Source organism: Streptomyces sp. NPDC096323 (assembly GCF_040302845.1).
Taxonomy (GTDB): Bacteria; Actinomycetota; Actinomycetes; order Streptomycetales; family Streptomycetaceae; genus Streptomyces.
Genome location: NZ_JBEOSI010000006.1, coordinates 456,274 through 507,355 on the forward strand (window position 1 = coordinate 456,274; position 51,082 = coordinate 507,355).

Here is a 51,082-nt window from a genome sequence, read left to right on the forward strand (position 1 = left end):
AGGTCACGGCGACGTACCAGAGGGTGGCGACGAGCAGCAGCGGGATGACCTGGTAGGTGCGGTGGTAGACCAGCTGGACCGAGTACAGCAGGTCCTGTACGGCGATGATGCTGACGATCGAGGTGCCCTTGAGGGTGCCGATCAGCATGTTCCCGGCGGGCGGCACGATGGAGCGCATCGCCTGCGGCAGCACGATCCTGCGCAGCCGCCGCCACGGGCCGAGGCCGAGGGACTGGGCGGCCTCCAGCTGTCCGCGTTCCACGGAGAGGATGCCGCCGCGGACGACTTCCGCCGCGTACGCGGCCTCGTGGAGCGTCAGTCCGACGACGGCGACGGTGACGGGGCCGAGGAGGTTCACGGTCCGGACGCCGAGGATCTCCGGGTAGAGCGCGCCGATGTTGAACCAGAACAGCAACTGGACGAGGATCGGCGTGGACCGGAAGAGCCATACGTACCCCCAGCCGACGGCCTGGAGCACGCGGTTGGCGGAGAGTCTGAGGACCGCGAGCAGCGTCCCGAGCGCGAAGCCGAGCGCCATCACGAGGGCGGTGAGCCAGAGGGTGAGCCCGAGACCGCGCAGCACCGCCGTGGTCATGAAGTAGTCGCCGACGACGTCCCATTGGAAGGCGTCGTTGCGGATGACGGAGTTCAGCGCGAGTGCGAGCAGGACCAGTACGGCGACGGCGGCGGTCCACTGGCCGGTCCGGCGCGCCGGGACGATCCGCAACGGGCCGGATCCGTCGTCCTTGAGGGGTCCGGCCGGGAGGGCCGGCGGGAGGGTGTCTGTCTGTGCGGACATGCGAGGGCTCCGTGGATGCGGCGATCGAACACGGGGCGCGCCCTCGGCACGGAACACAACGGTGGAACACAACGGGACCGGGCCCCTCAGCCCGATCCACGCTCCGAGGTAAACGCTGTAGACGGCCGCTTGTCAACCATGTCCACACTGTGAGCCGTACGTCTCACGTCAGTTGACGGACCAACGGATGCCTGTTCCACTGGGGCCATGCATTCGCAGCAGTGGCTGGTCAAGCGCTCCCACATCGACTTCGGTCGCGTGTGGTCCTGTTCCTGTTGAGCCGACGCCCTGCTCCCTCCCGCGTTCCCGCTCGCGCCGTGACCGGCGTCTGAGCTCTTCTCCCTGCGTGCCCTCGCGTACACAACGCCGCACCACCTCCCCTCGCACCGTTCCTTCCGTCGCCTTCCGCCTTTCCTCCGCCCCGTCCGCGGGCCGTCCCGCGCTGCCGCGCGCCCGCCCCCGGCCGACGAATCTGGAGAACCCTCTCTCATGCCCCGTACCCGGCACACCGCTGCCTTCGCGCTGATCACCGCCGCCACGCTCATGCTCACCGCGTGCGGGTCCGGCGATCCGGAGACCGCCCCCGCGGGCGCGGCCGGTTCCGCCGCCAAGGGGGCGGTCCCCACCACTGACGTCGTGTCGGGAGTGAGGAAGGACGCCGCCGCCGCGGCCCTGCTGCCCGCCGGGGTCCGCTCCTCCGGCACGCTGAGCATCGCCTCCAGTGTCGGCTCCCCGCCCAGCGCCACCTATCTCGCGGACGGTACGACCCTGGCCGGCGCCGACATCGATTTCGGGGACGCCGTGGCCCGGGTCCTCGGGCTGAAGCCGAAGCGGGAGGTCGCCGCGTTCGAGGCGATCCTGCCCGCGCTCGGCAGCGGGAAGTACGAGGTGGGCACCGGCAACTTCGGTGTGACCGACGAACGCAGACGGACCATCGACTTCGTCACCTATCTCAACGACGGCCAGGGCTTCGCGGTCCGCGACGACAGCGAGCTGTCCGGGATCACCGACCTCACCCAGTTGTGCGGCCTGACCGTCGGCACCGCGGCGGGCACCACGTTCGAGGTGACGCTGGAGGAGAACCGGCACCGGTGCTCCGAGGCCGGCAAGAAGGCGTACGACGTGAAGACGTACGCCGACGCGTCGGCTGTCTGGTCCTCGCTCCAGCAGGGGCGTACGGACGTGGTGATGTCGACCATCAACGGTTTGAGGTACGCCGTGGGACAGCAGGAGGGCGTGCGCTTCCTCAACGAGTTCAAGCGTCTCGACGTCGGTTTCGCCTTCAAGAAGGGCACCCCGCTGGCGCCCGCCTTCCAGGCCGCCGTCAACCGCCTCAAGGCGGACGGCACCTACGGCCGGATCCTGAAGAAGTGGGGGATCTCCGCCTCGGCCGTCAAGACCTCGCAGATCTCACCGCCCGACATCAAGTGACGCGACATCAGCAACGCGGAACGTGACGTGACGTCAGCAGCTGCAGTCGCACCCGCAGCAGTCGCAGCCGTCACAGCAGTCCCCGCAGTTGCTGCAGCAGTCGCAGGCGTCGCAGCAGTCACCGCAGTCGCATTTGCTGCACAGCCCTTCGCGCCGCTGATGACTCCACGGGTCGTCAAAGGTGCCGCAGCACATCTGGCAGGTGCAGGCGAGACCCGCCCACACGAGGCAGCCCACGATGAGCCCCCGCCGGTCGCGAGGGGGCTCCGGCGGCGGACCGAACGGGCCGGAGGGGCCCGTGGGGGCGTACGGATTGCCCGGTGGCGGCCCGAACGACCCCGTCGGCCGCCCTCCTGACGGATGGTCGGCTTCCGTCAGGAGCCCGCCGCCCCGATGGGAACAGACGTCCGCGGCGAACGCCCGGTCCACCGATCGCCGCAGTTCGTGCGCCAGCAGCACATGGGCGAGCTTGTCGTCGGCGAATTCGGCGTCGCGCAGCGCCAGCCGTACGCCCCGCAACGCGTCGTCGCACAGCCGCCGGGCCTCGGCACGCGAGGTGCCCGTCGCCGTGAGCGGGTTCCAGGCACCCGACGCGGCGTCAGCTTCCTGGTCCTCCACGGCGTCCAGCAGATGCGCGAGCCGCCCGAAGAGCCGTCCGGCCTCCGCCAGCGGCGCGGCGTTCTGCGGCTTGCCCGCGAGCACGGCGGTGTGGGCGAAGGCCGCCGCGGTGGCGGTCTCGGTGGGCTCGGTGACCGTCAGCAGCGGGGTTCCGGGCCCGGCGAGCAGCTCGATGCCCGTCTGCCGGTCGACGGCGTCGACGAGCAGCGCCGTGTCGAAGCCGAGCTGTGCGCCGGTGCGCGCTCCGGCCCGGTCCCAGCCGGCGGCCACCCGGCGCGCGGCGGCGGCCACCGGGCGGCGCGCCAACAGGCCGTCCCGGTCGGCCACGTGGTCGCGCACCTTGGCGGAGGCCAGCACCAGCGAGACGGCGGCCGCGAGCCTGGCGCCCTCGCCGCGCGCGACCGGGGCGGTGCGCATGGCGCGCAGCGGGCAGGGACCCGCCGTGCGCCGCTGCCCGGGGGTGCGCTCGGCCTGAGCCTCCGTCAGGACCGAGACGATCAGACCGTCGTAGTTCGTGACGATCCGGGCGAACTGCCCGTGATCGGAGCGAAGTGCCAGACAGAGCCCGCAGAGATGGGCCATCCACTCGGCCTTGAGCCCCTCCGACAAGCGGTGGGTGCAGGGCCTGACGATTCCGAACACGGCTATCCCCCGGTAGTCGTTCAGCTGTGCGCGGCGCTCGGGCGCGTGCGCGACGTGCATCGTATCGAGTGACCCGTTCACCCGTACGTCCCCCATGTCACCCGTACGGACGGGCGGAGCATATTTTCTTATCTCCAGGGCCCTTATGCAGGAGGAACCTTGACGAATCGCCACATCTTCTGCACCAGTACCGTCACGAATGCCCTGCGCGCCGCCTATCCCCTTGGCGCACGATCCGCATCATGGACGACCATAGGGATACGAAAGAGATGCGGAACGCCAAGGAACCGCGGTGAGAGGAGGCGTCCATGGGATCGGTGCGCAAGGCGAGTGCCTGGCTGGGCCTCGTAGAGGACAACAACGAGCGGTACTACGACGACGACGAGTACGCCGAGGGTGCACGGACAGGGACCGGTGGCCAGGCCTGGGTGACCGATCCGCGGGTGCGGGTGGTCTCGGAGGCGGCCGAGGAGACGGGCCGCCGGATCGCCACGGTGACCCCGGACAGTTTCCGGGACGCCCGGAGCATCGGCGAGCTGTTCCGGGACGGCGTCCCGGTGATCATGAACCTCACGTCCATGGACTCCGCCGACGCCAAGCGCGTGGTGGACTTCGCCGCGGGACTGATCTTCGGACTGCGCGGGTCGATCGACCGCGTGGCCACCCGGGTCTTCCTGCTGACCCCCGCCGACACCCAGGTCGTCAACGGCGAAGCCGTCGGCCGGCCGGCCGACGGCTTCTTCAACCAGAGCTGAGCGGGGCGCTCACCGGATCGGTCCGGCCGCGCCCTCCGACTACCGGAACGCGTCCAGGCCGGTGAGCGCCTTGCCCAGCACCAGCTGGTGCATCTCCACGGTTCCTTCGTAGGTGAGCACCGACTCCAGATTCGTCGCGTGGCGCATCACCGGGTACTCCAGCGAGATCCCGTTGGCGCCGAGGATCGTGCGCGAGGTGCGGCAGATCTCGATGGCCTCCCGCACGTTGTTCAGCTTTCCGAAACTGACCTGCTCCGGGCGGAGCCTGCCCGCGTCCATCCGGCGGCCGAGGTGGTGGGCGAGCAGGATGCCCTTGTGCAGTTCGACGGCCATGTCGGCGAGCTTGGCCTGGGTGAGCTGGAAGCCGCCGATCGGCTTCCCGAACTGCTCACGTGTCCTCGCGTAGTCGACGGCCGCCTCGAAGCTGGACCGGGCGGCGCCCATGGCTCCCCAGACGATGCCGTAGCGGGCATGGCTGAGGCAGCTGAGCGGGCCGCGCAGTCCGGTGACGCCCGGCAGCACGGCGTCGGCCGGCAGCCGTACCTCGTCGAGGATCAGCTCGCTGGTGACCGAGGCGCGCAGGGACCACTTGTGCCTGATCTCCGGCGCGGAGAAGCCGGGGGCGTCGGTGGGCACCACGAATCCGCGGATGCCGTTGCCCGCGGCGCCGTCGTCGGTCTGCGCCCAGACCACGGCGACGCCGGCGACCGAGCCGTTGGTGATCCACATCTTGCGCCCGCTGAGGACCCAGTCCTCACCGTCCCGCTTGGCGTACGTCCGCATGCCGGCCGGGTCGGAGCCGTGGTCCGGTTCGGTGAGCCCGAAGCAGCCGATGATCTCGCCGGCCGCCATGCCGGGCAGCCACTGCCGCTTCTGCTCCTCGGACCCGAAGCGGTGGATCGCGTACATGGCGAGTGAGCCCTGTACGGAGACGAGCGAGCGGATCCCGGAGTCGGCGGCCTCCAGCTCCAGGCAGGCCAGTCCGTACTGGACCGCGGTGGCGCCCGCGCAGCCGTACCCCTGGAGGGACATGCCGAGGGCCCCGAGCGAACCGAGTTCGCGGGCCAGCTCGCGGATGCCGGGCAGTTCGCCGTTCTCGTACCACTCGGCGATGTGCGGCAGGACCCGGTCGGCGGCCCAGACCCGGACGGTGTCGCGGATCGCGAGATCCTCGGGGCCCAGGAGGTCGTCGATGCCGATCGGGTCGCGGGGGTCGAAGGGCGGGAGTTTCGCGGACGGAGCGGTGGACATGAGGGGGTGCCTCCGGCGGCTCGCACGGTACCGATGTCGATGGGACGCCGAAAACTAGCACTGTTAGTTACGGCGTTGTGCCGACGTTACGACTCAGTGTGCCGCGCGTCCAGAGCCCGTCGCCTCGGCGGGCGTGCGCCGCGCGGGCAGCCGGAGCAGCACCTCGGGCCGCTCCTGGGCCGGCAGCCCGAGGGCCCCCGGCGGGGCCTGTCCGGCATCCGGCGCCACTACGGCGTCGTCCGCCGGTGCGCGGGCTTCGCAGAGCGGCGGCGGGCACTCCATCACGCGGGGCAGCCTCAGCGCGGCGAGCGCCCCGAGCAGCAGCAGACCCGCGCTGACCAGCAGGGTGAGGTGCAGCCCTCCGACGAAGGCGTCCCGGGCGGTGGAGCGCAGTACGGCGCCGGCCGGACCGCCCAGCTGCGTGGCGACCTGGTAGGCCTCGCCGAGCGAGTGCCCGGCGGCGGCGCTCGCCGAGGCGGGCACCCCCTTGTCGGGGAGCCCGGCCAGACCGGGGGCGTACGCGGCGTTCATCACGCTGCCGAGCAGGGCGATGCCCATGCCGGCGCCCAGCTGGTAGGAGGTCTCCCCTATCGCGGCGGCCCCGCCGGCCCGGTCGGCCGGTGCCTCGCTGAGCATGGACTCGTACGCGCCGAAGAGCGTGGACTGCAGACCGAAGCCCAGCAGGACGAAGGACACGGTCAGCAGGCCGGGCCGGTCGTGCAGGCCCATCGCGGTGAGCATCAGCACCGCCGCAGCCGTCAGGACGAAGCCCCAGCCGACCATCCGGCGCGGGCCGACCCGGCGCAGGGTGTGCGAGCCGGTGGCCCCCGCGGCCATGGCGGCGAAGGTGAGCGGCAGCAGTCGCAGACCGGTCTCCAGCGGGCTGAGGCCGAGGACCAGCTGGAGGTACTGGACGGCGATCAGCTCGAGGCCGACCAGGGCCAGCATGGCGAGGACGATGCAGCCCACCGCGGTGGTGAAGGCGGGCCTGGCGAACATCCCCATGTCGATCAGCGGATGCGTCCGGCGCCTCTGCCGGCGGACGAACGCGACCAGCAGCGCCGCCCCGGCCAGCAGCGGCACGAGCGTGCCCGGGCCGAGCAGCCCCTCGCCGGTTCCCGCGCGCTTCACGCCGAGGACGACCCCGAGGACACCGGCGGCGGCCATCAGCGCACCGAACACGTCCCAGGGGCCGTCGTTGCTGCCGCGGGACTCCGGGAGCAGCAGCCGGCCGAGCGGCAGGATCAGCGCCATCAGCGGGACGTTGATCAGGAAGACCGAGCCCCACCAGAAGTGCTCGACGAGGAAGCCGCCGATGACGGGGCCGGTGGCGGCGCCGACGGCGGCGACGGCGGTCCACACGCCGATGGCCATGGCCCGCTCACGGCGGTCGGGAAAGACCTGCCGGAGGATCGACAGGGTCGCCGGCATGATCATCGCGCCGCCGACGCCGAGCAGGGCCCGTGCCGCTATGAGCACGCCCGCGCTGTCGGCCAGCGCGGCGACGGCCGAGGCGGCACCGAACAGCGCGTAGCCGAGCAGCAGTACGCGCCGGCGTCCCCCGCGGTCACCGAGCGTGCCGAAGAGGATCAGCAGGGACGCGCAGACCAGCGGATAGACATCCACGATCCACAGCAGCCCGACGGCGCTGGGCCGCAGGTCCTCGGTGACGGCCGGCACGGCGACATGCAGCACGGTGGCGTCGAGCGCCACCAGCAGCAGACTGAGGCAGAGGACGACCAGGACGACCCATCGATTGGCCCCGTCGGCGGCTTCGCGCAGACGGGTTCGGGCTGTGGTCGTCCCGGACATGCATCTACCTCCCAAAAGGTCCCTCGCGCTCGGCAGGCCCCCCGGGGATTCAGCGTCCGCTGTCCCTCCGGGCCCGGCATCGACGGGCGAGTGATGCGTCAGCGTACGCGAGTTCGGCAGGGCCACACGTGGCCCATCTCATACCGGCCGACGCCGTCGAGTGTGGCGTACGCCACTGCGTCCGCCCGACCCGGCCCCCTCCAGGACGCCGCCCGGACCTGCGGCAACCGGCCGTTCCGCCGCGCGGGCGGCGGACCCGGGAGGCGGCGGGCCCCCTCCGGGGCGCACCGCCCGAGGGCATTCAGTAACCGGACCGACACCGTCCGTTCCCGCCCCGCTGCCGCCCGGCGTGAATGCACTCCGCCCTGCCGCGCACCATTCCGGCATTATCCGAATGCGTTTACGGAAAGCGTGTCCGCTGAATGGAACGGAAGGAACCAGGGCTCCCTGAAACTCAGAAAATCGGCTCGGCTGAGACATAGTCCACATCACATCGTCATCACAAACCGGCCGGATCGTCCGAGTCACCCACTCACTCGCTGTAACGTCGATTGGGTGCGTACCGACATCTTCGCCCGGCTGGACCGGGAGCCGGAACCGCCGAAGATAGAGACACCGCGGATGAGCCGTCACCGCATCGCTCTCTTCGGCGGGACGTTGGCGTTCTATCTGGCCATCGTCATTGCCGTGCTCATGTCGTCCTGGCTGGTGGCCCTGGACTGGAAGGTCATGCTCTTCCGGCCGTACCAGCAGTGGCCCGGCATCCACGCCTTCCTCGACTACTACGTCGTCCTCGGCCAGCGCGGCCCGACAGCGGTCATGGTCGCCTGCTGGCTGGGCTGGCGCTCCTGGCGGCAGCACACCCTGCGGCCGCTGCTGACGCTGGGCGCCTCGCTCCTGCTGCTCAACGTGACGGTGGGCGCGGTCAAGATCGGCCTCGGCCGGCTCGGCCCGCACTACGCGACGCAGATCGGGTCGGCGGAGCTCTTCGCCGGCGGCGATATATTTCCCTCCGGTCACACCGCCAATGCCGTCGTGACCTGGGGAATCCTCGCCTATCTGGCCGCCACTCCGCGCGCCAGGCGCTATCTGTCGGCCATGTCCGCGATCGTCTCCCTCGGGGTCGGTCTGACGACGGTCTACCTCGGCACGCACTGGCTCAGCGACGTGGTCCTCGGCTGGGCCGCGGGGCTGCTGATCCTGCTGGGCCTGCCCTGGGCCGAGCCGATGATCACCCGGGCGGAGAACTGGATCTTCGCGGCCCGCGAGTGGCTGAGCGCGCGCGGCAGGACCGCGGCACCGCAGCCGGCGGTGGCAGGTGCCCCCCGCCCCGCGCCGGCCCGGATTACGGCCGCGGGGGACGCGGCACAGAGCCCGGCCGGCACCGGCGGACACCAGACGACGGCGATCACGGCCACCGGCAGCCGTCCCCGGGCGCACAGCGCACCGCCCCCGCACCCCGGGCACGCCGTGCGCTCCGAGCGGACCCCGGTCACCCCGGCCGGCAGCCGGCGGCCGCCGCACGCGGACCGCACACCCCGTGGCGGCGCGACCCCGGCCCGGCCGGTGGCCGGCGGGTGACACAGCACCGCCTACGCCTGCATGACGGAAGGCCCCGGCTTCGGCCGGGGCCTTCCGTCATGCGCGGGCAGAGCGCGGGCGGCAGGGACCTCAGCCTGTCCAGCAGCGCCGGACGACGCCTCCGTCGACCTCGAAGTTGATCCGCCCGCTCCGGAACTCCATGGTGATGACGGTGCCCGGCGGCAGGGCTCTGACGGTGTCCCAGCCGCGCTCCCGGGCTCGCCGTTCTGCGGTCTCGGCGGCAAGGCCGACGTAGGCGCCGGGGGTGTCGTCGGGCTGGGCGGGAGGAGTCGGTACGGGTGCCATGCCTCTCACCGTAGGCGGCTCCCGGCCCCCACGGAAGCCGGGGCGCCACCCGGTTGCCACGCATCCTCACGTACCTCACCGGTCACACTTGTGTCACAGGATCACTACACGTGTTCCCCGTGAAGTCATCCGTTCGGGCGCACGATTCATGACGAGACGCACAGTAATCGCACAGGCCGGAAAACCATCACCGAAGCCGGCCGGAATGGTCCGGAATGGGGGTGGAATAACCACCGCCCGGCGACCTCGATTTCCCTCCGGAATGCCCGCTCGTCAATGAACGCACCACCAGGAATTCACCCCTCCTTATCGCACCCTTATCCGGACGTGACGATATCCACACCATCCCACCACGTCCCCTCCAGGCCCCCTTCCGCCCGTATAGCGGACGCCAGTGTCATCCGCACGACGACAGCGGATGGCCGGGCAGGCACCCGTAGCCGCTATGCCGTCCGACTCGCCCGGGCTCGCTCCCACAGGCCCTTCCGGCACGGTCGGGCCTGCCCGGGGCGGGGCCGCTCGCATGCATGAGGCACCTTTCCGTATACCGGCATTTTTCCGGGCGCAACCGGACAGGCCGCACCGCACGGTCCGATTCGGTGCCGATTCGGTGCCCCTTCCCGCGTGACCCCGGCAGCCGCTCGTCCGTTGTCTTCTTCATGAGCCGGGAACCGCCCGGCGCACGTACCGAGTCCGAGGAGCCACCCGTGCCGCGCATGCTCGACGTCAGCGAGGACGTACGCGCCGAGATCGGCGACGCCGAAGCCGACCGGCTGCTCGTCGGCGACAACGCCCCCGGCAGTTACGACTGCACCTCCTGCCGCACCCCCGGCGACTCCGAGCAGGAACGCACCAGCACGGTGCTGTTCGTCGGGGAGGAGACCGCCGTCCTCGCCTTCGCCCACGCGACCTGCATCCCCTCGCAGGTGGTCCAGGTCGCCGAGGAGCAGCTGCAGGGAGCCGTACGCAGCATCACCGGCAGCGAGCAGGAGACCCCGGACCGGCTGACACCCGAGCAGGCGGTGCTCGGCATCACCAGCGGCCTCGTCCTGATCGACGACGAACTCCACCCCGCCCTGGTCGTCGAGCCGACCGGGGCGATCGCCCGCCCGGGCACCGACGGCAGCGGCGGCGACGAGTTCCTCCAGCTGCTGCTGGAGCAGGGTTTCAGCCCGGTGCACCGGATGGACCAGGTTCCCGAGGTGCTGCACGGCTGGTCGGTCCTGCTCGCCATGGGGCAGTTGCACGCGGTGCTCCAGCCGGGCACGGGCGGCGGGGCGCAGGTGGCCTGGTGGCAGGCGCACGCGCCCCTCCAGGTCACCGAGGGCTGGCGGACCGCGGCCAACAAGTCCCAGACCGTGCTCGTCTACGCCGCCCCCGCCGGTTCGATCGGCCAGCAGCCCCGTGAGGACCTGCTGCGCGACGCGCTGGAGAAGGCCGCGGCTGGCGGACTCCTGGTCGCCGCCGCGATGCCGCTGGCCGGGACCTGATCATGGCCGTGCACTCCTCGCACCCGCGGCGAACAGCGATTTCTCCCGCGCGCCCGCATCCGACGGACGGCGGGGTCGTTGGCACATACGTGCACTCATACGACCCCTCCCACCAGCGTCCGAGCCCGATCCCTGCCATGCGCCCCTCGCAGGACCCATCGGGCAGCCCGTCCCAGACCCCGATCTACGACGCGCTGTACTCCGAGTACCGCAGGTCGTTCAGGGCGCTGCCGGGTGATCGGAGCGGCGAGGAGCATCTGGGTCTGCAGGGCCTCGGTGCCGGGTTCTTCGGCTCCCGCGCCCCGCTGAGCGTCCACTCCGGGCACACCGGAGGGGCCGCCGCCGGCACCACCGCCGGCACCACCGCCGGCACGGGCGGGCACGGCAGCGGCTCGAGCAGCCACACCGGGAGTCTCGGCTCCTGGCAGCGGGTCGGACGGCACGCGGGCCGGGTCCAGCCCGCCGCACTCCCGCCGGGCTCCCGGGGAGCCTGACCGCACGACGGAGCCCCGGACCACTCGCTCGGTGAGTGGCCCGGGGCTCCGTCGTGTTCAGGGCCTTGCCGTCGTGCCAGGGGCTACTTGTTGCGGCCGCGCTTCTCGCGGACCCGCACCGAGATGTGGATCGGCGTGCCCTCGAAGCCGAACTCCTCACGCAGCCGGCGCTCGACGAACCGGCGGTAGCCGTGCTCCAGGAAGCCGGAGGCGAAGAGCACGAAGCGCGGCGGCTTGGTGCCCGCCTGGGTCCCGAAGAGGATGCGGGGCTGCTTGCCGCCCCGGATCGGGTGCGGGTGGGAGGCGACGATCTCGCCGAGGAACGCGTTCAGCCGGCCCGTCGGGACACGGGTCTCCCAGCCGTCCAGCGCCGTCTCGATCGCCGGGACCAGCTTCTCCATGTGGCGGCCGGTGAGGGCCGAGACATTGACCCGCGGGGCCCACGCGACCTGCGCGAGCTCCGTCTCGATCTCGCGCTCCAGGTAGTAGCGACGCTCCTCGTCGAGGGTGTCCCACTTGTTGAAGGCCACAACGATCGCCCGCCCGGCCTCGACGGCCATGGTGACGATGCGCTGGTCCTGGACGCTGATCGACTCGCTGGAGTCGATCAGGATCACGGCGACCTCGGCCTTCTCCACCGCGGCCGCGGTACGCAGCGAGGCGTAGTAGTCCGCGCCCTCCTGGAGGTGGACGCGGCGGCGGATGCCGGCCGTGTCGATGAACTTCCAGGTGATGCCACCGAGGGTGATCAGCTCGTCGACCGGGTCGCGGGTCGTGCCCGCCAGCTCGTTGACGACGACGCGGTCCTCGTTGGCCACCTTGTTCAGGAGCGAGGACTTGCCGACGTTCGGACGGCCGATCAGCGCGATGCGGCGCGGGCCCCCGACCGCCGTGCCGAACGACTGCGCCGGGGCCTCGGGGAGCGCCTCCAGCACGGCGTCCAGCATGTCGCCGGTACCGCGGCCGTGCAGCGAGGAGACCGGGTGCGGCTGGCCGAGGCCGAGCGACCAGAGCGCGGTGGCGTCCGCCTCGCCGCTCTGTCCGTCGACCTTGTTGGCGCAGAGCACGACCGGCTTGCCGGACCGGCGCAGCAGCTTGACGACGGCCTCGTCGGTGTCGGTCGCGCCGACGGTGGAGTCGACCACGAAGACGACCGCGTCGGCCATCTCGATCGCGTACTCCGCCTGGGCGGCGACGGAGGCGTCAAGACCGAGCACGTCCTGCTCCCAGCCGCCGGTGTCGACGACCTTGAAGCGGCGGCCCGCCCATTCGGCCTCGTAGCTGACGCGGTCACGGGTGACGCCGGGCTTGTCCTGGACCACGGCCTCACGGCGGCCGATGATCCGGTTCACCAGCGTCGACTTGCCGACGTTGGGCCGGCCGACGATGGCGAGAGCGGGCAGCGGGCCGTGACCGGCCTCACCGATCGCGCCCTCGACGTCTTCGGGGTCGAACCCCTCCTGCGCGGCGAGCTCCATGAACTCCGCGTACTCGGCATCGCCAAGCGCTCCGTGCTCGTGGTCCGAGCCGCCGGAGTGAATCTGGTCGTTCATGAAGTCCGTTCCTCTTTGCATCATCATCGATGGACCACGCAGCACGCGGGGTCCACTACTCACGTCTTACCCGGTGCGCCCGGTGAGGCGCCCGGCCTGCTCCAGGTGGCCGGTCAGCCGTCCCTGGATGCGCAGCGTCGCCTCGTCCAGCGCCTTGCGCGTCCGCCGCCCGCTGCCATCGCCCGCGTCGAACGCTTCGCCGAAGACGACATCGACACGGCTGCGCAACGGCGGCAGTGCTGATATCAACCGTCCGCGGCGCTCGGTGCTTCCCAGTACGGCCACGGGCACGATCGGTGCCCCGCTGCGTACGGCGAAATACGCGAGTCCGGCGCGCAGCGAGGCGAAGTCTCCTTCGCCCCTGGTGCCCTCGGGGAAGATCCCGAGCACTCCGCCGTCCTCCAGCACGCCGAGGGCGTGGGTGATGGCGGTGCGGTCGACGGTCGAACGGTCCACCTTCAGCTGACCGATTCCACGCAGGAAGGGGTCGAGGGGGCCGACGAACGCCTCTTTCTTGATCAGGAAGTGGACGGGCCGGGGCGCGGTGCCCATCAGCATCGGCCCGTCGACGTTGTGCGAGTGGTTCACCGCGAGTATGACGGGTCCGGAGGCGGGGACCCGCCAGGCGCCGAGTACGCGGGGCCTGAAGAGCCCGTACATCAGCCCGATCCCGATGCCGCGCCCGACCGCCGCTCCGCGCAGCGTGGGCGCGCCCGTGGCAGGGGTCACCTGGCGGCCTGCTTCTCCCCGACGAGGGTGACGACGCACTCGATGACCTGCTGGAGGGTCAGCTCGGTGGTGTCCACCTCGACCGCGTCGTCCGCCTTGGCGAGCGGCGAGGTCTTGCGGCCGGAGTCGGCGGCGTCCCGCTTGATCAGCGCCTCCTTGGTGGCGGCCAGGTCGGAGCCCTTGACCTCGCCGCTGCGGCGGGCCGCGCGGGCCTCGGGCGACGCGGTCAGGAAGATCTTGATGTCGGCGTCGGGCAGCACGGTGGTGCCGATGTCGCGGCCCTCGACCACGATGCCCTTCTCCGCTCCGGCCGCGATGGTGCGCTGCAGTTCGGTGATCCGCGTGCGCACCTCGGGGACGGCGCTGACGGCGCTGACCTTGGAGGTGACCTCCTGCGTACGGATCGGGCCGGAGGCGTCCTCACCGTCGACGGTGATCGTCGGGCCGGTGGGGTCGGTGCCGGAGACGATGACCGGCTTGGCGGCGGCGGTCGCCACCTCCGCCGCGTCGTGCACGTCGATGCCGTTGTTCAGCATCCACCAGGTGATCGCCCGGTACTGGGCACCGGTGTCCAGGTAGCTCAGGCCGAGCTGGGCGGCGACGGCCTTGGACGTGCTCGACTTGCCGGTGCCGGAGGGGCCGTCGATGGCAACGATCACTGCGGCCGGGGCGGTCCGGGCGGCGGCGCTTACGGTTTCCACGGTGGTGGACACCTTCCTGGTACACGGGGCGGGCGGGACGGGACGCGTGAACCCGCCCCGCACAAGGTTACCGAGTGCCGGGGCGGGCCCGACCACCCCTGTGGAAAAGTGCCTCCCGGCCCGGTGTCCCAAGGGCTCGGGAGACCGGGGCGGCCGCTCCTGGTCCGCCTACTGCCGGATCGACCAGCCCCGCTCGCGCAGGGCGGCGCTCAGCGCCGGTGCGGCGCTCGGTTCGACTATGAGCTGGACGAGACCGGCCTGCTGGCCGGTGGCGTGCTCGATCCGCACGTCCTCGATGTTGACCCCAGCCCGGCCCGCGTCCGCGAAGATCCCGGCCAGCTCGCCGGGGCGGTCGCTGATGAGGACGGCCACGATCTCGTACGCGGAAGGGGCCGCGCCGTGCTTCCCGGGCACCCGGACCCGGCCCGCGTTGCCGCGGCGCAGCACGTCCTGGATGCCTTCCGTGCCCTCGCGCCGCTTGTCCTCGTCGGCGGACTGCAGCCCGCGCAGCGCCCGCACGGTCCCCTCCAGGTCGGCGGCGACCCCGGCGAGGACGTCGGCGACGGGGCCGGGGTTGGCGGACAGGATCTCCACCCACATCCGGGGGTCGGAGGCCGCGATCCGGGTGACGTCCCTGATGCCCTGCCCGCACAGGCGCACCGCGGTCTCGTCGGCCTCCTCCAGGCGGGCGGCGACCATCGCCGAGATCAGCTGCGGGGTGTGGGAGACGAGGGCGACGGCCCGGTCGTGGGCGTCGGCGTCCATGACGACCGGGACGGCGCGGCAGAGCGCGACCAGTTCGAGGGCGAGGTTGAGGACCTCGGTGTCGGTGTTCCGCGTGGGCGTGAGGACCCAGGGTCGGCCCTCGAACAGGTCGGCGGTGGCGGCGAGCGGGCCGGAGCGCTCCTTGCCGGCCATGGGGTGTGTACCGATGTAGGGGGCGAGGTCGATGCCGAGCGCCTCCAGTTCGCGGCGCGGTCCCCCCTTGACGCTCGCGACGTCGAGGTAGCCGCGGGCGACCCCGCCGTGCATGGCGGCGGCGAGGACGGTCGCGATGTGGGCCGGCGGCACGGCGATCACCGCGAGGTCGACGCGGCCCTCGGGCGGCTCCTGGGTACCGGCTCCCAACGCGGCAGCGGTACGGGCGGATTCCGGGTCGTGGTCGACGAGATGGACCTTGATGCCCCTCCCGGCGAGGGCGAGGGCGGCCGAGGTGCCGACGAGGCCCGTTCCGATGACGACGGCGGTTCTCACTGGGCGATGTCCTTGCGGAGAGAGGCGGTGGCGCCGAGGTAGACGTGGGCGATCTCGGACTTGGCGAGATACGTCTCGACGTGGGCGAGGATCCGGACCACCCGGGGCATCGCCCCTTCGATGTCCAGCTCCTGGGCGCAGATCAGCGGTACGTCGACGATACCGATGCCACGCGCCGCGGCGGCGGGAAAGTCGCAATGCAGATCGGGTGTGGCGGTGAACCAGATGCTGATCAGATCGTCCGCGACCAGACTGTTGCGCTCCAGGACGGCGGTGAGCAGGGCGCTGACCTGCTCGTGCATGTGCCCGGCCTCGTCCCGCTCCAGCTGGACGGCTCCGCGGACCGCTCGTACCGCCACGTCGTACTCCTCGCCTGTGCCTGTCGTCCCGGTGCTTGCGTTTCAGCCTAGAGGGGCGGCGCCGTCCCGCGCCGGGGCGCCCTGTCCGTGAGACGCGGCGGCGGCGCGTGTCCGGGCAGGACGCGTACCCTCCCCGCATGATCTCCCCCGGCGACGAGGCCCTGATCCGCGACCACACGGTCTACTCCTGCGTGATGGGCTCACGCGCCTTCGGGCTCGCCACGGACGGCAGCGACACCGACCGGCGCGGGGTGTTCCTCGCCCCGACCCCGCTGTTCTGGCGGTTCGACAAGCCTCCGACACACGTTGACGGGCCGGCGGACGAGCAGTTCTCCTGGGAGCTGGAGCGGTTCTGCGCACTGGCGCTGCGGGCCAACCCCAATGTGCTGGAGTGCCTGCACTCGCCCCTCGTGGAACGGATCGACGCGACCGGCCGTGAGCTCCTCTCGCTGCGGCAGGCGTTCCTGTCCCGGCAGGCGCATCAGACCTTCGTCCGGTACGCGCTCGGGCAGCGCCGGAAGCTGGAGGCGGACGTCCGGCAGTACGGGGCGCCGCGCTGGAAGCACGCGATGCATCTGCTGCGCCTGCTGGGGAGCTCCCGGGACCTGCTGCGTACGGGAGAACTCACGATCGACGTGGGCGCGGCCCGGGAGGAACTCCTGGCGGTCAAGCGCGGCGAGGTCTCCTGGCCGGAGGTGGAGCGGCGCATGACGGCTCTGGCCCAGGAGAACGACGAGGCGGCCGCCGTCAGTCCCTTGCCCGCCGAGCCCGACCGGGCACGGGTCGAGGACTTCCTGATCCGCACCCGAAGGGCCTCGGCCCTGGCCTCCGAGACGGCTTCAGCCGGCTGAGACCGGCACGAGGCGCGCCCGCACCACCAGTTCGTGCAGCGCGTCGAATCCGCTCGCCCCGTCCGGGAGCTCCGATTCGGCCTGTGCCCGGTCGAGCATCCGGTGCAGCGACTCGACGTCCCCGGCCACCGCGACCGCGTCCACCCCGTCCGCTCCCCCGTGTTCGGCCGCTGCCTTGGCCGTGATCAGCCCGGGGAGGTAGGACGGCGCCGGCACCCGGGTGAGCAGCGTCGGCAGATGCGCCAGCATCTCGCCGCCGCGCATCAGGTGGATGCCGGTGAGCAGGGCCCGGAAGGTGTAGAGAAGCGGCTTCAGCTCGCCGGTCTTCTCGAAGAGCCGCCACTGGGTTCCGGCGAAGCCGCGGTAGTGGTGGGCGTGGTCGCGGGTGAGGACGGCCGGGGCGAGGGCCACCAGTTCCGCGTGCAGAGCGCTCGTGTGCACGACCAGCGGCGACAGCAGTTGCTCCAGCACGTAGCCGTTCGGCTTCAGCATCAGGCGGACGAACTTACGGAGGTCGTGGGTGACCAGGTCCATCTCGACCCCGTCGCTGTCCCACATCCGCGAGCGGGTCTCCTCGGGCTCCCGGAGCCCCACGAGGTCCTCGGCGGGCAGGACGTGGGCCCCCCGCAGGTCCACGTCCGAGTCCCGGGACGGGAACCCGTACAGATGCGCCCCGGAGACCGTGGCAAACAGCAGCGGGTGGCGTTCCCCGGCCAGGACCGGGCCGAGGTCGGTGACCGGCAGTCCGGCGTCCTGGAGGTACGTGGTGTCCGTGCTCATGGATCAAGCGTCCCAGAGCGCCCCCAGCGACAGGAGGTCGCTTCGGTATTCGATTCGTTCGGACCACTCCTTGGGCCAGGCCGCCGAGCCCAGGTGGGCGCCGGCCAGGGCGCCGGTCAGGCAGCCGAGCGAGTCGGAGTCGCCCCGGGTGCAGGCGGCGCGGCGCAGGGCGGTGACGGGTTCGTCGGGGAAGAGCAGGAAGCAGTGCAGGGCCGTGGCGAGGGCCTCCTCGGCGATCCAGCCGTCGCCGGTGCTCTCGCAGGGGTCGGTCTCCGGGGACGGGTGGCGCAGGGCGTCCTGGACCCGGGCGAGGGCGGTGAGGCACTCGTCCCAGCCGCGCTGGATGTACAGCTCCGGGGAGGAGTCGCCCGCGTGGCGCCAGAGATCGCCGAGCCAGCGGGTGAGGTAGCGGCTGCTGTTCTCGTACGCGTAGCTGCGCAGCTGCCCGATCAGGCCCATCGGCTCCGCGCCCTGGGCCAGGAGGTACACCGCCCGGGCCATCAGGTCGGAGGCCGCGAGGGCGGTCGGGTGTCCGTGGGTGAGGGCCGCCTGGAGCTGTGCGGCGCCGGCGCGCTGTTCCTCACTCAGTCCGGGGACGAGTCCGACCGGTGCGACGCGCATGTTGGCGCCGCAGCCCTTGGAGCCGGTCCGGCTGGCCTCCTGCCAGAGGCGGTCGCTGTCGAGCAGCCGGCAGGCGGTCATGCAGGTGCGGCCGGGGGCGCGGTTGTTGTCGGGCGAGTGGTACCAGTCGACGAACTCGTCGCGCACCGGCCGCACGAGGCGCAGCGGGGTGAGCAGTCCGCGGTCCATGGCGGTGCGGATACCGCGGCCGAGGGCGAGGGTCATCTGGGTGTCGTCGCTGACGATCGCCGGCTTCGGCAGCCGCATCTGCCGCCACGGGCCGCACTTGACGAGGATCGACGGCACGTTGTTGAACTCGGTCGGGAAGCCCAGTGCGTCGCCGAGCGCGAGCCCGGTGAGCGCGCCGGTGGCGGCCTGTTTGGTGAGGGTCCTGGTCACGATCATGTGCTTCTTCCTTCCGGTCGCAGCAGAGGGGGGTGCAGGGCGGTGGCGGCCCCCGCCCGGTAGAGCGCGGCCGGTTTCCCCCGGCCACCGGTGCGGCGCGGTGATCCCTCCACGGCCTGGACGAAGCCGGGTGTGGCGAGGACCTTGCGCCGGAAGTTGGGCCGGTCCAGCTCGACGCCCCAGACCGTCTCGTACACCTGCTGGAGCTCTCCCAGGGTGAATTCGGGCGGGCAGAACGCGGTGGCCAGGCAGGTGTACTCGAGTTTGGCGCCGATCCTCGCCCGGGCGTCGCCCAGGATGGTGTCGTGGTCGAAGGCGAGCGTGCCGAGTCGCCCGGCGTCCCACCATCGGGCGCCGGCCGCGTCTCCGCCGCCGCGTGGTTCCGGCAGATCGGGGACGAGGGCGGCGTGGGCGACGGAGACGACCCGCATCCTCGGGTCGCGGTCCGGTTCGCTGTAGGTGCGCAGCTGCTCCAGGTGGAGGGACGGGACGGTGTCCTCGGTCAGCCCGGTCTCCTCCGCGAGCTCCCTGCGGGCCGCGGTCCCGGCGGACTCCCGGGGCAGCACGAAGCCGCCGGGCAGCGCCCAGTGGCCCTTGTACGGCTCCTCGCCGCGTTCGACGAGCAGGACGTGCAGCCGGGACTCGCGGACGGTGAAGACGGCGAGGTCGACGGTGACGGCGAACGGCTCGAAGGCGTGCGGGTCGTATCCCTCGGGGGCGGCGGCGTTCATCGTCGCTCCGGGAGCGGTGCGGCGAAGTCCCAGCCGTCGGCGAGCAGGGCGTCGACGGCCGTGACGGCGGCGGCCAGCCGTTCCTGCCGGTCGCCGGTGACCTCGGTGAACGTCCTTCCGGTCCGGGTGAGTTCGGCCCGGAAGCGCTCCGTCATCCAGGGCCGCAGCTCCTCGCCGTCGCGCAGACCGTCGTCCTCGAAGGCGACTCCCTCGTGGTCGGTGAGCAGCCACAGATGGTGGGTGACCCGGTCGGCCGTCCGCTCGACCAGGGGGTTGCGGCCGCCGACGTACCGCTCGTGCCACACGGTCGTGGCGAAGGAGTCCGTGTCGCAGACGAGCAGCGGGGATCCGGTGCGGGCCGCGGCCTCCTCGCGGGCGTTCTGGGTCTCGGCGATGAGGGGGAAGTCGTGGGTGGTGAAGGTGACGTCCTCCCACTGTGCGTCGGGCCAGCGGCCGCGCAGTGCGGCGAGTTTCCGCTCGCTGAACTCGCGCCCGTACTCGGCGACGTAGCCGGTGTGCGCCCATATGCCGCCGCGCCGGCGGTAGTGCGCGGCGAGGTCGCGGGCGAGGGTGGTGGTGCCGGTGGACTCGGCGCCGAGGACGACGACGCGGCGGGTGAGCGCCGCCCGGACCGGCGGTTCGAGGTAGTCCCAGCAGCCGGCCGGGTCCGCGCGGACGGCGGTGCCGGAGACCGGGAAGACCGTACGGCCGGGGTCCACGCAGACGGACTCGGCGCCGAAGCGGCGGGCGAGTTCGTCCCCGTACGACTCCGAGGTGAAGACGGCGTCCACGGGCTCGGGCACGGCCGCCGTGAAGACCGCCATGTGGGCGTCCCACACCGCCGGGTCGTGGAGGTCCATCCGGGTGTCGTCGACGGCGCCCACCACCGTCACGTCCGGGTGCACCTCGCGCATCCAGGCGACCCGGTCCGCGAGGGAGACGGATTCCACCGAGGAGGCGCAGACGAGCACGGTGAGCCGCTCGCAGCGGTCCCGGGCGGTGCGGACGAGGTGGTGGTGGCCGGCGTGCGGCGGATAGAACTTGCCGAGCACCAGCCCGTGCGCGAAACGCTTCATGCGGCTGCCTCCACGGGCTCGGGGCGCCGGACGGTGAGGTCCCGCCGCCAGTTGCGCAGGCCGATCAGGCACAGCGTCAGGAATCCCACGTACAGCAGCGAGGTCAGATAGAGCTCCTTGTACGCGTACAGCGGGATGTAGACCACGTCGGCGGCGATCCACAGCCACCACGACTCGACGAGCTTCCTGCACTGCCCGTACGTCGCCGCGAGCGACAGGGCGGTCGTCAGCGCGTCCCAGAAGGGCACGGTCGAGTCGGTGGCCCGATCGAGCAGGACGGTCAGCGCGAGGGTCCCCACCGCCCCTGCCGCGAGCAGCCCGGTCCACTCGGTGCGGGTGGTGCGCCGCACCGGCAGGCGGTCGGTCCCTGGTCCACCCCCGTGGGTCCAGGTCCACCAGCCGTACGCGGCAAGGGCGATGAAGACGATCTGGAGGCCCGCGTCCGCGTACAGACCGGACTGGGCGAACAGCAGGATGAAGAAGGCGTTGTTGGCGATGCCGACCGGCCAGTTGGCGAGGTGCTGGCGGGCCACGAGCCAGACGCACAGCGCACCGCTGCCGAAGCCCAGCACCTCGGTCCAGCTGACCGGGGTGTCCAGCACCGTCACCAGGGGTTGCTGCAGGGGATCGAGTACATCCGCGAGACTCACGCCCGCCTCCTTAATAGTCACTCTGACTATAAAGGCGGAACGGGGCAGCAAAAGGCCCGCGACCGGTCCTGTTCGAAAATCGCAAACCAGGACCGGCCGCGGGCCGTGAGCGGTGTACGGGCGGTCTACAGACCGACCTCGCGCATCAGCATGCCCACTTCGGTGTTGGTGAGCCGGCGCAGCCAGCCCGACTTCTGGTCGCCCAGCGGGATCGGCCCGAACGACGTGCGCACGAGGCGCTCGACGGGGAAGCCGGCCTCGGCCAGCATCCGGCGGACGATGTGCTTGCGGCCCTCGTGGAGGGTCACCTCGACGAGGTAGTTCTTGCCGGTGTTCTCGACGACGCGGAAGTGGTCGGCGCGGGCGTACCCGTCCTCCAGCTGGATGCCGTCCTTGAGCCGCTTGCCCAGGTCGCGCGGGAGCGGGCCCTGGATGGCGGCGAGGTAGGTCTTCTTCACGCCGTACTTGGGGTGGGTGAGACGGTGGGCCAGCTCGCCGTGGTTGGTGAGCATGATGATGCCCTCGGTCTCGGTGTCCAGCCGGCCGACGTGGAAGAGACGCGTCTCACGGTTGGTGACGTAGTCGCCGAGGCACTGACGGCCGTCCGGGTCCTCCATGGAGGAGACGACACCGGCCGGCTTGTTCAGCGCGAAGAAGAGGTACGACTGGGTGGCGACGGTCAGGCCGTCCACCTTGATCTCGTCCTTGTGCACGTCGACGCGCTTGCCCTGCTCGACGACGATCTCGCCGTTCACCTCGACGCGGGACTGCTCGATGAGCTCCTCGCACGCGCGGCGCGAGCCCATGCCGGCCCGGGCGAGGACCTTCTGCAGCCGCTCGCCCTCCTGCTCGGCGCCCGGGTGGGTCTTGGGCGTCTTGATCTCGGGCTTGTCCGCGTACCTGTCACGGTTGCGCTGCTCGATCTTGGCCTCGAGCTCGCGCGGGCGGGCCGGGGCGCCGTAAGGGGCGCGCCGGCCGCTGCTCCGGGAACCGCTCGACGGGGCCTTGGGGCCGCCCTTGGCGCCGCCGCGGGCTGCCGCGCCCCGGCCCTTGCGGGTGCCGCCGTCGCCGCCGGGCTTGTCGTTGCCGACGTCGTAGCGCCGCTCCTCGGGGCGGGGCCTGCGGGGGCGCTGCTCCTGGTTCTCGTCGCGCCCGGAGCCGGAGACCCGGGGGCTCGGGTTGGTGTTCCTGCCGGTGCCGGTGTTGTTGTTCCGGCCGCCGCTCCTGCCGCCGCCGGCGCTGTTTCCGCCGCTCCGGCCGGCGCCGCTGCCGCCGCCGCTCCTGCCGCCGCTGTTGCCGCCGCTCCTGCCGGCGCCGCTGCTGCTGCCGCTGTTCCTGCCACTGCTTCGCATCAAAATTCCGTCTTGTCGTGTGCGTGAGTATCCGGGGTGTCCGGTGCGTCCGGATCGAACGACGGCACACCCTCTAGCGTCTCAGCCTCGATCGCGTCCGCCTCGGGGAGGAAGGGCGCGAGCTCCGGGAGCTCGTCCAGGCCACGCAGGCCCATTCGCTCCAGAAAGTAGTTCGTCGTCCTGTACAGGATCGCACCTGTTTCGGGTTCCGCGCCCGCTTCCTCGACCAGCCCCCTCTGGAGCAGGGTCCGCATGACCCCGTCACAGTTCACGCCGCGCACCGCGGAGACCCTCGACCGGCTCACCGGCTGGCGGTACGCGACGACCGCGAGGGTCTCCAGCGCCGCCTGGGTCAGCCGGGCGTGCTGGCCGTCCAGGACGAAGCCCTCGACCGCCGCCGCGTACTCCGGGCGCGTGTAGAAGCGCCAGCCGCCCGCCACCAGCCTGAGGTCGAAACCGCGGCGCTGGACGGTGTACTCGTCGGCCAGTTCCCGCAGCGCGTCGGCGACGGCCCGCTTGGGCCGCTCCAGCACCTTGGCCAGGTGCTCCTCGGTCGCGGGCTCGTCGACGACCATCAGGACGGCCTCCAGGGCCGGCTTGAGATCGAGGTCCGCGACGGCCGAGCCGGTGACGTCCTGCTCGCTCATGTCTTCCCCTCCTGCCGTTCGTCCTGCACGTCCGGTGCCTCCTGGTCGAACTCGTCCGTCACGGCCGGCTCGGCCCCCTCTCCCCCGGCCCAGCGCACCATGAGCTCGCCGAGCGCCTCGTCCTGGTCCAGGGCCACGGCCTTCTCCCGGTAGAGCTCCAGCAGGGCGAGGAACCGCGCGACGACGGTCAGGGTGTCCGGGGCGTCCGCCGTCAGCTCCCGGAAGCTGATCTCCCCCGCCTCGCGCACCCGCTCGACCACGATCCCGGCCTGCTCGCGCACGCTGACCAGGGGGGCGTGAATGTGGTCGATGTAGACCTGCGGCCTGGGCCTGGGCTGCATCGCCTTCACGGCGAGCCGGGCGAAGCCCTCGGCCCCGATGCTGATCACCACGTCGGGCAGCAGCTCGGCGTGGTGCGGTTCCAGCCCGACGGTACGGGGGAAGCGCCGGCCCTCCGCTTCGAGGCGGGCACTGAAGATCTCGGCGATGCGCTTGTACGCGCGGTACTGCAGCAGCCGCGCGAAGAGCAGGTCCCTGGCCTCCAGCAGCGCCAGGTCCCCCTCGTCCTCCACCTCGGCGGCGGGCAGCAGCCGTGCGGCCTTCAGATCGAGGAGGGTCGCGGCGACGACGAGGAACTCGGTGGTCTCGTCGAGGTCCCAGTCCGCTCCCATGGCCCGGATGTGGGCCATGAACTCGTCGGTGACCGTGGAGAGGGCGACCTCGGTCACATCCAGCTTGTGCTTGGAGATGAGCTGGAGCAGCAGATCGAACGGTCCCTCGAAATTCGCCAGCCGGACGCTGAAACGGCCGTCGTCGGAGGCGGGGCCGGAAGCGGGCGCCGCGTCCGAGGCGACGGGTCCGGCCGGCGGAGCCTCGCCCGTCACGGGAGTCTCGTCCGTCACCGGAACCTCGTCCACCACCGGAGCCTCGTCCACCACCGGAGCCTCGTCCACCACCGGAGCCTCGTCCTGCGCCGAAGCCTCGTCCTGCGCCGGGCCCGGGGCGAGGCCCTCCACGCCCGCCCCGTCCCCGGGCGCGGGCCCGCCGCCCGGCCCGCGGCCCAGGGGGCGGCGGGAGGTGCGGGCGGGCTGGTCGGGTGTCGGCATGGAGATCCAGGGAGCGACGGGACACGGGCGGCGGCCCGGGGCACGGGCCGCACCGCTCGGCCGGCGGCCGCCCCAGGCTACCGGCGCCGCACCGGTCAGCGGCCGCGCAGCCGCCGTACGAGAATGCTGGCGTCGCCCCGCGACTCCAGGTCCGCGAGGACCACGGCGACGGCCTCACGGACGATCCGCCCGCGGTCGACGGCCAGGCCGTGCTCGCCGCGCAGCACGAGCCGCGCGTGTTCGAGGTCCATCAGCTCCTCGGCGGAGACGTAGACCGTGATCTTCTCGTCGTGGCGCTCCCGGCCGCTGGGCCGCCGGTTCGCTCCGCGCCCGCCGCCCCGTCTGCGCTGCTGCTGGACGACGGGGGCGGGAACGGGTTCCTGCGAGGACGGCGGCTGCGGCCGGCGCCCGGCCTGTGCGGCCACCGCGACGCGGTCGTTGTCACCGCCGCGGCCGCGCGAGCCGCCGGCGTCGGTGTCCGCCGCGGAGTGCTCCTCCCGCTCGGCGGGGGCCGCGTCCGCGGAGGGCTCGGAGCCCTCCCCCGACGTGTCGTCCCCGGCGGAATCGCTCTCGCCGGCCGGAGCCGGTACCCGGGCCTCGCCGTTCGCCTTGCGCCGCCGCTCCGCGGGGGACGAGGACTGCAGCCCCATCCCCCCGGTCGTACGGAACAGTTCGTCGGCCCCGGGCAGACTCACTCGGCGTGACACCGGGCGAGCACCTCCCTGGCGAGCTGGCGATAGGCGGCGGCACCGACCGAGTTGGAGGCGTACGTGGTGATGGGCTCACCGGCGACCGTGGTCTCCGGGAAGCGGACCGTGCGCCCGATGACCGTGTGGTAGACGTGCTCGTCGAATGCCTCGACGACGCGCGCGAGGACCTCACGGCTGTGCACCGTACGGGAGTCGTACATGGTGGCGAGGATGCCGTCGAGCTCCAGGTCCGGGTTGAGCCGCTCCTGGACCTTCTCGATGGTCTCGGTGAGCAGGGCCACCCCGCGCAGCGCGAAGAACTCGCACTCGAGCGGCACTATCACCTTGTGCGCGGCGGTCAGCGCGTTCACCGTGAGCAGGCCGAGCGAGGGCTGACAGTCGATCACGATGTAGTCGTAGTCGGCCATCAGCGGCTTCAGGGCGCGCTGGAGCGTGGACTCGCGGGCGACCTCGCTGACCAGCTGGACCTCGGCCGCCGACAGGTCGATGTTGCTCGGCAGCAGGTCCATGTTGGGCACGGCGGTCTTCAGAAGGACCTCGTCGGCCGCCATGCCCCGCTCCATGAGCAGGTTGTAGACGGTGAGGTCGAGCTCCATCGGGTTGACGCCGAGACCGACCGACAGGGCTCCCTGCGGGTCGAAGTCGACGAGCAGGACGCGCCGGCCGTACTCCGCGAGCGCGGCACCCAGGTTGATGGTCGACGTGGTCTTGCCGACGCCGCCCTTCTGGTTGCACATCGCGATGATCTTCGCGGGCCCATGGTCGGTCAGTGGTCCCGGGATCGGGAAGTAGGGCAGGGGCCGGCCGGTCGGGCCGATCCGCTCGCGGCGCTGCCGGGCGGCGTCGGGCGCGAGGGTGGCCGCGTACTCCGGGTCGGGCTCGTACTCGGCGTCTGGGTCGTAGAAGTGCCCCTGGGGCGCTTCGTCGAAGTCGGCGAAGTGGGCGGTGTCCCGGCCACTCTCGTTGCCGGCCATGGCGTTCACGTGTAGGCCGTCCATCATCTGGGGGGCTGTCGTCATGTGCTGGAGGGTGGCGAAGGTGCGGACAGCGACGGAGCCGACAGCCTCCAGCCCGTTCGGGCCCCGGCCCCGTGCAGGCATCCCTGGATGAACACCCCCGGGAGTAAATGTCGACTCATTCACAAGTCGTCTTACCTCCTTGGACGTGACCAGGAAACTTATCGATAGGTCAGCGTGGCACCATGCCGACGATTGGCGACTCTATGGCGTGTCACCGCTCCGCAGCAACACAATCCGCCGTACCCGGCCCGATGTGTCGGCAATCGAACACCCCGCTGTCAAGGGCGCGCAGCCTCCCGGGCGCACTTTTCGCGGGTGCACGAATCGGTTGAAGGGTTACGTTCGAGGCGAGTTGCACGAGGCTTCGGGGAACCCCGACACACGTCCGGCCGGACCTTGCACCGCAAGGTCCGGCCGGACGCACGAGGTTGACGGGGGGGCGAACCGGGGCCCCTCCCACGCCCTTCGGGCTGTGGGGGAATGTCAGGCGAGGAGCGTGCTCAGTTCGACGTGGTCGAGACCGTGCGCCTCGGCCACCTCGCGGTAAACGACCTGTCCGTCATGGGTGTTGAGGCCCTTGGCGAGTGCGGCGTCACGGCGCAGCGCCTCGGCCCAGCCACGGTTCGCGAGCTCCACGATGTAGGGCAGCGTCGCGTTGGTGAGGGCGTACGTCGAGGTGTTCGGGACCGCGCCCGGCATGTTCGCCACGCAGTAGAAGACCGAGTCGTGAACCATGAAGGTCGGCTCGGCGTGCGTCGTGGGGTGCGAGTCCTCGAAGCAACCACCCTGATCAATTGCAATGTCGACAAGTACACTTCCGGGCTTCATCTTGGCGACGAGCTCGTTGGTGACCAGCTTCGGGGCCTTCGCGCCGGGGATCAGCACGGCGCCGACGACGAGGTCGGCCTCGACGACGGCCTTCTCCAGCTCGAAGGCGTTGGAGACGACGGTCTGCACCTTGGTGCCGAAGATCTTGTCGGCCTCGCGGAGCTTGTTGATGTCCTTGTCGAGCAGCGTGACGTGGAAGCCGAGACCGACGGCGATCTGCGTGGCGTTCCAGCCGGAGACGCCGCCGCCGATGACAACGGCCTTGGCCGCCGCCGTACCCGGGACGCCGCCGGGCAGCACGCCGCGCCCGCCGACCGAACGCATCAGGTGGTACGCGCCGACCTGCGGGGCGAGCCGGCCCGCGACCTCGGACATCGGGGCGAGCAGTGGCAGCGCGCGGTTCGCGGTCTCGACCGTCTCGTAGGCGATGGCGGTGGTGCCGGACTCCAGCAGCGCGTCGGTGCACGCGCGGGAGGCGGCGAGGTGCAGGTACGTGAAGAGGGTCTGGCCCTTGCGGAGGCGGTGGTACTCCTCGGCGACCGGCTCCTTGACCTTCAGCAGCAGGTCCGCGGAGGCCCAGACCTCGTCGGCGGTGGGCAGGATCTGCGCCCCGGCGGCGGCGTACTCCTCGTCCGTGATGGAGGAGCCGGCTCCGGCGTTCTCCTCGACGACCACCTGGTGGCCGTGGCGGACGAGCTCGTGCACACCGGCAGGCGTGATCGCCACGCGGAACTCGTTGTTCTTGACTTCGCGGGGGATGCCGACCTTCACGTCGATCACGGTCCTTGGCTCAGAGAGTTACCCGGGCATAGCTGTACATACCCGGATATACGCAGCGTAAATGGAGACACCGCGAAGACCCGCGGCAGAGCCAGTCTAATGAAGGGTTTCCCGCTGTCTAGCCTTACAAAGCATTAATTTTCTGTCACTGCACTACGGATTTCGTAGGCTGCGCTCTCCTCGCCCAGCAATCTCTCGGCCGCACCCCTGTGCAGGCCTGCGGATGCGGGGTCACCGAGGCGGTCGAGGGTGTCGGCCAGCCTGAGCTCCAGTGCGGCCTGAAGACGCACGTCCTTGGCCCGGCGGGCCCACTCCACGGCCTCCCGGCACGTCTGGAGCGACTCCTGCGGCCGGCCCGCGTACTCCTGGACCCGGGCGACCTCGCTGAGCGCCCGTGCGTGGGCGGGGAGATCACCGAGCCTGCGGTAGCCCGCCGCCGCCGCCCGCCAGTTCCGCAGCGCCTCGCCGTACCGGCCGGCATACGTGTGCACGGTGCCGAGCCGCCCGTAGAGCCGCGCCTCGTCGGCGCGCTCGCCCTGGGTGAGCCGCTGGGCGAGCGCCCGCCCGTACCAGTCGGAGGCCCGGTGGAAGTCGCCCAGCTCCGCATAGGCGCCCCCTACGGATTCCATCGCGCGTCCGGTGGCGTAGGGGTCCTTCGCGGCCCGTCCGGCGTCCAGGGCGGCCCGGTAGCGGGCCAGCGCCTGACGGGTCCGGCCGGTCCCCGCGTCCAGATCGGCGAGGTTGAGCAGGGCGGCCGCCCGCTCCCGGGGCAGATCGCGCCGCTCCGCGACGGCCAGCACCAGACCGTGCAGTCCGTAGAGCTCGGGCGCGGCGGCCTCGGTGCCCTCGTGCGCGGCCAGCGCCCGTACCAGGGCGGCCACCAACCGCCGCGCCAGCGTGTCGAGTTCACCGTCCTCGACGGCGATCCGGGCGGAGGCGACCAGGGCCGGCCCGCGGGCCCGCAGCCAGGCGGCCGCCGCCTCGGGGCCGGGGAACCGCAAGGAGCGCGGCAGCCCGGCGAGCTTGCGCCGGGACGGGGAGCCCTCCGGTTCGGTGACCGCGCGGCACGACTGGAGCAGGCGCACGGTGCGCTCGAGCATCCGGGCCCGGGCGAGCTGGATCTCGGCCGGGCGGTCCCGGTCCTCCAGCAGCGCCCGCAGCAGCCCCGCGAGGCAGCCGGGCACCTCGTACTGGGGCTGCTCGGCCCCGTCGCCGCGCAGCAGCCCCAGCCGCACGAAGTCGTCGAGGGTGGTGCGCGCGGCGGAGACGGAGCAGCCGGCGAGCGCCGAAGCGGTGTGGGCGTCGGCGAGCCCGGCCGGCGCGAGGGAGAGCAGACGCAGTATCCGGGCGGCGGTCGGCTGCAGGGAGTCGTGGACCAGCCGGAAGGCACGGGCCAGCGGGCGGGCGCCGGTGGGCTGGTCGGCGTCTTCCGGCAGTTCCCGGAGTTGCTTCGTCACATCGGCGACCGAGGCCGTCGGGCGGGCGGCCAGCCAGCCCCCGATCATGACCAGGGCGGCGGGCAGCCCGCCGCACTCCTCCGCCAGCGCCTCGGCGGTCACCGGGTCGACGGTGATTCTGACCTGGCCGATCGCCCGGGCGAGCAGTTCGACGGCGGAGCCCGCTTCCAGGCCGCCGATGGTGCAGGGCCGGACGCCGGGGATGCCGGTCAGCGGGCCCTGCGCGGTGGCGACGACGAGGCAGTCCGGGTTGTCCGGCAGCAGCGGGTCGACCTGTTCGGCGTCGGTGGCGTCGTCGAGCAGGAGCAGAACGCGGCGTACGGCGAGCGCCTCGCGGACCATCTCGGACAGTTCGTCCGCGTCCGCTCCGGGCGGTCCGCTCACGTCCAGCCCGCGCAGGAGTTCACGCGCGGCGCGTTCGGCGGGGACGGGGGCGCCGCCGGGTTCGGTGAGCCGGACGCGGATCAGTCCGTCGGGGTAGTCGCCCGTGGCGAGCAGTCGGCGGGTGAGCTCTCCGGCCAGTGCGGTGCGGCCGGAACCGGGGCGTCCGGCGATCAGCAGGACCCGGGCGCGGCCGCTCTTGCGGCCGGCCATGGTGTCCAGTCCGGCCCGTTCGATATCGGCCCGCAGTTCCTTCAACTCGCGCTCGCGCCCGAAGAATCGGGGTGGTTCGACGGCGGCCGGCCCCTCGGTCCCCGCTGCCTCGGCCGGGTCGCTGGTGTCCACCGCCTGATCCGTCACGGGCCACGCTCCACTTCGCTGCACGCGTCGCCCGCCGGGACTCCGGTCAGGGCATTCAGAGCGTAGTTCAGGCGGGTGGGCGAACCGGGAGGAGCGCGACGGGGAGGTCCCCCGATCGGATCAGCATCTTTTCCGATCGGGGGACGCCGGAAATCGTCCGTACGGGGCAGGCGATTCCCTTCGCCGCCGACGAACCGTCAGACCTCGAACGGCCGCGCGGGCCAGGGCGCCTCCGCGGGCCGCAGCGAGTCGGCCCCGTCGCCCGCGAGCGCCGCGGTGAGCGAGAGCACCCCCACCACCAGGCAGCTGTTGTGCAGGTCTCCGGCGAGGACCCCCCGTACGAGATCCTGGAGCGGCACCCGGGCCAGCTCCATGTCGGCCTCCTCCTCGGCGACCTCGAAGCGCTCGCCGTCCGCCTCGGAGACGTTCCGGGCGAGGAAGATGCGTACGGCTTCGTCGGAACCGCCGGGCGAGGTGTAGAGGTCGGCCAGCACCCGCCAGTCCTCGGCCTTGACGTACGCCTCCTCGTAGAGCTCGCGCTGCGCGGCGTGCAGGGGGTTCTCCCCGGGTACGTCGAGGAGCCCGGCCGGAATCTCCCACAGCTTCTGGCGCACCGGGTGGCGGTACTGGCGCAGCACGAGGACACGGTCCTCGTCGTCGAGCGCGAGCACGGCGACCGAGCCGGGGTGCACCTGGTAGTCGCGGCTCGCGACCGTGCCGTCGGGCATCTCCACGTCGTCGGTGCGGACGCTGGTCTTCTTCCCCCGGAACGGAGTCGCGGTCGCGGTGACCGGCCATTCCTCGGGCGTGTCCTGGATACCCATCTACGTCCTCCCACAAAAAAACGGTGACCGGGGTACGCGTCCTCGAAGGATGCGTACCCCGGTCAACCGTAACGCCCTGCGGGGTGCCGTTACTTGCCCGGCGTGGCGGCTGCCTGGCGCGCGACGGCCGCCTTCACCAGTCCCGCGAAGAGCGGGTGCGGGCGGGTCGGGCGGGAGCGCAGCTCCGGGTGCGCCTGGGTGGCGACGAGGTAGGGGTGCACCTCGCGCGGGTACTCGACGTACTCCACGAGCTTGTTGTCCGGGGAGGTGCCGGAGAAGACCAGACCGGCCTTCTTCTCCAGCTCGGCGCGGTAGGCGTTGTTGACCTCGTAGCGGTGACGGTGGCGCTCGTCCACGTACGGCTGGCCGTCGTAGGCCTCACGGACCAGCGAGCCCTCGGCGAGCTTCGCCGGGTACAGGCCGAGCCGCATGGTGCCGCCCAGATCGCCCGCGCCCTCGACGTACGCCAGCTGCTCCTCCATCGTCGAGATGACGGGGTGCGCGGTGGCGGCGTCGAACTCGGTGGAGTTGGCGTCGGGGATCTCGGCGAGGTTGCGCGCCGCCTCGATCACGATGCACTGCAGGCCCAGGCAGAGGCCGAGGAGCGGCACCTTGTTCTCGCGGGCGTACTGGATGGCGCCGACCTTGCCGACGACACCGCGCTCGCCGAAGCCGCCGGGGATGCAGATCGCGTCGACGTCGCCGAGCTGCTTCTTGGCGCCGGCCGGGGTCTTGCAGTCGTCGGAGGCGACCCACTTGACCTTGACGCGGGCCTTGTTGGCGAAGCCGCCGGCCCGGATGGCCTCGGTGACCGAGAGGTAGGCGTCGGGCAGGTCGATGTACTTGCCGACCAGCGCGACGGTGACCTCGTGGTCGGGGTTGTGGACGCGGTCCAGCAGGTCGCCCCACGTGGTCCAGTCGACGTCGCGGAACGGCAGGTCGAGCTTGCGCACGACGTAGGCGTCCAGGCCCTCGGAGTGCAGCACCTTCGGGATGTCGTAGATCGACTTCGCGTCCGGGCAGGCCACCACGGCGGCTTCGTCGACATCGCACATCAGCGAGATCTTGCGCTTGATGGCGGTCGGTACGTCGCGGTCGGCGCGCAGCACGATGGCGTCCGGCTGGATACCGATGTTGCGCAGGGCGGCCACCGAGTGCTGGGTGGGCTTGGTCTTGAGCTCGCCGGACGGGCCGATGTACGGCAGCAGCGAGATGTGCACGACGAAGACGTTGTCCCGGCCGACCTCGTGGCGGACCTGGCGGACGGTCTCCAGGAACGGCAGCGACTCGATGTCGCCGACCGTGCCGCCGACCTCGGTGATGACCACGTCGACGTCGTCGGTGGCCATGCGCCGGATGCGGTGCTTGATCTCGTTGGTGATGTGCGGGATGACCTGCACGGTGTCACCGAGGTACTCGCCGCGGCGCTCCTTGGCGATGACCGTCGAGTAGACCTGGCCGGTGGTGACGTTGGCGGAACCGTCGAGGTCCACGTCCAGGAAGCGCTCGTAGTGGCCGATGTCCAGGTCGGTCTCGGCGCCGTCGTTGGTGACGAACACCTCACCGTGCTGGAAGGGGTTCATCGTGCCCGGGTCGACGTTCAGATACGGGTCGAGCTTCTGCATGGTGACCCGGAGGCCGCGCGCCTTGAGCAGGGCACCGAGGCTGGAGGCAGTCAGACCCTTGCCGAGGGAAGAGGCGACACCCCCGGTGACGAAGATGTGCTTGGTCGTCGTGGATGTGGGCTGCATAGCCAAAGGGGGCTCCCGTGGTCGCGATCGTGAGGTGCGTACCGGCGTTGCCGTCCGGAGGAATCCGGAGGTGCCGTCGCTGCGGTTCGGGGGCCTCGTCTGCTGTCGCCGACGACCACCGGTCCACGGGCTACCAGGGTAACAGCGACGCGGGGAGCCTGCTTCCGGCCACTCCGGGCACACTCGGGGCACGGAATCACCGCAGGTCTCTCACACCCCACCCGTTCGGCTCATCCCGGTTGTCGGGAGCGTCGCGCGGATCATCCGGGTGCGTCGTATCCTGCTCGGATACTCGCTCGGGCGAGGCAGAAGTTCGCAGGTCCCCCCACATCAACCCCTTGCAACGACCTCTTGACCCGCAGTAATGCCCTACGGGGCGACATGGCCGTTCGACTGGAGATGCACGTGGCCGGGCGCATCGAGGATTACGCACTCATCGGAGACATGCAGACCGCCGCCCTGGTCTGCCGGGACGGCACGGCCGACTGGCTGTGCCTGCCCCGCTTCGACTCACACGCCGTCTTCGCGGGACTGCTGGGCACCGAGGAGCACGGCTTCTGGCGCCTGGGACCGGCCCGCGCGGAGGGCGCCGAACCGCCGTCGGCGGACCGTCGCCGCTACCGCGGGGACTCACTGATCCTGGAATCGGAGTGGGACACGCCGCGTGGCACGGTCCGGGTGACCGACTTCATGCCCCCGCGCGACGGCGCGCCCCAGCTGATCCGGATCGTGGAGGGAATCAGCGGCCGGGTGCCGATGCGCTCCGAGCTGCGGATGCGGTTCAGCTACGGGCGCGTCACCCCGTGGGTGCACAAGGTGGACACCCGTACGGTCGCCGTCGCAGGGCCCGATTCCGTCTGGTTCGACACCCCGGCGGAGACGTACGGCGAGAACCTGACGACGTACTCCGACTTCACCGTCGCCCCGGGTGACCGGATCGCGTTCACCATCAGCTGGCAGCCCTCGCACCGCGAACCGCCCGCGCTCCCGGACCCGGAGGGCGCGCTGGAGGCCACCGCGGACTTCTGGCGCGACTGGGTCGCCCAGTGCACGTACCACGGCCCCTACCGCGAGGCCGTGGTCCGCTCGCTGATCACCTTGAAGGCCCTGACGTACGCGCCGACCGGCGGCATCGTCGCCGCGCCGACCACGTCCCTGCCGGAGGACATCGGCGGCTCCCGCAACTGGGACTACCGCTACACCTGGCTGCGCGACGCCGCGATCACCCTCTCCTCGCTGCTGCGCACCGGCTACCGCGACGAGGCCCGCGCCTGGCGCGAGTGGCTGCTCCGGGCGGTCGCGGGCGACCCGGAGAACCTCCAGATCATGTACGGCATCGCGGGCGAGCGCGAGCTGGGCGAGGCGGAGCTGGAGTGGCTGCCCGGGTACGAGAACTCCGGCCCGGTCCGGGTCGGCAACGGCGCCGCGGGCCAGCTCCAGCTGGACGTGTACGGCGAGGTCACCGAGGCCCTCCACCTCGCGCACATGACGGGGCTGACCCGTAACGACTACGCGACCGGTCTCCAGCTCAAGCTGATCGAGTACCTGGAGAAGCACTGGGACGAGCCGGACGAGGGCATCTGGGAGGTGCGCGGTCCGCGTCGGCACTTCGTGCACTCCAAGGTGATGGCGTGGGTGGCGGTCGACCGGACGATCAAGCTGATCGAGTCCGGCGACACGGACGGGCCGCTGGAGAAGTGGCGCGATCTGCGCGACGACATCCACCGCGCGGTCTGCGAGCGGGGCTACGACCCAGAGCGCAACACCTTCACCCAGTCCTACGGGTCGAAGGAGCTGGACGCCTCCCTGCTGCTGATCCCGCAGATGGGGTTCCTGCCGCCCGACGACAAGCGGGTGATCGGCACCATCGAGGCGATCCAGCGGGAGCTGTCCACCGAGGACGGCTTCGTGCTCCGCTACCCCACGTCCGGTCAGGACGCGGGTGTGGACGGCCTGGAGGGCGACGAGGGCGCGTTCCTGGCGTGTTCGTTCTGGCTGGCGGACGACCTGGCGATGATCGGCCGGGTCGACGAGGCCCGCCAGCTCTTCGAGCGCCTGCTGTCCCTGCGCAACGACCTGGGTCTCCTTGCCGAGGAGTGGGACGCGCGGCTGCAGCGCCAGGTGGGCAACTTCCCGCAGGCCTTCAGCCACGTGCCGCTGATCGACACGGCGCTGCGGCTGACGGCGAGCGGGGCGTACGTGGGCTGACGAGCCGCAGTGGGGCGGCGGCGGGCGGAACGGCGAGGTGCCGGGAGGCCCGCCGAGCCGTCCTCGTCAGCCGGCCCGCGCCGCCCCGTCCGTCTCGACCGGGCGGCGCTCCGAGGGCAGCCCCCACTCGCTCCAGGAGCCGTCGTACACCGCCAGGTCGCGGTATCCGGCCAGCGCGGCGCCCAGCGTCAGGACGCACGCGGTGACCCCCGATCCGCAGCTGAAGAGCAGCCGCTCCCGGCCCTGCGCCGGACCGGCGAACGCGGCCCGCAGTTCCGCCGTGGGGCGCATCCGGCCCTCGTGCTGGATCTCGCCGAAGGGCAGGCTGACCGCCCCCGGCATATGGCCGCCGCGCAGGCCCGGGCGCGGCTCGGGGGCCGTACCGAGAAAGCGTTCCCGGGACCGGGCGTCGAAGACGGCGGATGCCGGGTCGGAGAGGGCCGCGGCGACCTCGTCGGCGCCCACGAGCAGTCCCGCGCGCGGCCTGGCCGTGAAGTCGCCGCGCTCCGCCGGGGCGGCGGGCGCGCTGTCCTCCATGGGCAGTCCGGCAGCCGCCCAGCCGGGCAGACCCCCGTCGAGCACGGCGACCCGGTCGAAGCCCATCGCGCGGAGCATCCACCAGGCCCGGGCGCTGGAGTAGATCCCCACCGCGTCGTAGACCACGACGGTGTCGCCGTCGTGGAGGCCCAGGGAACGCAGCTCCTCGGTGAACCGGCCGGCGCCGGGCATCGTGTGGGGCAGCGGCCCCGTGTGGTCGGAGAGCGCGCCGTCGATGTCGAACGGCCGCGCGCCCACGATCCGCCGCCCGGCCCCCCGGTGCGCGCCGACGGAGGCGTCGAACACCCGCAGCCCCGGAGAGCCGAGCCGCCCGGCGAGCCAGTCGGCGTAGACCAGCGGGCCGGGCGGGGCGTCCACGTGTTGGGCTCCGCCCCCGGCGCCCGCTCGGTTCCCGTACGGCAGCGCGTCCTCGCCCATGCTTCCCCCTCGTCCCGGTACAGGTTTTTCAAGATCGCAGCGAGTCCCGCCGCTGTCAACGAGCTGCCCCCCGACGGAGCCTCCGGCGCTCCGGGCCGGTACCTTCCTGACCAGGGCGGGCGCGACCGTGCGACCGCCCGGTCCGACCGACGCGGAGCGCGAGGCCAGAGCAGTGGAGACCCAAGGCGGCATCACCGTGCAGCGCGCCCTCGAGCTGCCGGGGCTGCGCAGCGGACTCCCCGAGGTGGTGACCTGCGCCGACCGGCTCGGCCGCACCGTGCGCTGGGTGCACGCGGGCGAGGTCCCCAACATCGCGTCGCTGCTCAAGGGCGGGGAGCTGCTCCTCACGACCGGTCTGGGGCTCGGCACCCGTCCCGCGGAGCAGCGCGCGTTCGTCCGGAGGCTCGCGGACCGCGGCATCGCCGCGCTCGTGGTGGAGCTCGGTCCGCGCTTCAGCAGGCTGCCGTCCTCCATCGTGGACGCCGCCCGCGCGGCCGGGCTGCCCCTGGTCCAGCTGCACCGCGAGGTGCCGTTCGTGACGGTGACGGAGGAGATCCACACCGAGATCGTCAACGGTCACTACGCGCTCCTGCAGCAGGCCGAGGAGGTCCACCGGCGCTGCACCCAGGCGCTGCTCGGTGGCGGCGGGGTGCCCCAGGTGCTCGGCATCCTGGCGGATTTCACGGCCAACCCGGTCTTCCTGGAGACGGCGGACGGCCGGCTGCTGTACGCGGCGGGCACCGAGTCGGGCCCGGTCTCCGCCGATCCGCTCCAGGTGTGGGACGGGATGCGGGGCGGCCGGGCGGCCCGCGAGTCGCCGCCCGCCGGCGCGGTGCTGGTGGATGTGCCGGGCGGTGGCCAGGGGGCCGGTTCGGTGCGGGCCAGACTGGTCCTGCTGGCGGTGGACGGGCCGCTCGTGCCGGTGCACCGGATGGCGGCGGAGCGGGCGGCGGGCATTCTCGCGGTGGTGCTGATGCAGGCCCGTCAGGAGGAGGAGCTCGCGGCGCGCGGCCGGGGCGACTTCCTCACCGATCTCGCGGAGGGCCGGATCACGCCCGAGGACGCGCCGGCGCAGGCCCGCGTGCTGGGCTTCAAGCCGGGCGAGATGCCGCTGCTGCCCGTCGTGATGCGGCTGGCCCCGGAGCTCTCGCCCTCGGGCAACTGGGCGCTGCTGGCCCGTGCGGTCCTGGAGGAGCTGTCCTCGGTGGGCGTGCCGGTGCTGCTCGGGGTGCGGCCGGTGGAGGGCCGGGTGCCGCTGCTGCTGGGGCTGCGCACGGAGACGGAGCGTACGGCGGTGGCCGACCGGGTGGCCGCGGCGCTGCGGGCCGGGGTGGAGCGGGCCGGTCTGGAGCGGGCGGGCTCCCATCCCCCCGTCGTGGTGGTCGGGGTGGCGGGCGGCTGGGCGGCGGCCGGGGCGGGGCTGCGGCATGCCGCGGAGACGGCCGCGGCGGCGCAGGGGCTCGGCGACCGGCCCTGGTACGACGCGCGCCGCCTCGACATCGATCTGCTGCTGTGGCGGCTGCGGGACCATCCGGATCTGGCGGCGTTCGTCGAGCGGGCGATCGGACCGTTGCGCGATCACGACCGCACCTCGCGGCCACCGCTGCTGCCCACGCTGGAGACGTACCTGGCGCATGCGGGCCGCAAGGCGGAGACGGCGCGCGAGCTGCATCTGAACCGTCAGACGCTGTACAACCGGCTGGCCCGCATAGGGGAACTGCTCGGCACCGATCTGGACGACCCGCAGGCCGTACTGGCCCTGAGCCTGGCCCTACGGGCCCGCCGCCACGCGACGTGAACCCCCAGCTCAGCTCGTACGGCCCGTCGCGAGGGGCTGCACCAACTCGTCGTACACGCTGAGAACTTGGGCGACCGTGTCGTCCTCGGTCGGCCAACTCGCCGCCTGCAGCGGTCCGGCGGCCGCCAGTCGCTCGCGTTCCGCCGGATCGTCCAGCAGCCGGGCCACGGCCCGGGCGAGCGCCTCCGCGTTCGCGTACGGCACGAGTTCGGCGGCGTCACCCACGAGTTCGGGCACTCCGCCGACGGCGGTGGCGACCAGCGGCACACCGATCCGCAGGGCCTCCTGGGCCAGCACCGAACGTGCCTCCCATCGGCTGGGCAGCACGACCAGGTCGGCGGCGGCCAGGAGCTCGGGAACGTCGGTGCGGCTGCCGATCAGCGACACGGGCAGGTCCTCGGCCCTGATCCGACGCCGCAGGGCCGCCCGATCCCGCCCCTCGCCCGCGATGACCAGCAGGGGTACGGGGTCCAGCCGGCGCCACATCCGTGCGGCGTCGAGCAGCGTGCCGTACCCGTGATGCGGCACCAGGCTGCCCACCGCCATGATCAACGGGCGTGCCGTCGCGCCGAGTTCGGCCCGCACCTTGCCGTCGGGCACCGGAACGGGGACACGCGGCAGGGGAACGGCGACGGGCGCGAGGCGGGCGTCACGCGCACCCCGGCGCCTGGCCCGGTCGACCAGGTCCGAGGACGCCCCGAGCACCACCGAGGCCGCGCGGGCCGCTCTTCGCTCCAGCAGATGCAGCAGCCGGCGGCGCGCCCCCTCGGCATGGGCCCGGGTGTGCCAGGTGACGACGAGCGGGATCCGACGGCCGCCGAGCGCCAGCGCGGCCCGCACGGCGGCGTGCACCCCGTGCGCGTGCACGACGTCGGCCCCCGCACAGGCGGCCCGCAGTGCGGCGACGGCGGCGGGGTCGCTGCGCCGTGGCACGGGCGTGAACCCCGCTCCGGTGGCGGAGAACTCATAGGCACGGTCCAGTGCGGCCGGAGCGCAGACGGTGACCTGCACGCCTCGCGCGACCAGTCCGGCGGCCAGCGAAGCGACATGGGCGCTGCTGCCCGCACTGCCGCCGCCCAGCACTTGGACCGTACGCAGCTGTGACACGTTGAATGGCTCCCGGGGATCCCGAGTCGGGGGTAACGGCGTCACCCGACGGCCGTTGGACCGACCGTCGCATGGGCGGCGGTCGGTCCAAGTACAGCGCCCAGGATGCCAGTCCGTACGCACGTTCCGGCACGGCCGGCCCGATACGCCGGTGCGCACCGCAACAAACCGGGCGTGGCGCACCACCCGCACGGGTGAAATCCGCGGGGGCCCCGGACGCCGGGTCGGCCCGGCGGGCGAACCCTCAGACGTCGGCCCGCGCCGTGGCCAGCAGTTCCTCCGCGTGTGCCCGGGCCGTCTCGGAGTCCTCCTGGCCCGCGAGCATCCGGGACAGTTCCCGTACCCGGGCCTCGCCCTCCAGGACCGTCACGCCGCTCCTGGTCACCGAGCCGTCCACGGTCTTCTCGACCAGCAGCTGCCGGTCGGCGAACGCGGCCACCTGGGGCAGGTGGGTGACGACGACGACCTGGGCGGACCGGGCGAGCTTCGCCAGCCTGCGGCCGACCTCGACGGCCGCCTTGCCTCCGACGCCCGCGTCGACCTCGTCGAAGAGGTAGGTGGGCACGGGGTCGGAGCCGGCGAAGACCACCTCGACGGCGAGCATCACCCGGGACAGTTCGCCGCCCGACGCGCCCTTGGCGATCGGACGGGGCTGGGCGCCGGGGTGCGGGGCCAGCAGGAGTTCGACCTCGTCGGCGCCGGAGGGCCCGTAGGCCACGTTGCGTCCGCCGATCTCGATGCCGGACGCCTCGTCCGCCGTCTCGGTCTGCCTGATGTCGAAGGAGACGCGGGCGTGCGGCATGGCGAGGGAGGCGAGTTCCGCGGTCACCGCATCGGCGAAGAGCGCGGCGGCAGCCGTACGCGCATCGGTCAACGCCTGTCCGAGGACCGAGAGTTCGGCGCGCAGCGCGTCCCGCTCGGCGGTCAGTTCGCCGATCCGGTCGTCGTCGCCCTCCAGCTCGGTGAGCCGGCGGGCCCCGTCCTCGGCCCAGGCCAGTACGGCGGCGATGTCGGCGCCGTACTTGCGGGTGAGGCCCGTGAGCGCGGCCCGGCGCTCCTCGACCGCGGCAAGGCGCAGCGGATCGGAGTCCAGCTGGTCGGCGTACCCGGCCAGTTCTCCCGCGACGTCCGCGAGCAGGATGGAGATCTCGCCGACCCGGTCGGCGAGCGCGGCGAGCGCCGGATCGTGGGCCCGTACCCCGTCCAGCGCGTGCCGGGCCGCCGCGACGACCGTCGTCGCGTCGACGGCCTCCTGGTCCTCGGGGTTGCCGGCCAGCGCGGTGTGCGCGAGGGCGGCGGCGGAGGCGAGAGCGTCGGCGTGACCGAGGCGCTGTGCCTCGGCGGCGAGTTCGGTGTCCTCGCCGGGCAGCGGTTCGACCGCGGCGATCTCGTTCAGCCCGAAGCGCAGCAGATCGGCCTCCTGGGCCCGCTCACGGGCGCGCGTGGTCAGCTCGTCGAGCTCACCGGCGACCTCGCGCAGCCGCCGGTAGGCCGCCGCGTACGTGGCGAGGGGCACGGCGACGCCGTCGCCCGCGTACCGGTCCAGGGCCTGCCGCTGCCGGGCCGGCTTGAGCAGCCCCTGCTGGTCGGTCTGCCCGTGCACGGCGACGAGTTCGTCGGCGAGCTCGGCCAGCACTCCCACGGGCACGGATCTGCCGCCGAGATGGGCGCGGGAGCGCCCTTCGGCGGACACGGTACGGCTGATGAGCAGCGCGCCGTCCTCGATCTCGGCCCCGGCCTCCTCGGCCCGCAGCGCAGCCGCGTCGCCCTCGGACACCGTGATCCGGCCCTCGACGACGGCGGCCTTGGCGCCGATCCGCACCAGGGCGGGATCGGCGCGTCCGCCGAGCAGCAGCCCCAGGCTGGTGACGACCATGGTCTTGCCCGCGCCGGTCTCACCGGTCACCGCGGTGAAACCGGGTGACAGTTCCACCACCGCGTCGTCGATGACTCCGAGCGACCGTATCCGCATCTCCTCCAACACGGACATGACCATACGAGGTTTCCCGCCCCTCGTGCACACGGGCCACGGCCGCGGCGCCCGATCCGCGTGCGAACGGCTGCGCCCGGGTCAGTGCGGCGCGCCCCGCCACCCCGACACGGGCAGCGCGAACTTGGCCACCAGCCGGTCCGTGAACGAGGCCTGGTGCAGCCGTGCCAGCCGTACGGGCACGGCGCCGCGCCGCACCTCGACCCGCGCGCCCGCGGGCAGCTCCACGGTCCTGCGCCCGTCGCACCACAGCACCCCGTGCGGGGTGTGCGGCTGGACCTCGACGGCGAGCACCGAGGTCGGCGAGGTCACCAGCGGCTTGGCGAAGAGCGCGTGGGCGCTGATCGGGACCATCAGCAGCGCCTCGACCTCGGGCCAGACGACGGGTCCGCCGGCCGAGAAGGCGTACGCGGTCGAGCCGGTCGGCGTCGCGCACACGATGCCGTCGCAGCCGAACCCGGTCACCGGCCGGCCGTCGATCTCCAGGACGACCTCCAGCATCCGCTCGGGCGACACCTTCTGGACGGCGGCCTCGTTGAGGGCCCAGTCCGTGTGGACGACGTCGCCGTTGCTGTGCACGACGACGTCGAGCGTCATGCGCTCCTCGACCGTGTAGGCGCGGGTGACGACCCGCTCCACGACCTGGTCGAGGTCGTCGCGCTCGGCCTCGGCGAGGAAACCGACCCGGCCGAGGTTGACGCCGAGCATCGGCACCCCGAAGGCGCGCGAGAGCTCGGCGCCCCGCAGCAGCGTCCCGTCGCCGCCCAGCACGATCAGGAGCTCACAGCCCGTCACCGCCTCGGGCGTGGCGTCCGTGACGGTCTCGACGGCGGACGGCAGCGGCAGGTCGGCCGCCTCCGTCGCCAGGACGCGTACGCCCAGGCCGCTGCGGAGCAGCCCCTGGACGACGAGCTCGGCACTGCGGATCGCGGCCGGCCGGCCGGTATGTGCCAAGAGAAAGACTGTTCGTGCCGCATTCGTCGTCAACGAGGCCCCTCCGCCACTGCACGGTCGACATCCGCGGGATCCAGCTCAGGTGCTCCGGCCCGCAGCCACAGAAAGTACTCGACGTTCCCCGACGGCCCGGGCAGCGGGCTCGCCGTCACACCCCGCACACCCAGGCCGAGCGCCCAGGCCCGCCGGGCCACCTCCCGTACCGCTTCGGCGCGCAGCTCGGGGCTGCGCACCACACCCCCGCTGCCGAGGCGCTCCTTGCCCACCTCGAACTGGGGCTTGACCATGAGGACCAGGTCCGCGTCGGGGGCGGCGCAGCGCACCAGGGCGGGCAGCACGAGGCCGAGCGGGATGAACGAGAGGTCGCCCACCACCAGGTCCACCGGCTCGCCGTCGATCGCCTCCAGGGTCAGTTCCCGCACATTGGTACGGTCCTTGACGATGACGCGTTCATCGGACTGGAGCGACCAGGCGAGCTGCCCGTAGCCGACGTCCACGGCGACGACGCGGGTCGCTCCCGCGCGCAACAGCACATCGGTGAACCCCCCGGTCGACGCCCCTGCGTCCAGGGCCCGCCGCCCCTCCACCTCCAGCCCGAGGGGGACGAAGGCGGCGAGGGCGCCCGCCAGTTTGTGGCCGCCCCGTGAGACGTACTCGGGGTCGCTGTCGTCCTTGGTGACGACGAGGGCGGCACTCGTCTCGACCTGGGTGGCCGGTTTACTCGCGGTGTTGCCGCCGACGGTCACCCGTCCCGCGGCGATCAGCTGACTCGCGTGCTCACGTGAGCGGGCGAGTTTCCGGCGTACCAGCTCGGCGTCGAGGCGGCGACGGGCCACTCCTGCCACGTTCGGTTCAGCTCCTGTCGTTGTACGCGTTGTCGTGCGCGCGGTCGTACGTGGGCATGGGTGCGGGTGCGGGCCTGGCGTCCAGCGCGGTCAGCTCGTCTCGCAGGCCACGGTGTACATCCTCGTACACCTCGGTGTGTCCGTCCGCCGGGAGGTGGTCGGCATCGGCCAGACGCTCCAGGTGCGCGTCCACGCCCGCGTGGCCCGTGGGCGTGCGTACGACGCCGAGGGGCGCCGGGGCGGCAGGCTCGTGCGACACCACGGGGGACGGCTCCTGCGGTACGTCGTGCGGCATCCCCCCGGGCGCGGTTCCGGCGGCCGTGTCCGGCCCCGGCATCGAGTCGCTCATGCGGGAAACGCTACCGCGAAGGGCTGCGGTACCGTCGATCACGATGGCGACCATGGCGGAGTGCCGCAGCGCACTCGACAGACTTTCCGACACCCTCGCGGGGGCCGACGGCGATGTACGCAGCGCGGCGGCGCTCGACCGCTCGCTGAGCTGCCACATCAAGGACCTCGACGTGACGTTCACCGGACGCCTCGCCGGGGGCCGGATCCAGGTTCTGGACACGGTCGGGGGACCACCCCGCGAGAAGGCCGAGATCCGGCTCGCGATGACCGGGGACGACCTGGTGGCGATGGTGGACGGCGACCTGAACTTCGCGAAGGCCTGGGGCTCGGGCCGCGTCCGCCTGGAGGCGGGCTTCCGCGACCTGCTGAAACTCAGATCACTGCTGTAGGCGCACGAAGCCCGTCCGGCGTTCGAGGACGTCCTCTCAAGCCCGTCCGGCGCTTGAGGACAAGGCGTGGCCGAAGGTCACGCGCCCCCGGGCACCGGCACCGCCCCCGCGACGCGCGCCCCGCGCCCACGCACCCGCGCGGCCGGAACCACCAGCGGCGTCCCCGTCTCCGGATCGGAGATCACCTGGCACCGGAGCCCGAACACCCGCTCCACGAGCTCCGCGGTGACGATCTCCCCCGGGGCACCCTCCGCGACGACCTCGCCCTCGCGCATGGCGATGAGGTGGGTGGCGTACCGCGCGGCGTGGTTCAGGTCGTGCAGGACCGCCACCAGCGTGCGCCCCTGCGTCTCGTGCAGCTCCGCGCACAGGTCGAGCACGTCGATCTGGTGCTGGATGTCGAGGTACGTCGTCGGCTCGTCGAGCAGCAGCAACGGCGTCTGCTGGGCGAGTGCCATCGCTATCCAGACCCGCTGGCGCTGCCCGCCGGACAATTCGTCGACATAGCGATCACCCAGCGCGCCGACGCCGGTCGACGCCATCGATTCCTCGACAATGCGTTCGTCCTCGGGTGACCACTGCCGCAGCAGCCCCTGGTGCGGGTAGCGCCCCCGGGCCACGAGGTCCGCCACCGTGATGCCCTCCGGCGCGATGGAGGACTGGGGCAGCAGCCCCAGCGTCCTGGCGACCTTCTTCGCGGGCAGCCCGTGAATCGCCTCCCCGTCCAGCAGCACCCGGCCGCGGGTCGGCTTCAGCATCCGCGAGAGCGCCCGCAGCAGCGTCGACTTGCCGCAGGCGTTGGGGCCGACGATCACGGTGAACGAGTGGTCGGGGATCTCGACCGAGAGGTTCTCCGCGATGACCCGCTGGTCGTAGCCGAGGGTCACCGAGTCCGCGGTGAGGCGCTGCATGGTCGTACTCCGGGGGTGGGTGGAATCGGCGAGGGAATCGGAAGGGGAGGGCGACGAGTCACCGGCGCCCCGTGCACGGGCCCTCATATCCGGCCCGCCTTGCGCTCGGACACCAGCAGCCACAGCAGATAGCAGCCGCCGAGCACACCGGTGACGACGCCGACGGGCAGCTGCCGGTCGCCGAAGGCCTCCAGCGACACCCAGTCGGCGACGAGGAGGAGTGCCGCGCCCATGAAGGTCGCGGCCACCAGATTGGGACCGGTGGAGCGGGTGAGCCGGCGGGCGAGCTGCGGGGCGCTCAGCGAGACGAACGCGATCGGCCCCGCCGCGGTGGTGGCGACGGCGACGAGAAGGACGGCGGAGCCCATCAGGACGAGCCGGGTGCGTTCGACGCGTACCCCGAGGGCGTACGCGGCGTCGTCGCCCATCTCCATCACCCGCAGCGCCGGCCCATGGGCGAACACCAGCGGGAGCAGCAGGCCGCAGACCACGAGCAGGGGCCAGACCTGCGCCCAGTCCCGGCCGTCGAGCGAGCCGGTCATCCAGACGACGGCGCGGGTCGCGTCGACCAGGTCGGCCTTGGTGATCAGGTACTGGGTCGCGGCGGTGAGCATGGCGGCCGCGCCGATCCCGACCAGGACGAGCCGGAAGCCGTGCACCCCGCGCTTCCACGCCAGTACGTAGACGGCGATGCCGGTCAGCAGTCCGCCGGCCACCGCGCCGCCCGCGATCGCTGCCGCCCCGCCCTGGAAGAGGACGATCACGCTCAGCGCGCCCACCGTGGCGCCCTGGCCGAAGCCGAGCACGTCGGGGCTGCCGAGCGGGTTGCGCGAGATGGTCTGGAACACGGCGCCGCCGGCTCCGAGCGCCGCCCCGACGAGAAGTCCGACCAGCACCCGCGGCAGGCGCAGGTCCGTGACGATGAACTCCTGCTGGAAGGTGCCGTGTCCGAAGAGCGTGGTCACCACCTCGCCCGGCGTCATCGAGAAGTCACCACTGCCGATGAGGACGACGGCCGTGCCGGCCGCCACGACGGCGAGGAGCAGGATGACGAGGGAGGCCCGGACGTTCATCCGGAACGAATAGCCGCCGGCCATCCGCACGGCCCGCACCGATCGCGCCGTCCCCGCAGTCTGCGCAGGCGTCTGCTCCTTGGTGGCCTTCACAGCTGGGACATCCTCTTGCGTCGTACGAGGTGGATGAAGACGGGCCCGCCGAGCAGCGCGGTGACGATGCCGACCTGCAGTTCGGACGGCCGGGCGACGACCCGGCCGATCACGTCCGCGCCGAGCAGCAGCACCGGGGAGAGCACGGCCGCGTACGGCAGGATCCACCGCATGTCGGGACCGGTGATCGCACGCACCAGGTGCGGGATCATCAACCCGATGAAGACGATCGGCCCGCACGCGGCCGTCGCCGCGCCGCACAACAGGGTGACGGCGAGCATCGCGAGGATCCGGGTCCGGGTCAGATGGGCGCCGAGGGAGCGCGCGGTGTCGTCGCCCATCTCCAGTGCGTTGAGCGGCCGCGCGATGAGCAGCGTGAGCAGGACGCCGAGTGCGATGAACGGCCACACCTTGCCGACCGTCTCCATGTTGGCGGAGGCCAGCGAGCCGACGGTCCAGAACCGCAGCCGGTCCAGGGCCGCCGAATCCAGCAGCTGTACGGCGTTGACGTAGCCGTACAGGGCGGCGGTGACGGCGGTCCCGGCCAGGGCGAGGCGTACCGGGTTGGCGGACCGGCTGCCGCCGAGCAGGTACACGGCGACCGAGACGATCGCGGCTCCGGCGAAGGCGAACCAGACGTACCCGGTCAGCGAGGTGACGCCGAAGAAGCTGATGGCGGAGACGACCGCCGCCGAGGCACCGGCGTTGACCCCGAGCAGCCCGGGCTCGGCCAGCGGGTTGCGGGTCAGCGCCTGCATCACGGCCCCGGCGAGCCCGAGCGCGGCGCCGACGATCAGCCCGAGCACGGTCCGGGGTATCCGCACCTTTCGTACGAGGACGTCGTCGCCGCTGCCCTCGTAGTGGAACAGGCCGTGCCACACGTCGGCGACCGGCAGCCCCTTGGCGCCGATCGCGATGCTCGCCAGGCACACCAGCACCAGGGCGGCCAGCGCCACCAGAAGCCCTGCGGCACGTACCGCATGGCGCCTGGGGGGCGCGGCGTTGTCCGACGCGGCTATCGGGCCTGCGTTCGGTTTCGGAGGACTCTCAACCAACACGCGAGTTAGGTTAGCCTAGCCTCCCATCGGCTCGACCCGGCCGCCCCGCAAAGCCGCCCTGGGGGCCGGCAAAGGCCGTCCGCCCCTACAGCCCGAGCCGGGCCACCGCCTTCCCCGCGTCCAGTGCGCACGCACCGTCCCCGGCATGCGACCACGCGGCCGCGCACAGCGCCCGCAGACCGTCGAGCGCGTCCCCGTCGCCCTCCAGCACCAGCGACCCGCCGCGTGCGGACGCCGTCCAGCCGCCGCAGGCGTACGCCTCGTCCGTCCGCGTCACCTCGGGCTGCCCCGTCAGCAGACCCCGCAGATCGGCGTCCACATACGTCGGCCGGTGCTCGGGCACCGCGGTGACCAACTGCGCCGCGTCCGTCACCCCGGTGAGCACCAGCAGGGAGTCCACTCCCCCGTTGAACGCCCCCTCGATGTCCGTGTCGAGCCGGTCTCCGACCACGAGCGGCCGCTCGGCCCCCGTCCGCAGCACCGTCTCGCGGTGCATCGGCGGCAGCGGCTTCCCCGCCACCTGCGGCTCGGCCCCGGTGGCGATCCGTACGACCTCCACGGCAGCCCCGTTGCCCGGCGCGATCCCCCGGGCGCCCGGAATCGTCAGATCCGTGTTGGACGCGAACCACGGCAGCCCGCGATTGATCGCGTACGAGGCCTCGGCGAAGCGGCCCCACGCCAGGTCGGGCCCGCCGTATCCCTGCACCACCGCGGCCGGGTCGTCGTCCGCGGACTCCACCGGCACCAGGCCCCGTTCACGCAGCGCCACCCGCAGGCCCTCGCCCCCGATCACGAGCACGCGCGCACCGGCCGGAAGCTGATCGGCGACCAGCCGGGCCACCGCCTGCGCCGAGGTGATCACATCGGCGGGCGCGGCGGGCACCCCCAACTCGGTCAGATGCTCCGCCACCGCGGCCGGAGTCCGCAGCGCGTTGTTGGTGACGTACGCCAGGTGCATCCCGCCGTCCCGCGCGGTGCGCAGAGCGTCGACGGCATGAGTGATCGCCAGCCCGCCCGCGTACACCACCCCGTCGAGATCCAGCAGCGCCGTGTCGTACGCCTCGCTCAGCGCGGTGCTGCTCCCGCTCGGCCTGGTCCTGCTCGCCTGACTCATATCCCGCGCTCCTCGTTGCCTGCGTCTCCCCCGATCATCGCGCATCCCCGGAGCGCACATACGATGCTGAAATGAACACACGAGGCCCGGCGGACAAGGGACTGCACCTGTTTCCGTTCCGTGGACTGCGCTACGTCCCCGAGCGGGTCGGCAGTCTCGCCGCGGTGACCTCGCCCCCGTACGACGTCGTCGTACGGCCCGACGGGCTGCTCCACCTGGAATCGGCGGATCCGCACAACATCGTGCGCCTGATCCTGCCGCAGGCCGACTCCGCGACCGCCCGGCACGAGCAGGCCGCAGCGACCCTGCAGCGCTGGCTGGCCGAGGGCATACTCGCCCCCGACTCGGAACCCGCGCTGTACGTGTACGAGCAGCGCAACGGCGAGATCCTGCAGCGCGGCGTCGTCGGCGCGCTGGCGCTCTCCGGCCCGGCCGAGGGCATCGTGCTCCCGCATGAGGACGTGATGGCCCATGTCGTCGAGGACCGCGCCGACCTGATGCGGACGACCGCGGCCCATCTCGAACCGCTGCTGCTGACCTACCGCAGCGACGGCGACGCCACGGGTGCGACCGCGGTCATCGAGCGGACCATCCAGTGCCCGCCGCTGCTCGCCACGACGACCGAGGACGGCTTCAGCCACCGGCTGTGGGCGGTCACCGACGCCGCCGACCGTGCGGAGATCGAAAGGGATCTGGCCGGCCGCCAGGCCCTGATTGCCGACGGCCACCACCGATGGGCAACCTACCTCCGGCTCCAGCGGGAGCACACCGTCCCCGGCCCCTGGGACTTCGGCCTGGTCCTGCTGGTCGACACCGCCCGCTACCCGCTCCGGGTCCGCTCCATCCACCGGCTGCTGCACGGCCTGCCGGTGAGGGACGCGCTCGCCGCACTGGACGGCCTGTTCCGCGTCCGCACGGTCGAGGGGCCGCTGCCCCGGGCGCTGGACGCCCTGGCCGCCGCGGCGGCCGAGGGCAACGCCTTCCTGCTCGCGGGCGACGGCGCCTTCCATCTGGCGGACCGCCCGGACCAGGCCCTGCTGGCCCGTACCGTTCCCGCGGACCGGCCGGCCGCCTGGCGCACCCTCGACGCGACGGTCCTGCACTCGGCGCTGCTCGACCATGTCTGGCGGATCCCCGACGACCCGTCCCGCATCGCCTACATCCATGACACGGCGGCAGCCGTCGAACAGGCCGAGCGCCACGACTCGACGGCGGTGCTGATGCATCCGGTACGCGAAGAGGTGGTACGGGACCTGGCCCGTCAGGGCGTCACCATGCCCCGCAAGTCGACGTCCTTCGGCCCGAAGCCGGCCACCGGCCTGGTCCTGCGCAGCCTGGCGCTCGGCTGATCCGTTCCCGAACGCGGAAGAGGGCGGCACCCGATGGGTGCCGCCCTCTTCCTCCTGCGTTACGCCTTGACGGGACCGTCCTCGTCGTCCTCGTCGTCGTCCTCATCATCGAGGTCGTCGATGTACTCGTCGGCCTCGATCACGACCGGCGCGGTCGCTTCGGCGGCTTCGTCCTCGTCGTCACCGAGGGCGTCGACGAACTCGACGCCGTCCAGCTCGGCCAGTCGGTCCGACGCGTCGGTGGAACCGTCCTTGTCGGCCTCCAGGGCCTTCCCGAACCACTCCCGCGCCTCGTCCTCACGGCCGGCTGCCAGCAGCGCGTCCGCGTACGCGTAGCGCAGACGGGGCGTCCACGGGTGCACTGCGCTGGACGCGAGCTCGGAGCTCTGCAGCGTCACGATGGCGGCGTCGATCTGCCCCATGTCCCTGCGGGCCCCGGCGGCGACCAGACGCATCTCGACCTGACCGGCCTTGTCCAACTTCTGCACCTCGGGCTCACCGGCCATGGCCATCGCCCGCTCGGGCCGGCCCAGTCCGCGCTCGCAGTCGGCCATGACGGGCCACAGCTCCACGGACCCGGTCATGCGCCGGGACGCCCGGAACTCCGCCAGCGCCTCCGCGTACTTCTGGGTTGCGTAGGCGGCGAAGCCCGCAGCCTCCCGTACGGCGGCCACACGCGAGGCGAGCCGCAGAGCGATCCGCGAGTACGCGTACGCCTGCTCGGGGTCCTCGTCGAGGAGCCGGGCCACCATGACGAGGTTCCTGGCCACGTCCTCGGCCAGGGTCTTCGGCAGGCTCATCAGCTCCTGGCGGACGTCCTTGTCGATCTCGTGACCGGTGACATCGTCGGGGATCGGAAGCCGCTTGATGGGCTCACGGTCCCGGTCGTCCCGCCGCTCGTAACCACCACGATCGTCGCGCCCGCGGTAGCCACCACCGGCTCGATCGTCCCGCTGGCCGCGGTAGCCGCCGGCGGACCCGCCTCGGCTGTCATCACGACGGAAGCCGCCACCGGACGGCGCGCCGCCTCGGCTGTCGTCGCGACGGAAGCCACCACTGGACGGCGCGCCGCCACGGCTGTCATCCCGACGGAAGCCACCACCGGACGAGCTGCCGCCGCGGTTGTCGTCGCGGCGGAAGCCGCCGCTGCGGTTGTCGTCGTCGCGACGCGGCCCACGCGGCCGGTCATCACGACGCTCGAACCCACCAGTGGGACGCCCACCACGGTCGTCATCCCGACGCGGAGCCCGGTCATCACGACGGAACCCACCACCGGAAGAGGCCGGGCCCCGGTTGTCGTCACGGCGGAAGCCGCCACCGGCGGATCCGCCACGGTTGTCGTCGCGGCGGAAGCCGCCGCTGCGGTTGTCGTCGTCGCGACGCGGCCCACGCGGCCGGTCGTCACGACGCTCGAACCCACCACTGGGACGCCCACCACGGTCGTCGTCCCGACGCGGAGCCCGGTCATCACGACGGAACCCACCACCGGAAGAGGCCGGGCCCCGGTTGTCATCGCGACGGAAGCCGCCACCGGACGGCGCGCCGCCACGGTTGTCGTCGCGGCGGAAGCCGCCGCTGCGGTTGTCGTCGTCGCGACGCGGCCCACGCGGCCGGTCATCACGACGCTCGAACCCACCAGTGGGACGCCCACCACGGTCGTCGTCCCGACGCGGAGCCCGGTCATCACGACGGAACCCACCACCGGAAGAGGCCGGGCCACGGCTGTCATCGCGACGGAAACCGCCACCGGATGATGAGCCGCCTCGGCTGTCGTCACGGCGGTAGCCGCCGCCGGCGGATCCGCCACGGTTGTCGTCGCGGCGGAAGCCGCCGCTGCGGTTGTCGTCGTCGCGACGCGGCCCACGCGGCCGGTCATCACGACGCTCGAACCCACCACTGGGACGCCCACCACGGTCGTCATCCCGACGCGGAGCCCGGTCATCACGACGGAACCCACCACCGGATGAGCTGCCGCCGCGGTTGTCGTCACGGCGGAAGCCGCCACCGGACGAGCTGCCGCCGCGGTTGTCGTCGCGGCGGAACCCACCACCGGACGAGCTGCCGCCACGGTTGTCATCGCGACGGGGTGCACGATCACGGTCGCGGTCGTCACGGCGGAAGCCTCCGCCCCCGCTGGTCGGCCGGCTGTCGTCACGACGGGCACCGCCGCCGCTGGTGGGCCGGCTGTCATCGCGACGGCTTCCGCCACGGTCGTTGTCCCGGCGCTGGCCGCCCGACCGGTCGTCACGACCGCCGCTGAAGCCGCCCCGGTCACCGCCGTCCCGGCGACGCGGCTCGCGCTCCGAACGATCGTCGGGAGAGTTGGTGGACATGGGTGCTGCTCCTGTCATCGGGTACTACAGACATTCTCGCGCAGCCGGACACCCGACGCGCTTCGGAAAAACAAAAAGGACCCTTGGTTCCAGCGTTGAACGCTGGGACCAAGGGTCCTTCAAAGATTGTTCGGCGGCGTCCTACTCTCCCACAGGGTCCCCCCTGCAGTACCATCGGCGCTGAAAGGCTTAGCTTCCGGGTTCGGAATGTAACCGGGCGTTTCCCTAACGCAATGACCACCGAAACCCTATCGGGTTCTAGCGAACAAGCACACTTTTCAATTAAGTTAGTGACGCTGTTCAACCGGTGCGATAACTGTTCGCAACCCGGGAACAACACAGTGGACGCGAGCAACTGAGGACAAGCCCTCGGCCTATTAGTACCAGTCAGCTCCACCCGTTACCGGGCTTCCACATCTGGCCTATCAAC

At 72.1% G+C, this 51,082-nt stretch carries 46 protein-coding genes and 2 rRNA genes (1 of these 48 cut by a window edge); 11 read left to right on the forward strand and 37 right to left on the reverse strand.

Annotation, left to right across the window (positions count from 1 at the left end):
- On the reverse strand, positions 1 to 799 hold the 5' portion of the coding sequence (locus ABTX18_RS19665; RefSeq protein WP_352123965.1) for an amino acid ABC transporter permease. The gene continues 68 nt to the left of window position 1, outside the view; the window shows 799 of its 867 coding nt (coding positions 1-799); it begins with the start codon at positions 797 to 799; its stop codon lies beyond the left edge, outside the window.
- A 489-nt stretch (positions 800 to 1,288) separates the two neighbouring features.
- Here ABTX18_RS19665 and ABTX18_RS19670 point away from each other — a divergent pair, with 489 nt between their 5' ends.
- Positions 1,289 to 2,230: an ABC transporter substrate-binding protein gene (locus ABTX18_RS19670; protein ID WP_352123966.1), complete on the forward strand. Its 942-nt coding sequence runs from the start codon at positions 1,289 to 1,291 to the stop codon at positions 2,228 to 2,230.
- A gap of 33 nt (positions 2,231 to 2,263) precedes the next feature.
- Here ABTX18_RS19670 and ABTX18_RS19675 read toward each other — a convergent pair whose 3' ends face one another.
- A complete protein-coding gene (locus tag ABTX18_RS19675) occupies positions 2,264 to 3,490 on the reverse strand; it encodes a DUF5685 family protein (protein ID WP_503061174.1) in 1,227 nt (408 codons plus the stop codon).
- A 308-nt stretch (positions 3,491 to 3,798) separates the two neighbouring features.
- Between ABTX18_RS19675 and ABTX18_RS19680 the strand changes: the two genes are divergently transcribed.
- Complete coding sequence (locus ABTX18_RS19680) at positions 3,799 to 4,245, forward strand: cell division protein SepF (RefSeq protein WP_352123968.1); 447 nt, start codon at positions 3,799 to 3,801, stop codon at positions 4,243 to 4,245.
- A gap of 39 nt (positions 4,246 to 4,284) precedes the next feature.
- Here the strand turns inward: ABTX18_RS19680 and ABTX18_RS19685 are convergent, their stop codons facing one another.
- Together ABTX18_RS19685 and ABTX18_RS19690 are read right to left on the reverse strand one after the other, a co-directional pair.
- Positions 4,285 to 5,496, reverse strand: a complete 1,212-nt coding sequence (locus ABTX18_RS19685; protein ID WP_352123969.1) for an acyl-CoA dehydrogenase family protein — start codon at positions 5,494 to 5,496, stop codon at positions 4,285 to 4,287.
- Between the two features lie 93 nt (positions 5,497 to 5,589).
- Positions 5,590 to 7,308 (reverse strand): MFS transporter, encoded by a 1,719-nt coding sequence (locus tag ABTX18_RS19690; protein WP_352123970.1) that lies wholly within the window; start codon positions 7,306 to 7,308, stop codon positions 5,590 to 5,592.
- Positions 7,309 to 7,863: 555 nt separating this feature from the next.
- Between ABTX18_RS19690 and ABTX18_RS19695 the strand changes: the two genes are divergently transcribed.
- Complete coding sequence (locus ABTX18_RS19695; RefSeq protein WP_352123971.1) at positions 7,864 to 8,889, forward strand: phosphatase PAP2 family protein; 1,026 nt, start codon at positions 7,864 to 7,866, stop codon at positions 8,887 to 8,889.
- Positions 8,890 to 8,979: 90 nt separating this feature from the next.
- Here ABTX18_RS19695 and ABTX18_RS19700 read toward each other — a convergent pair whose 3' ends face one another.
- Positions 8,980 to 9,195, reverse strand: coding sequence for an I78 family peptidase inhibitor (locus ABTX18_RS19700; RefSeq protein WP_352123972.1), 216 nt, complete (start codon positions 9,193 to 9,195; stop codon positions 8,980 to 8,982).
- Between the two features lie 707 nt (positions 9,196 to 9,902).
- Here ABTX18_RS19700 and ABTX18_RS19705 point away from each other — a divergent pair.
- Together ABTX18_RS19705 and ABTX18_RS19710 are read left to right on the forward strand one after the other, a co-directional pair.
- Positions 9,903 to 10,685 carry a DUF8842 C-terminal domain-containing protein gene (locus tag ABTX18_RS19705; protein WP_352123973.1) on the forward strand — a complete coding sequence of 261 codons (783 nt, stop codon included), beginning with the start codon at positions 9,903 to 9,905 and terminating at the stop codon, positions 10,683 to 10,685.
- Positions 10,686 to 10,822: 137 nt separating this feature from the next.
- Positions 10,823 to 11,179, forward strand: coding sequence for a hypothetical protein (locus ABTX18_RS19710; RefSeq protein WP_352123974.1), 357 nt, complete (start codon positions 10,823 to 10,825; stop codon positions 11,177 to 11,179).
- An 83-nt stretch (positions 11,180 to 11,262) separates the two neighbouring features.
- Here ABTX18_RS19710 and der read toward each other — a convergent pair whose 3' ends face one another.
- From der to aroH, 5 genes are all read right to left on the reverse strand, one after another.
- The gene (der, locus tag ABTX18_RS19715; protein WP_352123975.1) at positions 11,263 to 12,732 is read right to left on the reverse strand and encodes a ribosome biogenesis GTPase Der; all 1,470 of its coding nucleotides are present in this window, start codon (positions 12,730 to 12,732) and stop codon (positions 11,263 to 11,265) included.
- Positions 12,733 to 12,798: 66 nt separating this feature from the next.
- A complete protein-coding gene (locus ABTX18_RS19720) occupies positions 12,799 to 13,461 on the reverse strand; it encodes a lysophospholipid acyltransferase family protein (protein WP_352123976.1) in 663 nt (220 codons plus the stop codon).
- Positions 13,458 to 14,174 carry a (d)CMP kinase gene (cmk, locus tag ABTX18_RS19725; RefSeq protein WP_352123977.1) on the reverse strand — a complete coding sequence of 239 codons (717 nt, stop codon included), beginning with the start codon at positions 14,172 to 14,174 and terminating at the stop codon, positions 13,458 to 13,460. The genes ABTX18_RS19720 and cmk overlap by 4 nt, the downstream gene beginning before the upstream one ends.
- A gap of 156 nt (positions 14,175 to 14,330) precedes the next feature.
- Positions 14,331 to 15,416 (reverse strand): prephenate dehydrogenase, encoded by a 1,086-nt coding sequence (locus ABTX18_RS19730; RefSeq protein WP_352123978.1) that lies wholly within the window; start codon positions 15,414 to 15,416, stop codon positions 14,331 to 14,333.
- Positions 15,413 to 15,775 (reverse strand): chorismate mutase, encoded by a 363-nt coding sequence (aroH, locus tag ABTX18_RS19735; RefSeq protein ID WP_352123979.1) that lies wholly within the window; start codon positions 15,773 to 15,775, stop codon positions 15,413 to 15,415. Before aroH ends, ABTX18_RS19730 begins: the two co-directional genes overlap by 4 nt.
- Before the next feature lie 137 nt (positions 15,776 to 15,912).
- On the opposite strand from aroH, the gene ABTX18_RS19740 reads away from it, so the two are divergent.
- Positions 15,913 to 16,626 carry a nucleotidyltransferase domain-containing protein gene (locus tag ABTX18_RS19740; RefSeq protein ID WP_352123980.1) on the forward strand — a complete coding sequence of 238 codons (714 nt, stop codon included), beginning with the start codon at positions 15,913 to 15,915 and terminating at the stop codon, positions 16,624 to 16,626.
- Here ABTX18_RS19740 and ABTX18_RS19745 read toward each other — a convergent pair.
- The 14 genes from ABTX18_RS19745 to pyrG form a co-directional block, all read right to left on the reverse strand.
- On the reverse strand, positions 16,615 to 17,406 hold the full coding sequence (locus ABTX18_RS19745) for a nucleotidyltransferase domain-containing protein (RefSeq protein ID WP_352123981.1): 792 nt from the start codon (positions 17,404 to 17,406) through the stop codon (positions 16,615 to 16,617). The two genes, ABTX18_RS19740 and ABTX18_RS19745, sit on opposite strands and share 12 nt — an antisense overlap.
- A 3-nt stretch (positions 17,407 to 17,409) precedes the next feature.
- Positions 17,410 to 18,432, reverse strand: coding sequence for an ADP-ribosylglycohydrolase family protein (locus ABTX18_RS19750; protein ID WP_352123982.1), 1,023 nt, complete (start codon positions 18,430 to 18,432; stop codon positions 17,410 to 17,412).
- Positions 18,429 to 19,163: an NUDIX hydrolase gene (locus ABTX18_RS19755; protein ID WP_352123983.1), complete on the reverse strand. Its 735-nt coding sequence runs from the start codon at positions 19,161 to 19,163 to the stop codon at positions 18,429 to 18,431. Before ABTX18_RS19755 ends, ABTX18_RS19750 begins: the two co-directional genes overlap by 4 nt.
- Positions 19,160 to 20,239: an AAA family ATPase gene (locus ABTX18_RS19760; protein WP_352123984.1), complete on the reverse strand. Its 1,080-nt coding sequence runs from the start codon at positions 20,237 to 20,239 to the stop codon at positions 19,160 to 19,162. Before ABTX18_RS19760 ends, ABTX18_RS19755 begins: the two co-directional genes overlap by 4 nt.
- Positions 20,236 to 20,889 (reverse strand): nicotinamide riboside transporter PnuC, encoded by a 654-nt coding sequence (pnuC, locus tag ABTX18_RS19765; protein ID WP_352123985.1) that lies wholly within the window; start codon positions 20,887 to 20,889, stop codon positions 20,236 to 20,238. The genes ABTX18_RS19760 and pnuC overlap by 4 nt, the downstream gene beginning before the upstream one ends.
- A gap of 125 nt (positions 20,890 to 21,014) precedes the next feature.
- Entirely contained in the window at positions 21,015 to 22,241 is a 1,227-nt protein-coding gene (locus ABTX18_RS19770) for a pseudouridine synthase (RefSeq protein WP_352123986.1), read from the reverse strand.
- On the reverse strand, positions 22,241 to 22,888 hold the full coding sequence (scpB, locus tag ABTX18_RS19775) for an SMC-Scp complex subunit ScpB (RefSeq protein ID WP_352123987.1): 648 nt from the start codon (positions 22,886 to 22,888) through the stop codon (positions 22,241 to 22,243). Before scpB ends, ABTX18_RS19770 begins: the two co-directional genes overlap by 1 nt.
- Positions 22,885 to 23,994, reverse strand: a complete 1,110-nt coding sequence (locus ABTX18_RS19780; protein WP_352123988.1) for a segregation and condensation protein A — start codon at positions 23,992 to 23,994, stop codon at positions 22,885 to 22,887. The genes scpB and ABTX18_RS19780 overlap by 4 nt, the downstream gene beginning before the upstream one ends.
- Before the next feature lie 95 nt (positions 23,995 to 24,089).
- On the reverse strand, positions 24,090 to 24,689 hold the full coding sequence (locus tag ABTX18_RS19785) for a hypothetical protein (RefSeq protein WP_352124022.1): 600 nt from the start codon (positions 24,687 to 24,689) through the stop codon (positions 24,090 to 24,092).
- A complete protein-coding gene (locus tag ABTX18_RS19790; protein WP_352123989.1) occupies positions 24,686 to 25,804 on the reverse strand; it encodes a ParA family protein in 1,119 nt (372 codons plus the stop codon). Before ABTX18_RS19790 ends, ABTX18_RS19785 begins: the two co-directional genes overlap by 4 nt.
- Before the next feature lie 402 nt (positions 25,805 to 26,206).
- A complete protein-coding gene (gene ald, locus ABTX18_RS19795) occupies positions 26,207 to 27,322 on the reverse strand; it encodes an alanine dehydrogenase (RefSeq protein WP_352124023.1) in 1,116 nt (371 codons plus the stop codon).
- Between the two features lie 143 nt (positions 27,323 to 27,465).
- Positions 27,466 to 29,529 carry a tetratricopeptide repeat protein gene (locus ABTX18_RS19800; RefSeq protein WP_352123990.1) on the reverse strand — a complete coding sequence of 688 codons (2,064 nt, stop codon included), beginning with the start codon at positions 29,527 to 29,529 and terminating at the stop codon, positions 27,466 to 27,468.
- Positions 29,530 to 29,726: 197 nt separating this feature from the next.
- The gene (locus tag ABTX18_RS19805; protein WP_352123991.1) at positions 29,727 to 30,353 is read right to left on the reverse strand and encodes an NUDIX domain-containing protein; all 627 of its coding nucleotides are present in this window, start codon (positions 30,351 to 30,353) and stop codon (positions 29,727 to 29,729) included.
- A gap of 89 nt (positions 30,354 to 30,442) precedes the next feature.
- On the reverse strand, positions 30,443 to 32,104 hold the full coding sequence (pyrG, locus tag ABTX18_RS19810; protein ID WP_352123992.1) for a CTP synthase: 1,662 nt from the start codon (positions 32,102 to 32,104) through the stop codon (positions 30,443 to 30,445).
- Positions 32,105 to 32,509: 405 nt separating this feature from the next.
- Here pyrG and ABTX18_RS19815 point away from each other — a divergent pair, with 405 nt between their 5' ends.
- Positions 32,510 to 34,312 (forward strand): glycoside hydrolase family 15 protein, encoded by a 1,803-nt coding sequence (locus tag ABTX18_RS19815; protein ID WP_352124024.1) that lies wholly within the window; start codon positions 32,510 to 32,512, stop codon positions 34,310 to 34,312.
- A 66-nt stretch (positions 34,313 to 34,378) separates the two neighbouring features.
- On the opposite strand, the gene ABTX18_RS19820 is transcribed toward ABTX18_RS19815, so the two are convergent.
- Positions 34,379 to 35,287: a sulfurtransferase gene (locus ABTX18_RS19820; RefSeq protein WP_352123993.1), complete on the reverse strand. Its 909-nt coding sequence runs from the start codon at positions 35,285 to 35,287 to the stop codon at positions 34,379 to 34,381.
- Between the two features lie 172 nt (positions 35,288 to 35,459).
- Between ABTX18_RS19820 and ABTX18_RS19825 the strand changes: the two genes are divergently transcribed.
- Complete coding sequence (locus tag ABTX18_RS19825) at positions 35,460 to 37,085, forward strand: PucR family transcriptional regulator (RefSeq protein WP_352124025.1); 1,626 nt, start codon at positions 35,460 to 35,462, stop codon at positions 37,083 to 37,085.
- 9 nt (positions 37,086 to 37,094) lie between these two features.
- On the opposite strand, the gene ABTX18_RS19830 is transcribed toward ABTX18_RS19825, so the two are convergent.
- The 5 genes from ABTX18_RS19830 to ABTX18_RS19850 form a co-directional block, all read right to left on the reverse strand.
- Complete coding sequence (locus ABTX18_RS19830) at positions 37,095 to 38,192, reverse strand: glycosyltransferase family 4 protein (RefSeq protein WP_352123994.1); 1,098 nt, start codon at positions 38,190 to 38,192, stop codon at positions 37,095 to 37,097.
- Between the two features lie 244 nt (positions 38,193 to 38,436).
- Positions 38,437 to 40,182 carry a DNA repair protein RecN gene (gene recN, locus ABTX18_RS19835; protein WP_352123995.1) on the reverse strand — a complete coding sequence of 582 codons (1,746 nt, stop codon included), beginning with the start codon at positions 40,180 to 40,182 and terminating at the stop codon, positions 38,437 to 38,439.
- Positions 40,183 to 40,263: 81 nt separating this feature from the next.
- Positions 40,264 to 41,169 carry an NAD kinase gene (locus ABTX18_RS19840; RefSeq protein WP_352123996.1) on the reverse strand — a complete coding sequence of 302 codons (906 nt, stop codon included), beginning with the start codon at positions 41,167 to 41,169 and terminating at the stop codon, positions 40,264 to 40,266.
- A complete protein-coding gene (locus ABTX18_RS19845) occupies positions 41,166 to 41,981 on the reverse strand; it encodes a TlyA family RNA methyltransferase (RefSeq protein WP_352123997.1) in 816 nt (271 codons plus the stop codon). Before ABTX18_RS19845 ends, ABTX18_RS19840 begins: the two co-directional genes overlap by 4 nt.
- 7 nt (positions 41,982 to 41,988) lie before the next feature.
- On the reverse strand, positions 41,989 to 42,330 hold the full coding sequence (locus tag ABTX18_RS19850) for a hypothetical protein (protein ID WP_503061170.1): 342 nt from the start codon (positions 42,328 to 42,330) through the stop codon (positions 41,989 to 41,991).
- 43 nt (positions 42,331 to 42,373) lie between these two features.
- Between ABTX18_RS19850 and ABTX18_RS19855 the strand changes: the two genes are divergently transcribed.
- The gene (locus ABTX18_RS19855) at positions 42,374 to 42,721 is read left to right on the forward strand and encodes an SCP2 sterol-binding domain-containing protein (protein WP_352123998.1); all 348 of its coding nucleotides are present in this window, start codon (positions 42,374 to 42,376) and stop codon (positions 42,719 to 42,721) included.
- A 77-nt stretch (positions 42,722 to 42,798) separates the two neighbouring features.
- Here ABTX18_RS19855 and ABTX18_RS19860 read toward each other — a convergent pair whose 3' ends face one another.
- From ABTX18_RS19860 to ABTX18_RS19875, 4 genes are all read right to left on the reverse strand, one after another.
- Positions 42,799 to 43,632: an ABC transporter ATP-binding protein gene (locus tag ABTX18_RS19860; RefSeq protein WP_352123999.1), complete on the reverse strand. Its 834-nt coding sequence runs from the start codon at positions 43,630 to 43,632 to the stop codon at positions 42,799 to 42,801.
- A gap of 83 nt (positions 43,633 to 43,715) precedes the next feature.
- Positions 43,716 to 44,729, reverse strand: coding sequence for a FecCD family ABC transporter permease (locus ABTX18_RS19865; protein ID WP_352124027.1), 1,014 nt, complete (start codon positions 44,727 to 44,729; stop codon positions 43,716 to 43,718).
- A gap of 65 nt (positions 44,730 to 44,794) precedes the next feature.
- Positions 44,795 to 45,754 (reverse strand): FecCD family ABC transporter permease, encoded by a 960-nt coding sequence (locus ABTX18_RS19870; RefSeq protein ID WP_352124000.1) that lies wholly within the window; start codon positions 45,752 to 45,754, stop codon positions 44,795 to 44,797.
- Positions 45,755 to 45,941: 187 nt separating this feature from the next.
- Entirely contained in the window at positions 45,942 to 46,970 is a 1,029-nt protein-coding gene (locus ABTX18_RS19875; RefSeq protein WP_352124001.1) for an HAD-IIA family hydrolase, read from the reverse strand.
- A 71-nt stretch (positions 46,971 to 47,041) separates the two neighbouring features.
- Here ABTX18_RS19875 and ABTX18_RS19880 point away from each other — a divergent pair, with 71 nt between their 5' ends.
- The gene (locus ABTX18_RS19880) at positions 47,042 to 48,319 is read left to right on the forward strand and encodes a DUF1015 domain-containing protein (RefSeq protein WP_352124002.1); all 1,278 of its coding nucleotides are present in this window, start codon (positions 47,042 to 47,044) and stop codon (positions 48,317 to 48,319) included.
- Between the two features lie 59 nt (positions 48,320 to 48,378).
- Here ABTX18_RS19880 and ABTX18_RS19885 read toward each other — a convergent pair whose 3' ends face one another.
- Positions 48,379 to 49,119, reverse strand: a complete 741-nt coding sequence (locus ABTX18_RS19885) for a tetratricopeptide repeat protein (RefSeq protein WP_352124003.1) — start codon at positions 49,117 to 49,119, stop codon at positions 48,379 to 48,381.
- A gap of 30 nt (positions 49,120 to 49,149) precedes the next feature.
- On the opposite strand from ABTX18_RS19885, the gene ABTX18_RS19890 reads away from it, so the two are divergent.
- Positions 49,150 to 50,073, forward strand: a complete 924-nt coding sequence (locus tag ABTX18_RS19890; protein WP_352124004.1) for a hypothetical protein — start codon at positions 49,150 to 49,152, stop codon at positions 50,071 to 50,073.
- A 707-nt stretch (positions 50,074 to 50,780) separates the two neighbouring features.
- Here ABTX18_RS19890 and rrf read toward each other — a convergent pair.
- Positions 50,781 to 50,897 (reverse strand): 5S ribosomal RNA (gene rrf / locus ABTX18_RS19895).
- Positions 50,898 to 51,009: 112 nt separating this feature from the next.
- Positions 51,010 to 51,082, reverse strand: a 23S ribosomal RNA gene (locus ABTX18_RS19900); the annotation flags it as partial.

What these genes read in the sequence shown, in the direction of transcription:
- ABTX18_RS19670 (WP_352123966.1), top strand. Translation starts at nt 1,289, where the DNA reads ATGCCCCGTACCCGGCACACCGCTGCCTTCGCGCTGATCACCGCCGCC.
- ABTX18_RS19680 (WP_352123968.1), top strand. Translation starts at nt 3,799, where the DNA reads ATGGGATCGGTGCGCAAGGCGAGTGCCTGGCTGGGCCTCGTAGAGGAC.
- ABTX18_RS19685 (WP_352123969.1), bottom strand. Translation starts at nt 5,496, where the DNA reads ATGTCCACCGCTCCGTCCGCGAAACTCCCGCCCTTCGACCCCCGCGAC.
- ABTX18_RS19690 (WP_352123970.1), bottom strand. Translation starts at nt 7,308, where the DNA reads ATGTCCGGGACGACCACAGCCCGAACCCGTCTGCGCGAAGCCGCCGAC.
- ABTX18_RS19700 (WP_352123972.1), bottom strand. Translation starts at nt 9,195, where the DNA reads ATGGCACCCGTACCGACTCCTCCCGCCCAGCCCGACGACACCCCCGGC.
- ABTX18_RS19710 (WP_352123974.1), top strand. Translation starts at nt 10,823, where the DNA reads ATGCGCCCCTCGCAGGACCCATCGGGCAGCCCGTCCCAGACCCCGATC.
- der (WP_352123975.1), bottom strand. Translation starts at nt 12,732, where the DNA reads ATGAACGACCAGATTCACTCCGGCGGCTCGGACCACGAGCACGGAGCG.
- ABTX18_RS19740 (WP_352123980.1), top strand. Translation starts at nt 15,913, where the DNA reads ATGATCTCCCCCGGCGACGAGGCCCTGATCCGCGACCACACGGTCTAC.
- ABTX18_RS19745 (WP_352123981.1), bottom strand. Translation starts at nt 17,406, where the DNA reads ATGAGCACGGACACCACGTACCTCCAGGACGCCGGACTGCCGGTCACC.
- ABTX18_RS19750 (WP_352123982.1), bottom strand. Translation starts at nt 18,432, where the DNA reads ATGATCGTGACCAGGACCCTCACCAAACAGGCCGCCACCGGCGCGCTC.
- ABTX18_RS19755 (WP_352123983.1), bottom strand. Translation starts at nt 19,163, where the DNA reads ATGAACGCCGCCGCCCCCGAGGGATACGACCCGCACGCCTTCGAGCCG.
- ABTX18_RS19760 (WP_352123984.1), bottom strand. Translation starts at nt 20,239, where the DNA reads ATGAAGCGTTTCGCGCACGGGCTGGTGCTCGGCAAGTTCTATCCGCCG.
- ABTX18_RS19770 (WP_352123986.1), bottom strand. Translation starts at nt 22,241, where the DNA reads ATGCGAAGCAGTGGCAGGAACAGCGGCAGCAGCAGCGGCGCCGGCAGG.
- scpB (WP_352123987.1), bottom strand. Translation starts at nt 22,888, where the DNA reads ATGAGCGAGCAGGACGTCACCGGCTCGGCCGTCGCGGACCTCGATCTC.
- ABTX18_RS19780 (WP_352123988.1), bottom strand. Translation starts at nt 23,994, where the DNA reads ATGCCGACACCCGACCAGCCCGCCCGCACCTCCCGCCGCCCCCTGGGC.
- ABTX18_RS19790 (WP_352123989.1), bottom strand. Translation starts at nt 25,804, where the DNA reads ATGCCTGCACGGGGCCGGGGCCCGAACGGGCTGGAGGCTGTCGGCTCC.
- ABTX18_RS19805 (WP_352123991.1), bottom strand. Translation starts at nt 30,353, where the DNA reads ATGGGTATCCAGGACACGCCCGAGGAATGGCCGGTCACCGCGACCGCG.
- pyrG (WP_352123992.1), bottom strand. Translation starts at nt 32,104, where the DNA reads ATGCAGCCCACATCCACGACGACCAAGCACATCTTCGTCACCGGGGGT.
- ABTX18_RS19820 (WP_352123993.1), bottom strand. Translation starts at nt 35,287, where the DNA reads ATGGGCGAGGACGCGCTGCCGTACGGGAACCGAGCGGGCGCCGGGGGC.
- recN (WP_352123995.1), bottom strand. Translation starts at nt 40,182, where the DNA reads ATGTCCGTGTTGGAGGAGATGCGGATACGGTCGCTCGGAGTCATCGAC.
- ABTX18_RS19850 (WP_503061170.1), bottom strand. Translation starts at nt 42,330, where the DNA reads ATGAGCGACTCGATGCCGGGGCCGGACACGGCCGCCGGAACCGCGCCC.
- ABTX18_RS19855 (WP_352123998.1), top strand. Translation starts at nt 42,374, where the DNA reads ATGGCGACCATGGCGGAGTGCCGCAGCGCACTCGACAGACTTTCCGAC.
- ABTX18_RS19860 (WP_352123999.1), bottom strand. Translation starts at nt 43,632, where the DNA reads ATGCAGCGCCTCACCGCGGACTCGGTGACCCTCGGCTACGACCAGCGG.
- ABTX18_RS19865 (WP_352124027.1), bottom strand. Translation starts at nt 44,729, where the DNA reads ATGGCCGGCGGCTATTCGTTCCGGATGAACGTCCGGGCCTCCCTCGTC.
- ABTX18_RS19875 (WP_352124001.1), bottom strand. Translation starts at nt 46,970, where the DNA reads ATGAGTCAGGCGAGCAGGACCAGGCCGAGCGGGAGCAGCACCGCGCTG.
- ABTX18_RS19880 (WP_352124002.1), top strand. Translation starts at nt 47,042, where the DNA reads ATGAACACACGAGGCCCGGCGGACAAGGGACTGCACCTGTTTCCGTTC.
- ABTX18_RS19885 (WP_352124003.1), bottom strand. Translation starts at nt 49,119, where the DNA reads ATGAGCCTGCCGAAGACCCTGGCCGAGGACGTGGCCAGGAACCTCGTC.